The following is a 57355-nucleotide window of genomic DNA, read 5'->3' as shown; positions in this document are numbered from 1 at the left end:
AGGTAGTACAGCAGGTGCACGCGTTTTTCGGCCGCATCGATCGCCGCGATCAAGGCCTGCAACGACTGCGCGTAGTCGTCGAGCAGTTCCACCGCATTGCCCAGGGTCGGCATGAAGTCGCCCTGCCGCTCGATCAACGGCACTACCTCGGCACTGCTGGTGTCGGGCGGCGGCTGCCAACGCAATGCGTGCAACGGCAGCTGTTGTTCGCGGATCACCTGCGAGGCGGTGGCCTGGCGCTGCACGCGCAGGCGCGACAACCATGGATGGCCGAACAACAGGTACAGCGGCAGGCCCACCACCGGCACGAATCCGATCAGCAACAGCCAGCTGCGCGCCGCCCCGGGCGTGGTGCGGGCGGGAATCCACAGCAACGCGGCCAGGCGGATCACCCAGTCCAGCGCCAGCAGCCAGGTGCCTGTCACCCAATCGGGCAGCATCGGCGCTCCGTTCTCATGAGGAAGCCGATTCTGACCCGGCCGGGCGTGAAGGCAAAGACGCCTGCGCCGCCGGCACGATGCAGTGGCGAAACGGACCGCCGTGCGCGTCGGCCGGTTGCACGCGCTCGGCGCAGACCTGCCGCAGCGTCTGCACGAAGGCGGTCTGCGCGCGGGTGGGATGCCAGTCGCTGCGCACGGTGATGCCGATCTGCCGGCGCAACTGCGGCCCGGCGCGGCCGATCTCGCACAGCAGCCCGGCGCGGCGTTCGAACAGGAACTGGTCGCGCGACATCAGGGTCAGCCAGTCGCCTTCCAGCAACAGCCCGCGCACGGTGAGTTCGGCCCCGCATTCGATGCGCAGCGGCGGCGGCTGCAGCTGGCGGTCGCGGAACATGCGCTCCCAGCGCTCGCGCACCGGCGTGCCGGCCGCGGCGATCACCCACGGGTAGTCGAGCAACTGCGCAAATCCGTAGGGCTGCCCGGCCAGCGGGTGGGCGCTGCGCGCCACGATCACCGGCTCGTCGTCGAACAGCGGTTCCTGCAGCACATCGCGCACCGGCAGGCGCTCGCGCAGCGCGCCGATCAGCAGGTCCAGCCCACCGTCGCGCAGATGGGCAAGCAGTTCCGCATACGGCCCTTCGACCACGCTGATGCTGGCGGCCGGGTGCGCGCGCGCAAAGCGCGCCAGCACCTGCGGCAGCAGGATCGCGCGGGCCAGCGGCATCACCCCCACCACCACCCGGCCGGCATGCTGCGAGCGCAGGGCGGCCACTTCATCGAGCGCGGCGCGAATCTCGGCCAGCGCCAGCCGCACCTGCCGCAGCAGCCGTTCGGCCACCGGCGTGGGCTGCACCGCCTTGCCGCGACGCACCGTCAGCGGCACTTCGATCACATCGGCCAGCGACTGCACCGCGCGGTAGACCGCCGGCTGCGACACGCCCAGCTGCACTGCCGCCAGCGAATAGCTGCCCGCCGCCTCCACCGCCACCAGCGCCTGCAACTGCCCCAGCGACACCCGCCGCTCCAGCCCCGGGCGGGCGGGCAAGCGCAGCGCGCGCCGCGCCACCCGGAGGCCGCGGCCCAGATGCGCCAGCGCGCGCTCGATCCGCGGCACCACCAGGCCGGTGGCCTCGGTGGCCAGCATCCCGCCCGGCTGCCGGTCGAACAGGCGCACGCCCAGCTGCTGCTCCAGCCGCGCCACCGCCTGGGTAAGGGCGGGCTGGGACAGGTTCACCTGTGGCGCGGCCGCGCTGATGCTGCCCAGCCGCTGCACGACGGCCAGGGCATGCAGATGGCGGAGGTTCGGTTCCGGTAGCGGCGGCATGCTCTAACTATAAGCAAAACCAATACGCATACCTCAAATGAATCTTGAGCACGTTGACTCTCGCCGCGCAGACTCGGCGCACCACTAACGAGGATGGATGGATGAGCCAGGTCGTCACCCAGGTCGCGCGCGCGCCCATCGCCATCGTCGACGGGCTGGCACAGGCCGGGGTGGCCACGGTGCACGAGGCGCAGGGACGCAGCGGCCTGCTGCATCACCGGCTGCGCCCGATCTATGCCGGCTGCCGCGTGGCCGGCACCGCGGTCACGGTGTCGGTGCCGCCCGGCGACAACTGGATGATGCATGTGGCCATCGAACAGCTGCAGCCCGGCGACGTGCTGGTGGTGGCACCCACCAGCGACTGCTGCGACGGCTACTTCGGCGACCTGCTGGCCACCTCGGCGCAGGCGCGCGGCTGCCGCGGGCTGATCATCGATGCCGGCGTGCGCGACGTGCGCGACCTCACCGCCATGCAGTTCCCGGCCTGGAGCCGCGCCATCTGCGCGCAGGGCACCATCAAGGAGACGCTGGGCTCGGTCAACGTGCCACTGGTCTGCGCAGGGCAGCTGGTCCAGCCCGGCGATGTGGTGGTGGCCGACGACGACGGCGTGTGCGTGGTGCCGCGCGCCAGCGCCGCGGACGTGCTGGCCGAAGCGCAGGCGCGCGAGGCGCGCGAGGCGCTCAAGCGCGAACGGCTGGCACGCGGCGAACTGGGCCTGGACATCTACGCGATGCGCGAGCGGCTGGCGGCCAAGGGACTGCGCTATGTCTGAGCGCGTCCGCGCGATGTGGATGCGTGGCGGCACCTCCAAGGGCGGCTTCTTCCTGGCCGAGGATCTGCCCGGCGATACCGCCGCGCGCGATGCCTTCCTGCTGCGCGCCTATGGCTCGCCGGACCTGCGCCAGATCGACGGGATGGGCGGCGCCGACCCGCTGACCTCCAAGGTGGCGGTGGTGTCGCGTTCGACGCGCGCCGATGCCGACGTGGAGTACCTGTTCCTGCAGGTGGCCGTGGACCAGGCGCAGGTCAGCGATGCGCAGACCTGCGGCAACATGCTGGCCGGTGTTGGCCCCTTCGCGCTGGAGCGCGGCCTGCTGCCGGCATGCGATGGCGTCACCGACGTGCGCATCTTCATGCGCAACACCGGCACCCTGGCCACAGCCAGCGTGCGCACGCCGGGCGGACAGGTGCGCTACAGCGGCGACACCCGCATCGATGGCGTGCCGGGTACCGCCGCCCCGGTCGCACTGGCCTTTGCCGACATCGCCGGTTCTTCCTGCGGCGCGCTGCTGCCCACCGGGCGTGCGATGGACACGCTCGATGGCGTGCCGCTCACCCTGATCGACAACGGCATGCCCTGCGTGGTGCTGCGTGCCAGCGACATGGGAATCAGCGGCTACGAGGACCGTGCCACGCTGGATGCCGATGCCTCGCTCAAGGCGCGGCTGGAATCCATTCGCCTGCAGGCCGGCCCGTTGATGCGGCTGGGCGATGTCGGCGCTGCGACGGTGCCGAAGATGATGCTGGTGGCCGCACCGCGCAACGGTGGTGCGATCAGCGTGCGCTCGTTCATTCCGCACCGCTGCCACGCGTCCATCGGCGTGCTGGGCGCAGTCAGCGTCGCCACCGCCTGCCTGCTGCCGGACTCGCCCGCGCATGCGCTGGCGCGGTTGCCCGGCGGCAGCACCCAGCAGGTGGAGGTGGAGCACCCCAGCGGCATGAGCAGCTGCCTCATCGCGTGCGACGCACACGGCGCGGTGGTGCGCGCCGCGGTGATCAGGACCGCACGCAAACTGTTCGATGGCGAGTTGTTTGCGTGAGCCTCGCCACCCTGCCCTGCGCGCCGGCATTCGACTGCGCGCCATCACCTCTCTCCGCTTCACGACGGGCATTGCCATGATCATCGATTGCCACGGCCACTACACCACCGCGCCTGACGCGCACGATGCGTTTCGTAAGGCGCAGATTGCGCACTACAACGACCCAGGTCTGGCAGCACCGGTGTATCCGCGCATCTCCGACGACCAGCTGCGCGATAGCGTGGAGCAGCACCAGCTGCGCCTGCTGCGCGAGCGCGGCGCCGACATGACGATTTTTTCGCCACGCGCCAGCACCATGGCCCACCACATCGGCGATGAAGCGGTGAGCCAGGTCTGGACGCGCCATTGCAACGATCTGATCGCGCGCGTGGTGCAGCTGTATCCGCACACGTTCATCGGCGTCTGCCAACTGCCGCAATCGCCGGGCGTGTCGATCGCGCACTCGATCGCCGAGCTGGAACGCTGCGTCACCGAGCTCGGCTTCGTCGGCTGCAATCTCAATCCCGACCCGTCCGGCGGCCACTGGACCGGCCTGCCATTGACCGACCGTGCCTGGTATCGGTTCTTCGAAAAGATGGTGGAACTGGACGTGCCGGCGATGGTGCACGTCTCGGGCAGCTGCAACGCCAATTTCCACGCCACCGGCGCGCATTATCTCAACGCCGACACCACCGCCTTCATGCAGTTGCTGGAAGGCGACCTGTTCACCGACTTTCCCGAGTTGCGCTTCATTATCCCGCATGGCGGTGGCGCGGTGCCGTACCACTGGGGCCGCTTTCGCGGCCTGGCCGACATGCTGGGCAAGCCGCCATTGGCCACGCATGTGATGCGCAATGTGTTCTTCGATACCTGCGTCTATCACCAACCCGGCATCGACCTGTTGTTCGAAGTCATCGACATCGACAACATCCTGTTCGGCTCGGAAATGGTCGGCGCGGTACGCGGCATCGACCCGCAGACGGGGCACTACTTCGACGACACCAAACGCTATATCGACGCATTGGCGATCTCTGATGCCGACAAGCGCAAGGTATTCGAAGGCAATGCGCGGCGGGTGTACCCGCGCCTGGACGCACAACTGCGTGCGCGTGGGTTGTAGCGGTGTTCCCTTCTCCCATCGGGAGAAGGTGCCCCGCAGGGGCGGATGAGGGTACGTGCGAAGCCTCTGGTACTCCAACCACTGCGAGTGGCTTCGCCCCGTACCCTCACCCCTACCCCTCTCCCGTAGGAGAGGGGATACAGTCCGCCGAGGTGGAGTGGCCTAGGAAGTGTGCGGATTTAGACCATTGTTGCGATCCCCCCACCCCCGCAACACTCCCTAAACGCAAACACCCGCCTTGCGGCGGGTGTTTGACTGGATGCAGATCGGGTAATCGGTGGATTACTTGATCTTGCCTTCCTTATACATCACGTGCTTACGCACGACCGGGTCGTACTTCATCATTTCCATCTTCCCCGGAGTGTTCTTCTTGTTCTTGTCCGTGGTGTAGAAGTGGCCGGTAGCGGCCGAGGAAATCATACGGATCTTGTCACGCTTGCCTTTTGCCATGACTGCTTACTCCTCAGACCTTTTCGCCGCGCGCACGCAGCTCTTTCAGAACGGCATCGATCCCGTTCTTGTCGATGGTGCGCAATGCATGCGCGGAGACACGGAGCTTCACCCAGCGGTTTTCGCTGGCGACCCAGAAACGGCGCTCGTGCAGGTTGGGCAGGAAGCGACGACGGGTTCTGTTGTTTGCGTGGGAGACGTTGTTACCCGTCTGCACACGCTTGCCGGATACTTGGCATACGCGGGACATTACGCACCTCGATAAAGTTTGGTGTCTTCCTTAGCCAGGAAAACGGCGGCCCCGACAGCACTTGGCTGCCACGCAACGTTGGGAATCAATCACTTACCGCTGGGAACAAGCCGGCACCCCATCGCGTTGGGCACCGCCATCCGGAGCGATCCGGGCACAGCGAGCCGCGTATTATGCACGGCAAGCCCTTGTGCCGCAAGCACTTAGCCTCAGCCGCCACCCCCTGGCGCCCGGCAGCCGTCGCTCACCCAGCCGCTGGCTGAGAGTACCGCCATCCGGATCCCGGCAGAGGCGCCTGCCGGGATCGCGTCAGGCCTCAACCAACCGGCCTCGGTACAAGCCGGCCCGGCCGCTCGCGGTGCAGCCAGCGGTACAGCACCGGCAGCACCAGCAAGGTGAGCAAGGTGGACGAGACGATGCCGCCGATCACCACCGTGGCCAGCGGGCGCTGCACCTCGGCACCGGCGCCGACGTTGAAGGCCATCGGCACGAAGCCCAGCGCGGCGACCAGCGCGGTCATCAACACCGGCCGCAGGCGGGCGAGCGCGCCTTCGCGCAGGGCCTGCTCCAGCGGCATGCCCTCGGCCCGCAGGCCACGCACGAAGGCGATCATCACCAGGCCGTTGAGCACCGCCACGCCCGACAACGCGATGAAACCGACACCGGCCGAGATCGACAACGCCAACCCACGCGCGGCCAGCGCCACCACCCCGCCAGTCAGCGCCAGCGGCACGCCGCTGAACACCACGACCGCATCGCGCAGCGAGCCGAACGACCAGTACAGCAGCGCGAAGATCAGCAGTAAGGTGCCCGGCACCACCCACGCCAGCCGCTGGCCGGCGGAGATCAGTTGCTCGAAGGTGCCGGCGTAGCCGATCCAGTAACCGGTGGGCAATGCGACCTCCGTCTGCACACGCTGGCGCACCTCGGCCACGAAGCTGCCCAGATCGCGCTCGCGCACATTGGCGGTGATCACGATGCGGCGCTTGCCGTCTTCGCGGTTGATCTGGTTCGGGCCGAGCACGGCCTGGATCCTGGCAACCTCACGCAACGGCACGGTGGTCGGCGCGCCGCTACGCCAGCCGGCCGCGCGGCTGGATTCGTCGGCATCGCCCCGCTCGCCATCGCCGCGCAGCGGAATCGGCAGGTCCGCCAAGGCGGCCGGGTCCTGACGCAGGCCCTCGGGCAGCCGTACCACGATGTCGAAACGGCGGTCGCCTTCGAACAGTTGCCCGGCCTCCTGCCCGCCCACCGCCGCGGCCACGGTGTCCTGCACCACACCGGGATTGAGCCCATAGCCGGCCAGGGCCGCGCGGTCGGGCACCACCGCCAGCATCGGCAGGCCGCTGGCCTGTTCCAGGCTGACGTCGGCGGCGCCGGGCACCGCACTGGCGATGGCCTGCACGCGCTGACCCAGCGCGAGCAACGTATCCAGGTCGTCGCCGTACACCTTGATCGCCACATCCGCACGCACGCCGGAAATCAGCTCGTTCATGCGCATCTGGATCGGTTGGGTGAACTCGTAGTTGTTGCCGGGCAATTGCTTGACCGCTGTTTCGATCTCGGCGAGCAATTGCGCCTTGGGCTTGCGTGGATCCGGCCATCGTTCGCGCGGATGCATGATCAGGAACGTGTCGGCCACCGACGGAGGCATCGGGTCGGTGGCGACTTCGGCGGTGCCGAGCTTGCCGAACACATGCGCCACTTCCGGAAACTGCTTGATGCGCTTTTCCAGCGTGGATTGCATGGTGATGGCCTGTTCCAGGCTGGTGCCGGGAATGCGCAAGGCATGCAGCGCTACATCGCCTTCGTCCAGGTTGGGGATGAATTCGCTGCCCAGGCGCGTGGCCAGCACGGTGCATAACGCCACCGTCGCAAGGGCCGCAATACCGATCCAGCGTCCGTGGCGCAGCGCGCGATCGAGCAAGGACGCATACACGCCGCGCGCCCAGCGCATCGCGCGGTTTTCGTGCTCGGCCACCTTGCCGCCCAGCAGCAATGCAATGGCCGCCGGCACGAAGGTCAGCGACAGCAACATCGCGCCGGTCAGCGCCAGCACCACGGTGATCGCCATCGGGTGGAACATCTTGCCTTCGATGCCGGACAGCGCGAACACCGGCAGATACACCGCGGTGATGATGCCCAGGCCGAACAGGCTGGGGCGGATCACTTCGGCAGTGGCCTCGGCAGTCACTTCGAAACGCTCCTCGCGCTCGAGCACGCGCCCCAGTCGCAGCTGCGCTTGCCCGAAACGGCGCAGGCAGTTCTCCACGATGATCACCGCACCATCGACGATCAGGCCGAAATCCAGCGCGCCCAGGCTCATCAGGTTGCCGGACACGCCACCGCGCACCATGCCGGTGAGGGTGAACAACATCGCCAACGGAATCACCGCCGCAGTGATCAAGGCCGCACGCACATTGCCCAGCAACAGGAACAACACCACGATCACCAGCAAGGCGCCTTCGATCAGGTTCTTGGCAACGGTGACGATGGTGCGGTCGACCAATGCGGTGCGGTCGTACACCGGCACTGCCTGCACGCCGGCCGGCAGGCTGGCGTTGGCCACTTTCAGGCGCTGCGCAGCGGCCTGCGACACGGTGCGGCTATTGGCGCCGACCAGCATGAACACCGTGCCGAGGACCACCTCGGTGCCGTCCTGCGTGGCCGCACCGGTGCGCAACTCACGGCCCTCGCCCACCTGCGCCACATCGCGCACCCGGATCGGCACGCCTTCGCGGCGATCCAGCACGATCGCGCCGATCTGCGCGATGTCGTCCACCTGCCCTGGTACGCGCACCAGAAACTGCTGCCCGTTACGTTCGATATAACCGGCACCGATGTTGCGGTTGTTGGCCTCTACCGCACGCGCCACGTCGTCCAGGGTGAAACCCAGCGCGACCAGCCGCGCAGGATCGGGCGTGATATGGATCTGCCGCGCATAGCCGCCGATGGTGTTGACCTCGGTAACGCCCGGCACATTGCGTAGCTGCGGCCGCACCACCCAATCCTGCAGGGTGCGCAGATCGGTCGCTGTCCATGCGGTGCCATCGGGTTTGCGCGCATTGGGCTTGGCCTCCACGGTGTACATGAAGATCTCGCCCAGGCCGGTGGCAATCGGCCCCAGTTGCGGCTCCAGCTCGGCCGGCAACTGCGATTTGACCTGCTGCAAGCGCTCGGCCACCTGCTGCCGCGCAAAGTACAGATCGGTGCCATCGGCAAACACGGCAGTCACCTGCGACAACCCGTAGCGCGATAGCGAGCGCGTGGACTCCAGCCCCGGCAATCCCGCCAGCACCGTCTCCAGTGGAAACGTCACCCGCTGCTCCGACTCCAGCGGCGAATACCCCGGCGCTGCGGTATTGACCTGCACCTGCACATTGGTGATATCCGGCGTCGCATCGATCGGCAAGCGCGAAAAACTCCACGCCCCGATCGCCACCAACACCCCCGTCAACGCCAGCATCAACCACCGCTGCGCGATTGTAAAGCGAATGATATTGGTCAGCATGACACGCCCCCCCGTGCAGACATGGCACCGCAAAGCGCCGTGCGTCCCCTTAGGCGTGACACAGACAGACAGTGGCGCCTCCACATCGCGACACGCCGCAACACGCCAAACGAACACCCACCCACACACCAGCGCTGCTGTTGCTGTTGATGCCGTTGCTGTTGCTGTTGCCGTTGCTGTTGCTGTTGCTGTTGCTGTTGCCGTTGCTGTTGCTGTTGCCGTTGCTGTTGCCGTTGCTGTCTGCTTTCGGGGCCCCATACCGCAGCGGCAAGGCCGGCAGATACAACCCGCAGGGCGGCGCGCATGGATGCGCGACGTTTTTGTAAGGGACATGGATGTCCCTTACAAAAATTTCTGCCGGACTTGCGCACCCGTAGCGCCGCAGGCGCGGAGGGCGCGAGGACGGGGTGTGCTTTCTTTTGGTTACTTTTCTTTGCACAAGCAAAGAAAAGTAACTCGTGCCCGACAGGGCGCGAAAGCCTTTGCCCTAGCCCAAGAGGGCGCGAACACCTTGAACGTGGCGCATCCCCCGGCACCCAACAAACGCCCCCACTCGACAACGCAATGCCACCCAAACCAACGCGCTCAATGATCATGCGACGCCCCCGACTTCTCAATGTCGGCCTTCACCAGATAACTCTGCTCCACCACCACCGCATCGCCCGGCGCCACACCCGACACCACTTCCACCTGCTGCGCATCGCGCGCGCCCAAGGTCACCGGCCGCGCCTCGTACACCTCGCCCACCTGCACGAACACCACGTCCCACTCGCGAAAGCGCTGCAACGCCCCCACCGGCACCACCATCGCCGCCGGCTGCTGCGCCACCGTCACCCGCGCCTTGACCGCCGACCCTGGCCGCCACGACCCGTCGGTATTGCGCAGCACCGCGCGCGCCACCGTGCTCTGGCTGGCGGTGGCCGTGCCCGGCAACACGCGTTCCAGCGTTGTCTGCGCCACCACGCCATCGCTGATGCGGGTCACCGTGACCGGTACGCCGGCGGTGATATGCCCGGCATCGGCGCCAAAGATGTGCAGATCCACCCACAAGCTCGACAGATCGGCGATCTCGAACAAGGCCTGGCCTTCGCTGGCATTGCTGCCCAGGCTGGCATTACGCCCCAGCACAGTGCCGCTGATCGGCGCGGTGACCGCGTAGGTGGTCAGGCTCAGATTGCTTTCCACCGTGGCCAGCACCTGGCCGGCACGCACCTGATCGCCGACGTTGGCGCGCAGGCTGCGCACCGGCCCGGGAAAGCGCGCGGTCGCTTGCGCCTGCGCACCTTCTGCCGGCGTCAGCAAGCCTTGCACTTCGTGCTGATCGGCGATGCTGCCGGCACTGATCGGTGCCACGCGGATGCCGGCTTCCTGTGCAATGGTTGCGGCAATCGTGGTACGGCCTTCGTAGCTGGAATAGCTCCAGCGATGCGTCTTGCCCTGCACGCTGGCGCGCACTTCCACATCGAACGAATGCGGCTCGCCCACTTCACTGGTGGCCAGCAGGCTGCCGTCGGTGTGCGCGCGCAATGGGTAGGTGTCGACCTTGCCGCCCAGCCGCGTGGTCTTGATCTCCACGCTGCCGGCGCTGGCCGGCAAGGGCTTGCCATCGCGATACAGCCAGGCCTGGAACGTAGGCGGGCCGCCATCTTCGGCGATCGCAAGCTCCACGCTGTCGCCGTCCTGGCTGAGCAGGCGGCCGCCGTGCGTGCCCTTGGGCGCTTCGTCGGCATGATCGCTGCCGCCCTCTTCGCTGTGTCCTGCCTCACCACCCGCGTGGGCATGGCCGTCTTCTTCAGTGCGGCCGCAACCGCCGAGCAGCAGCGCCAGCAGCAGCGGCGCAAGAATGGAGTGCGTCATCGATGGAACTCCTTTGGAAGGCCGGCGCAGTGCGCCGACCAGTGCAGCGAATGGAGAAGGCGCACAGCGCGCGTTGGCGGACATGCACCCATAGCGGTCGCCCCCCGTGTGCAAGACGACTGCCGCGCGCGTGCCGACCACCCCGGTGGGCAGCAGGGAGTCACCCAGCGCATAGCCATGCGTGGACATCACCGTGCACGCGCTCATGGGGTTGCCTGCGCGGTGACGACAAACGGTTGGCCGGTGAGGCGCTGGATCTCGATCAAGGCGGTCTGCGCTTCCACTGCGGCAGCGAGCTGCTGCTGGCGTGCATCGCTGCGCTGCGCCTGCAGCTGCGCCCAGTCCAGATAACTGGTGGCGCCGGCGCGGTAGGCACGTTCGGCCGCCGCATCGGCACGCGCCAATGCCGGCAACACCTCATCGCGCATGCGCGCCACTTCCAGCTGGCCGGCACGGTAACGCCCGTGCGCATCGGCCAGGGTGGCGTACAGCTGCAACGCCTGCGATTGACGTTCGATGTCCAGCAGCGACAGCTCGGCCTGTGCGGCACGGATCTCCGGCTGCGCGCGACCGGCACTGCCGAGTGCGAGCGACACACTGCCTACCAGCGCGGTGGCGTTGTTGTTTTCGAGCCGGCGCACACCCACTTGCCAGTCCAGGTCCGGGCTGGCCTGGCTGCGGGCCAGCTGCAGCCGCGCTTCGCGCAGGCGCTGCTCGCTGGTCAGGCGGGCCAGTTCCGGCGTGCTGTCGAGCAACTGCGCCACCACCTCGAAGTCCGGAATGTCCGGCAGCTGCAGGGCATCGCCACTGGTGTCGCCGGCGTCCAGGTTACGCGCCCCCCACAGCAGCGCCAGTTGCCGACGTGCAGTGCTGACGTCCAGGTGTGCGCGGTCGCGCTCCAGTTCCGCACGCGCCTGCAATGCCTGTGCGGCGAGCAGCACCGACTCCGGCGAGGCGCCGGCCTGCAGCCGCTGGCGCGCGGCGGCGACCGTGCGCTGGCGCTGCGCCAGGGTTTCCAGCGCAATGGCGTGGCGCTGGCGTGCGGCAGTGATGGCCAGGTAGCGGCGCGCCACCTCGGCCAGCACGTCCAGGCGCGCCAGTGCGCGTTGTGGCGCCAGCGCATCGATGCGCGCCTGCGCCAGGGTGCGGCGTGCATCCAGCTTGCCGCCGCGTTCCAGCACGCTGGCCAGGGTGACCGTGAGCTCGGCCTGGTCCAGCGCGCGGGTCGGCCCAGTGCCGAACACGTTTTCGATCTCTGCGCCCACGCGCAGCGGCGGGCGCAGGGCATCGCGCTGCGCCTCGGCGGCGAGCACGGCCTGCTGGCCGTCGGCCAGACGCAGATCGGGGTGCTTGGCGGCGACGCGCGCAATGGCGTCGTCCAGGGTCAGCACGGTTTGGGGCGGTACGTCCTGCGCCATGGCGCACGGCACGACCGCGAGGGCGGCAACAGCCGCCAGTCGCAACCACATGTGGGTGTCTCCGCGAATCGGGATCGATGGACCGCCGGCAGCCGCCGGCAAGGCATCAGGCCGCGATCGGGGGCCGCAACAGGGTTTCGATCCGGTGCGATCGGTAATCGGTGACCAGCGCGGCCGGTTGCACCTGCGCGCGCAGCGGCAACTGCCCCCAGGCCAGCGCCGGCAGCATCGCCGGGCTATGCCCATGGCAGTAGCCGCTGTGCATCAGGGCATGCAGCAGGCCGGCTCCATCGCGCTCGCCGGCATCGTCTTCGTCGGCACCGTCGTGGCCGTGCGGTGCGCTGTTGTCCAGGTGTGCCTGGTCGTGCGCCAGCGCATGCACATCGCCCAGCGCGCAGGCCACCGGTGCCACCAGCACGCCCAGCACCAGTACCAGCAACGCCATCAGGCGCAGCAAGGAAGGCAATCGACGGGCGCGGCGGAGCAGCATGGGCGGCAGCGTATCGGGGCCAGCGCGGTTACACAATCGCAGATGGGCGATGGCGGGCGGGGGCCCGCATTAGCCGTGGCGGCTATCGGGACGGCTTCGCGGCCAGGGCCGCTCCTACGGGGGTGCGGTGTCGATGGGATGGCTGACGCACACATGCTTCGTAGGAGCGGACCCGGCCGCGACGCGGTGCCGGCACCGGATGCAGAAAACCGATCCAACCAGCGGTGCCGGCGATGCGATCAAGCGCCACGGCGTGGCGGCTCTCGGGACGGCGTCGCGGCCAGGGCCGCTCCTACGCGGAGCGCGGCGTCGATGGATGGCTGAGGCGCACACTGCTTCGTAGGAGCGGACCCGGCCGCGACGCGGTGCCGGCACCGGATGCAGAAAACCGATCCAACCAGCGGTGCCGGCGATGCGATCAAGCGCCACGGCGTGGCGGCTCTCGGGACGGCGTCGCGGCCAGGGCCGCTCCTACGCAGGTGCGGCCTCGGTGGGTCAGGGTGTGGCAGCAGTGGCCGGCTTGGTCTTCGCCGGGCGCGCCTTGCTCTCGGCGATGAAGGCGCGCACCTGCTGCTCGAGCACCGGCAGCGTGACCGAGCCCTGGCGCAACACCACGTCGTGGAAGGCCTTGATGTCGAAGCGATCGCCCAGTTCCTTCTCGGCTTCGGCGCGCAGCTTGACGATGCTGATCTCGCCCAGCTTGTAGCTCAGCGCCTGGCCGGGCCAGGAGATGTAGCGGTCCACTTCGGTGGTGACTTCGTGTTCGCTGAGCGCGGTGCGGTCGCGCAGATAGGCCAGCGCCTGTTCGCGGGTCCAGCCGTCGTGGTGCACGCCGGTGTCGATCACCAGCCGGCAGGCGCGCCACATCTCGTAGGTGAGCCGGCCGAACTCTTCGTACGGTGTCTCGTAGATGCCCATTTCCTGGCCGAGTTTTTCGGTGTACAGCGCCCAGCCTTCGCCATAGGCGGAGATGTAGTTCTCGCGGCGGAACGCCGGCTGCTCGCCCTGTTCCAGCGCCACCGAGCCCTGCAGCGAATGACCGGGCGAGGACTCGTGCAGGGTCAGCGCCGGCAGGTTGTACAGCGGCCGCGACGGCAGGTTGTAGGTGTTGACCCAATAGGTCGTCGCGCCGCCACGGCCGGCGGTCCAGAACGGCGCGATGTCCTCGGGCACCGGCTTGATGGTGAAGCGCCCGCGCGGCAGCGTGCCGATGAACTTGCCCACCTGCCCGTCCACGCGCTTGGAAATCCACGCGGCGCGATCGAGCAACTCCTGCGGGGTCTTGGCGTAGAACTGCGGATCGGTGCGCAGGAAGGTCAGAAATTGCGCGAAGCTGCCCTTGAAACCGACCTGCTGGATGATCGCGTTCATCTGGGTCTGGATGCGCGCCACTTCGTCCAGGCCGATCTGGTGGATCTGTTCGGGCGTCAGTTCTAGCGTGGTGTATTCGCGGATCTGCTGGCGATAGAACGCCTTGCCGTCGGGCATGGCTTCCGCGGCCAGCGTGGTGCGTGCCTTGGGCATGTAGTCGTTACGAAAGAAGCTCAGCAGCTTGCTGTACGCCGGAAGGACGGCAGTGCGCAGCGCCGCCTTGGCCTGTTCGCGCAGCTGCGCCTGCTCGGCGGCGGGAATCTGCGCCGGTAGCTGCTTGAACGGTGCGTAGAAGGTCGATTCGGTGGGGTCCTTGACCTCGGCCACGCTGGCGATGGAGACATCGCGCCCGTCCAGCACCGCACGCGGCACGCTGAAGCCACGCGCCAGGCCGCTGCGCATGTTGGCGATCTGCTGGTCGAAGTAACGCGGCACATCGTTCAGGCGCGCGATGTAGGCGCGGTACTCGGCCGCGCTCTTCATCGGCCGCTGTGCCATGAAGCCGAGATTGGACCAGAACGAACTATCCGAATTGAACGGCATCTCGTAGGCGCGCAGGCGCACTTCGGCGGCAAGGTTCTCCACCTGCGGGCGGTAGATGGCGAAGTTGATCCGGTTGGCCGGCGAGAGCTGCTTGGGATCGATGCCGTCGAGCTGCTTGAGCACGCCGTCCCACACCGCCAGGCGCGCCTGCTGCGCGGCCGGGCCGACGTCGGGCAGATGGGTGTTGTCGCCGGTGGTGTCGGTGTCTTCGTCGGCCTGGCCGGTCTCGGCCTGCCGCCATGCCCATTCCTTTTCGTAGATCGCGCGGAAGCGTGCATCGGCGGGTGCTTCCGCGGTCAGCGTGGCCGGTGCCGGCGGCGTGGCGGCCTGGGTCGTGGCAGCGAACGAGGTGCCCAGCAGGGCGAGCGCGAGAGCGGTGGCGAGCGGAGAGGTCACGTACGGAAGCCTGATCTGGAGCGAACGCCCGATCATGGCAGCCCGCGTGTGCGCTGCCATGGGCCGGAAGTCCCAGCGTGGGCTGGTGCAGTTGCATGGCTGGAGTGTCGGTGCTGCCCCCATCCGCCCTGCGGGCACCTTCCCCCGCAAGCGGGGGAAGGAGTTGGTGGGCTGGTCGGGAACGCTCGGGAGCAATGCTTGCCCCTCTCCGCCTGCGGGAGAGCCCCCATCCCTCTTTTCCCGCTCTCGCATCTACTCCCGCCCAGCCATTCCTTTTCCCGCTTGCGGAAGAAGGTGGCGCGCAGCGCCGGATGAGGGGCTTTGGCAGTCGACCCGCTTCAGAGATCGCCGGGCGCGCTGCCCCCATCCGCCCTATGGGCACCTTCCCCCGCAAGCGGGGGAAGGAGTCGGTGGGCTGGTCGGGAACGCTCGGGAGCAATGCTTGCCTCTCTCCGCCTGCGGGAGAGCCCCCATCCCTATTTTCCCGCTCTCGCATCTACTCCCGGCCAGCCATTCCTTCTCCCGCCTGCGGTAGAAGGTGGCGCGCAGCGCCGGATGAGGGAGCTTTGGCAGTTTCGACCCGCTTCAGAGATTGCCGGGCGCGCCGCCCCATCCGCCCACCCATTCCTTCTCCCGCCTGCGGGAGAAGGTGGCGCGCAGCGCCGGATGAGGGGGCTTTGGCAGTTTCGACCCACTTCAGAGATCGCCGGGCGCGCTGCCCCCCATCCGCCCTACGGGCACCTTCCCCCGCCAGCGGGGGATGGAGTCGGTGGGCTGGTCGGGAGCAGTGTTTGCCCCCCTCTCCCGCACGCGGGAGAGGGTTGGGGTGAGGGGCGCGGCGACCCCGTGACGTGATCCGGGCTCAGGCCTTGCGTACCACCACCAGGTGTCGCTCGCCATCCAGGCCGGGTACCTGCAGCGGATGCACCTCGCCCAACGTCCATCCGGCGGGCAGTGCGGCGATTTCCTCGTGCGGGTACACGCCCTTCATCGCCAGCAGGCTGCCGCCCGGACGCAACAGGTGGCCGCCGACGGCGATGATGCCGGCCAGGGTATCCAGCGCGCGTGCGGTGAGGTGGTCGTAGGCAGCTGGCTCGTCCACCGCCTCGGCGCGCGACTCGGCCACGCGAGCATTGCGCAACTCCAAATGCCGCAGGGCCTCGCGCATGAAGCGCGCCTTCTTGCCATTGCTCTCCACCAGCGTCACCTGCAGCTGCGGGCGGGTGATGGCCAGTGGGATGCCGGGCAGGCCGGGGCCGGTGCCCAGGTCGGCCAGGGTGCCGCTGGCGATGTACGGCTGCATGGCCAGCGAATCGAGCAGGTGGCGGGTGACCATCTCGCGCGGGTCGCGCACGGCGGTGAGGTTATAGGTCTTGTTCCAACGCACCAGCAGCGCGAGATAGCGCAGCAACGGCGCAGCGAAGGCCGCATCCAGGGATTGGGCCTGCAGGCCGCGTTCGAGCGCGGCGGAAACATCGGGGGCAAGTGCGGCATCGTTCATGGCGCGATTATCGCAGGTGGCACGAAGGCAGGGAGTCGGGACTACCACCCCGGACAGCGGTGCGCAGTTCCGTCAGCCGTTCCTGCCGTACGGCGCGATGCCTCACGCGGTAGCGTGAGGGTGGAACGCCAGCGCCGCGCGGCAGTCCGGCGTGGCCTGCCATTCGTGCAGCTGCCAACGCGCCGCCTGGCCGAGTGCGGGGTCGCACCAGTGCAGGCGCAAGGCGCCATCCGGCGCCAGCGCGTACGCCAGCCGATGCAGGCCGAACGACACGCCATGCCCGTGCGCCTTGAGCAAGGCTTCCTTGGCGCACCACAGGCGAAAAAACAGCGCCTGTTGTGCGTCCGGCGCCAGGCGGCCGAGCAACGCCAGTTCGCCGGCGTGGAAGAACCGCTGCGCGATCTCCAGCAGGCGCGGGCGCGGGCGGATGCGCTCCAGGTCCACGCCCAGCCGCACGCCCTGGCCCAGGCCGACCAGCAGATATTCGCCACTATGGCTCCAGCCGGTGTCCCAGCCGGGCAGGGCCGGCTGCAGGGTCGGGCGGCCGCGCGCATCGCGCAGCAACGGCACCTGCGCCGGGTCCAGCGCCAGCGCCTGGCCCAGCAATTGCCGCGCCTGCGGCTCACCGCGTTCGCCGTGCCGGTGCGGCCGCAGCCATAGCTGCACCGGACCCAGCTGCCACTGCGCCTGCGCCGTCACGCGGCGCACACCAAACCGACTGCACCACGATTGCGTCCAACGCACTCGACAGCTGCTTCACGGGTGGCTACGTCCAATGGCGCCCACGCATCGCTTCCGGTGCGAACGAACGAGGAGAGCGTCAGCATGGGCATCATCATCTGGTTGATCGTCGGTGGCATCGTGGGTTGGCTGGCCAGCCTCATCATGCGGCGCGATGCGCAGCAGGGCATCATTCTCAACGTGGTGGTCGGTATCGTCGGCGCGATGATTGCCGGCTGGCTGTTCGGCGGTGGCATCAACCAGGCTATCACGCTGTGGACCTTCGTGTGGTCGCTGGTGGGTGCGGTGATCCTGCTGGCCATCGTCAACCTGTTTACGCGGGGCCGCGTGCGCTGAGCCGGCACCGACACGTAGGACCAACGCAACGCCCGGCCTGCCCGGGCGTTGTCGTTTCCGCCCTGCGGTTCAATCGTGCACCGCTGCGCGATCTGCCGGATGGTTGACGCCGTCTTCCACCGGTACGGCGATGCTCAGCGCATACGGGTTGACGCCCTCCAGGCAGCCGACGTTGTAGCCGTACTCGCTGGGATCGGAGCGGCGCCGGTGATGGGTATAGATCCCGCACACCCCGCAGAAATAATGCGCGGCGGTCTGCGTGTTGAACTGATATAGACGCAGCACGTCCTCGCCCTGCACGACGTGCAGGCCGTCGAGCGTGACCGAGGCGACCACCGCGCCGCGGCGGCGGCACATCGAGCAATCGCACCGGCGCGGATCCAGCAGGCCATGCGGCAGGTCCAGGTCGATCTGCACTGCGCCGCAATGGCAGCTCAGCCGATGCACCGGGCCCAGCGTCACCTCGCCGATCTTGTGGGTACTGCGCCGCAGATGCCGTTCGCTCATTGGCCTGCCTCGGCCAGCCGCACCCATGCAGGCGCATGGTCGCTGGGGCGCTCCCAGGTGCGTGGTTCCCTGTCGATGCCCGACTCCACCGCGCGTGCGCGCAGCGCCTCCGACACCAGGGTCAGGTCGATCCGCAACCCAAGGTTGCGGCGAAAACCGGCCTGGCGGTAATCCCACCAGCTGAACTGCCCGGCGTCGTCGTGGTGCAGCCGGAATGCATCGTGCAAGCCCAGCGCCAGCAGCTGCTCCAGGGCAGCGCGCTCAGCGGCCGAGGTCAGGATGTGGTGTTCGTTCCACACCGCCGCATCGTGCACGTCGCGCGCATCCGGGGCGATGTTGAAGTCGCCCAGCACCACCAGCTGCGGATGCCGCTGCAGCTCCTGGGCGATCCACTCGCGCGCGGCCTGCAGCCAGCGCAGCTTGTAGGCGTATTTCTCGGTGCCCACGTCCTGGCCGTTGACCACGTACAGATTGACGATGCGCACCCCGTCGACGGTGGCGGCGATGACGCGCTGCTGGGCGTCCTCGAAGCCGGGGATGCCCATCTGCACGTCCAGTGCCGGCGAGCGCGACAGGATCGCCACGCCGTTGTAGGTCTTCTGCCCGCAGAACACGCTGCGATAGCCGAGCGCGGCCAGCGCCGCGTCCGGGAACTTATGGTCTTCCAGCTTGGTTTCCTGGATCCCCACCACGTCGGGCGCGAAGTCGGTGAGCCACTGTTGCAGGTGCGGCAGGCGCACGTTGAGCGAGTTGACGTTCCAGGAGGCGATTTTCATGGCGCGGGCCGTAACGCAAACCACCAATGGTACCGTGGCTGCGCCGATCGGTCCGGGGTCGCGTCCGGCAGGCGCTGGCTCAGGGCCGCGGCCGCACCGCCCGATACTGCTTGCGATCGCCGCTGCGCGCGCCGCGTGGGTCCACGTTGGCGCACAGCTGGTCGCCACACAGCACCACATCGCTGTGGGCCACCGCACGCAGCACCCGCGCCTCGACCCGGTAGCGGGCCAGCTCCTGGCGCGCCTGGCCGAGCAGGTAGGCAGTGCATGCGCAGGCCAGCAACGCGGCAACGATCAGGCCGGCGCTGGCGATCCAGGCGCGCCTCAGCCACTGCTGGCGCAGCGCCTGGTGCGCCACTTCCAGCGCATCCAGCGCCGCGCCCGAGCGCGAGACGGTCGCCTCCAGGCGCCGCGAGGCAGGCGCCAGGCTGCTGTCGAGCGCCTGTTGCCAGGCCTGCTGCAGCCGCGGTACCGCGCCACCGACCAGGCGCTCGATCTGCTCCCCGTTGCGCACGGCGATGCCGCGCAGCTCAGCCATCTGCCGCTCGATGGCGGCCTGCTGGCGCTGATCGCGGGTCTCCAGCGTGGTGGCCATCAGCGCCAGCGCCCTGGCCAGTTCCTTCAGCTCGTCCTTGTCCATCGCCCTCTCCTGCTCCCGGTCTCGCGTGCCCGTGGGTTCACCCGCCACCCCCACCACCGCCGCCTCCTCCACCGCCGTCGCCCCCGCCGCCATCGCCGCTGTCGGCGGCCGCCATCATCGGCCCGCGGTGCATCAGGCTCATCACCCGCACCGGGCCGTGCGCCATCTCCAGATCGGCCGGCTGCATGTCGGTCGGTGTCCAGGCCAACTGGTTGGTCATCGCTTCCTGCTCGCGCTGGTGCAGCAGGAGCTGGCCTTCCTGCAGCAGCGCCTGCCCTTCCGGCGAATGACGGATCTTCCCGGCAGCCTTGAACACGGCGGCCTCGTCGTGGTTGCGCAGCGCCTGCAGCATCGCGTCGATATCCGGATCGCCGGTCCGCAGCGCGGAAGGCCCCTGCGATGACTGTTGTGACGGCACGCGGTCCTGGCCGAGCGCCTGGCGCGCCTGCTGCTCCTGTGCATCGATGCGCGCCTGCAGGCTGGGCACCACCGTCTCGGTCATCAGATGGCGTTCGAACGCCTCGTGCAGGGACCGCTGGCCATACACCGACAACATGCCCGTCTGGCCGACATTGGCCAGGTTGAGCGGGTTGCTGGGCGTGAAGCGGATCTGTGCGGCAGCGCCCGCGAACACCGCCGCCCCTTGCAGCGCGCCCGTGCTGGGCGCATGCGCGGTGAGGCCGGCCAGCGCATCGCCGCTGGCGTCCAGGGTGGCGTGCAGGCGCCGAGCCACGCCATCCAGTGCCTGCTGCGGCAAGGCGGTGGCGGCCTGCAGCCGATGCGCGGCCGCGGTGGCGGCGCCGGCGCTCGCCTGCAGCAACTCGCCGGCCTGCTGCGCGCTTTGCTCGCGAATCCGATCGGCCTGGGCCTGCGCCTGCTGGCGGTCGGTTTCAGCTTGCCGTTCCAGCACCCGGGCCCGATCGAGCAAGGCCGCCTGCAGGCCGTCGGGCATCCAGTCGGCGGCCGTGCGCAGCGCATCGGCGCCGGCCTGCTGCGCCTGCGCCCGCGTCTGCAATGCCAGGCGCTGCGCGCTGGCATCGACTTCGCCGGCGACCGCGCGACCACCGGCCAGCACACGGCCGACCGCGCTCCCCGAGGTTTCCAGCGCCGAGCCAGCGGCCGCACCGCTGCCTGCCACGGTGGCGCCAGCCTGGCGAAGGCTGCGCGCGGCCCCTTCGCCCGCCGCGTCCAGCATCGCATCGCCGGCCCTTCCGACCGCTGCGCTGTATTCGCCGGCGCCGCGTCCCAGTTGCGCGCCAGCCGCACCCGCGCGCAGCACGCCCAGCGCCGGGCCGGCCAGCTGCAGGCTTTCCTGCAGCGACAGGGCCTGCGCGCGGTCCACCGGCGCCCCGTCCGCACCCGGCATCTTGGCTGCCAGCACCGGCTCCACGCGCCCGGCCGCCAGCGGCAGCTCGCGCAGCAAGCGGGCGGTGTCGCCCTGCGCCAGCCGGTCCACGAAGGCGTGCACCGCCGGCTGCGCATTGGCCGGCATGTCCTGGGTCAACGCCCGGTCCAGCAGCGCCTGCCCCTCCGGCAAGGTGCGCAGCAGGGTCGCGGTATCGCCCATCACCGCCGCCAGTTGCTGCCGCCGCGCCGCATCCAGCGTGTGCAGATTGTTCTGGACACCGTCGTTGAGCAGCTCGCCTTGCACCTGGTAGGCGACGACGGTGTGGTGGGTGTCGTAGAGCTGCACACCGGGCGTCGAGCTGGCAAAGCGCGTTGCAGTCGCGGGATGCAGACCAGCGGCATTGAATGTGGTCGCCGGCGCGCCGCTCACTGCTGAAGCGGCGGACGCCATACCACCACCGAGGGAATGCCCGGCGAGTTCGAAGTCGACACGCTCATCTTTCAGGCGCAACGCCAACCGCATGGCGCGGTCATAGTAATCGGTCTGCATGCCCACGGATTGAGGGAAATTGTTGGCGAGGAAATCTTCGGAAGTGGTATCACGCAGCCCGTTTGCCGTCACCACTTCCCCAGCAGAACCCTTGTAGACCACGGTGGGTTTGTAGCCGGGGCCGAGGACTGCAGGATCTGGGAGGTAGATTTCTGCGCGGAAGCCGGATTTTTCCGGGCGTAGAAGATTGCGGAGTTCTTCGTCGCTTTCGCCATACAGCTGCGGAATGCTGCGACGAAGCCGGCCAAGATCCTCACTCCCGCGCACCCATCCCAGCGGCGCTTGCCCGCCTCCCTTTGCCGAGTCGTATACATCGTCTGCCAGCGAGGCCATCTCATGAGCATGGTAGAGCTGTTGTAGCTCGGCTACTTGCGACACTGCGTCTGTAGTGCCTTCTGCGCGCAGTTCTTGCAGTAGCTGCTCGCGTTTTCTGCGCTGATCTGGCATTTGCATATAATTCTTCCTTGCAGACCGATTCAAAGCAGCGGGATGTCTTTTTCTTCCGAGGGAAAGCCAAACGCCTTACGCATCCGTTTGTAGTGATCCGGCATCGGGGGGCGCTCGTATCCATGCGCAAGCAACCATTGTTGGCATCGGCGTTGCCATTGTGGATCGCCTGGATTTCCCGGATGCCAAAAGGCAGCCTCAATAGTTCCGGAGTCCATTCGACGTACCAGCCCCCCCCCCTCGTAAACCAACGATGGATCAGCATTGCGCTCTAAAAGCCAGTGCACCGGCTCGAAGGCACCACCGATTGCGTAGTTGTCAATCAGCGTTCCACCCATACCCGCCAACGCATTGACGTCGGCACCGCGCTCGACCAACAACTGAATGTTGCGCCATTTGTTCTGCTTGATCAGTGCATGGAACAGCAGGCTCTCGTTGTTGGCGTTGCGCGTATTTGGATCACCACCATGATCCAGCAACAGCTGCAAATAGACCGGGTCGTCCTGCTCGGCTGCCCAGACCATGGCGTTGGGATTGTTGCGAATGCCTCGATCCAGTGTCTGGTAAGGCAATGCAACATTCGGATCTGCCCCATTCTCAAGCATCGCTTTCAAGCCTGCCGGGTTATGGGTGAAGATCGGCCAGAACAGCAGCGGGTGGCCTTCCTTGGAGAAGATGCGATCCGGATTCACGCCTTCATCCTTCATCAGACGGCGGACCGTGTCCGCATCGCCCTGCTCGGCCGCCAGCGCCAGTGCCTGCGCCTTGGGGTCAGTGAAGTGGCGCTCCAGTGCATAGCGCGATTGGGCAGCCGGCGAGCAGCCGGCGAGTGCCAGCAGCCACAGGCAGCAGATCCACAGGACAAGACGTGATGGCATCGAGCGCGCTCCGTTGCGTTCGCTATACGTGTGAGGGATGGTAAGACAGTTGTGCACGGTCGCGTGCAATGCAGTGCATAAGTGAGATGCAGTGCGTAGGTCACAAGTGGAGAAACGTGCTCGAAAAGATGTGTGGATGTGCAGTCACTGGAAGGCTCCTGTCCTTGCGCGACGAGTCAAAGCAGCGGGATGTCTTCTTCTTCCGAGGGAAAGCCGAACGCCTTGCGCATGCGCTTGTAGTGATCCGGCATCGGAAGGCGCTCGTATCCATGCGCAAGCAACCATTGTTGGCATCGGCGTTGCCATTGTGGATCGCTGGGATTACCAGGGTGCCAATAGATTGAGGTGATCGTGCGTGAATCTGGCTTTTTGGCGACCATTTGACCGTCATACTCAACTCGTGGATCGGCGCCGTGTTCGAGCAGCCAGAAAATGGGCTCGAACCCACCTGTCCCCGCATAGTTTTCCAAGAGAGTTCCACCCAATCCTGCCAACGCATTGACGTCGGCACCGCGCTCGACCAACAACTGAATGTTGCGCCATTTGTTCTGCTTGATCAGTGCATGAAACAGCAAGCTCTCGTTGTTGGCGTTGCGCGTATTTGGATCACCGCCATGATCCAGCAACAGCTCCAAATAGACCGGATCTTCCTGCTCGGCTGCCCAGACCATCGCGTTGCTCACATTGGTCTGGCTTCTTCCAGGTTCCGGAGGATAGGGTTGGGCCGCATTCGGATCTGCCCCATTCTCAAGCATCGCTTTCAAGCCTGCCGGGTTATGGGTGAAGATCGGCCAGAACAGCAGCGGGTGGCCTTCCTTGGAGAAGATGCGATCCGGATTCACGCCTTCATCCTTCATCAGACGGCGGACCGTGTCCGCATCGCCCTGCTCGGCCGCCAGCGCCAGTGCCTGCGCCTTGGGGTCAGTGAAGTGGCGCTCCAGTGCATAGCGCGATTGGGCAGCCGGCGAGCAGCCGGCGAGTGCCAGCAGCCACAGGCAGCAGATCCACAGGACAAGACGTGATGGCATCGAGCGCGCTCCGTTGCACCGTCATCCGGGAGTAGGCACTGCCAGCCGAACCCTGCGCGGCTCGGCTGGCTGTCCGGGTCACGCATCGCCAGCGTGATGCAAGCGATACTGACATGGCCAGCATAGCAGGCCCAACACGCAGGAAAGACAGCGCAGGTCTACCCGTACGGGCATGGCGACAGCCCGTGTCCAGCGCTGGTCTCCACACCAGGGGCTGGCCAGGCCGCCGGGCGATGCACGTTCGAGTTGCGCCTGCCGAAGCCAACCGGCATTGCCGGCGGCGGCCAGGGTGCGGTCGCGCGATGCATGTGCAGCCCGCCACAATGCAAAACGCCGGCACAGGGCCGGCGTTTTGCACACACGTTGAGCGCGTTTGCTCAGTGACCGGATGCGCCGCTGGCACCCAGCCCGGTTTCGGCGCGGATCTGCTGGGCCTTGAACGCGATACGTTCGTTGGCCGCCTGCGGGCTGCGATCCAGGATCGAGAACAGCCAGATGCCGACAAAGCCGATGGTTACCGAGAACAGCGCCGGCGAGGTGTACGGGAACGGTGCCGAGCCGGCGGCGTTGCCCAGCGTATCCACCCACACCGACGGCGACAGCACCGTCAGCACCAGCGACGAGATCAGGCCCAGGAAGCCGCCGATCACCGCGCCGCGGGTGGTGCAGTTCTTCCACAGCAACGACAGGATCAGCACCGGGAAGTTGGCCGAGGCAGCGATGGCGAACGCCAGCGACACCATGAAGGCCACGTTCTGCTTCTCGAACACGATGCCCAGCAGCACCGCGACCGCGCCCAGCACCAGGGTGGTGGCGCGCGAGACCTTCAGCTCCGCACCCGGCGCCGGATTACCCTTCTTGATCACCGTGGCGTACAGGTCATGCGACACCGCCGAGGCGCCGGACAGGGTCAGGCCCGCGACCACCGCCAGGATGGTGGCGAAGGCCACCGCCGAGATGAAGCCCATGAACACGTTGCCGCCGACGGCATTACCGACCAGCACCGCCGCCATGTTGGCCGCACCCTTGCCGCCGTGGATGGTGCCGGTGGTGACATCGGCGAACTGCGGGTTGGTCAGCACCAGCGCGATCGCGCCGAAGCCGATGATGAAGATCAGGATGTAGAAGTAGCCGATCCAGGTGGTCGCCCACAGCACCGACTTGCGCGCCTGCTTGGCATCGGGAACGGTGAAGAAGCGCATCAGGATGTGCGGCAGGCCGGCGGTACCGAACATCAGCGCCATGCCGAAGGAGATCGCCGAGATCGGGTCCTTGACGAAACCGCCCGGGCCCATGATCGACAGGCCGGCCTTGGCCGCGTCCTCCGGCGAGGCGCCACCGTTGGCCGCCACCGCGGTCTTCACCCGCACGCCCTCGGCGAACAGCGCCTCGAAGCTGAAGTTGAAGTGCCACATGATGGCCACCGCCATGAAGGTCACGCCGGTCAGCAGCAGCACGGCCTTGATGATCTGCACCCAGGTGGTGGCGGTCATGCCGCCGAACAGCACGTAGACCATCATCAGGATGCCGACCAGGGTCACCGCGACCCAGTAGTCCAGGCCGAACAGCAGCTTGATCAGCGCGCCGGCACCGACCATCTGCGCGATCAGATAGAACAGCACCACCACCAACGTTCCCGATGCGGCGAAGCTGCGGATGGCGGTCGGTGCGAAGCGGTAGCCGGCCACGTCGGCGAAGGTGTACTTGCCGAGGTTGCGCAGCCGCTCGGCCATCAGGAAGGTCAGGATGGGCCAGCCGACCAGGAAGCCGATCGCATAGATCAGGCCGTCGTAGCCATTGGCCATCACCGCCGCCGTGATGCCCAGGAACGAGGCCGCCGACATGTAGTCGCCGGCAATGGCCAGACCGTTCTGGAAGCCGGTGATGCCGCCGCCGGCGGTGTAGAAATCCGCCGCCGAGCGGGTTTTCTTGGCCGCCCACTTGGTGATCCACAAGGTGCCCAGCACGAAGAAGCCGAACATCGCGATCGCCACCCAGTTGGTGGGCTGCTTGTCGGCCTGGCCGATGTCGCCGGCGGCCAGCGCCAGGCCGGCGGGCAGCAGACCGGCCAGAATCAGCAGAAGACGCGGGTATTTGCTCATTTGCGGGCGTCCTCCAGGATCTGCGCGGTCAGCTGGTCGTAGGTGCTATTGGCGCGACGCACGTAGATGGCGGTGATGGCGATGGTGAACACCATCACCCCGATCGCGATCGGAATGCCGATCGAGGTCACGCCGTCGCCGATCGGCCTGGCCAGGAACGCCTTGTCGAAGGCGATCAGGCCGATGTAGCCGTAGTAGGCCAGCAACATCAGCACGGTCAGTGTCCAACCCAATCGATTGCGTTGGCGTTTGAGCGCGTGGTACTTCGGATTGGCATCGATCTTGGCGATCAGTGCGTCATTCGAGACGGTCATGGTCTGTCTCCTGGAGTGCGGGCGGCACGGCCCGCCCACATGCGTGGCGGGCGGCCGGCGGGGTGAACCTTAGAAGCTGTACTTGGTGGTGAACTGCAGGCGCGAGATGTCGCCGGAGTCGCCGTTCTCGGCTTCGCGGCGGCCATACATCAGCTCCGCGCCCACATCCACCTTGGGCAGCGGCGAATAGAAGACGTTGGCGCGGATGCTCTGCTGCGACTTGCTCGCCAGCCCGCCGGTGTTGGCCAGGCTATGGTCGTAATCCACCCGCGAATACATGATGGTGCTGCGCAGCTTGGCGCTGTAGTCGTGGCGCCAGGCCAGCCACCCGGCCCAGGTGCCGACGGTGTGGATGTTGCCGTCCACATCGATCTCCACGTCCGAGCCGTTGCCCAGGCCCAGATAGCGGCCCAGGCCTTCGCCGTAGGCAAGCTGGTAACGCAGATCGTTGTTGGAGTTGATGATCCAGCGTCCGCCACCGGCGATGGCGCCGCCGAATTCGGTGTCGTTGGTCAGCGCGCTGCGGGTACGGTACTGGCGCGCGATCGCCGACAGACCGAAGGTGCCCCAGGTGCCCTTCCAGTTGTAGCGCGCGGTCAGGTCCGGCATCGCGCCATGGTCCGAGGCCAGGATGGTGTTGCCGCCCTGGTACGGCGTGGTCAGGGTTTCGGTGTTTTCCGCCGACACGCTGAAGGCGCCGCGGGTGTAGCGGATCTGGGTCTGGCGGCTGAACAAGGCACCGTCGGTCGGCCCGACGATGTCGGCCGCTTCCGGCAGGATGGTGGCGTCCACGAAGTTGGACCAGGTCTGGCCGGCCAGCCAGTTGTTCCAGCTCATGTAGGCATGGCGCAAGGTGCCGCCGTACAGATTGTTGACCTGGTTGGCCAGCGCGTTGCCGAAGAAATCCAGTTCGATGAAACCGGTGAGCTTGTCGCCGTTCTCGGTGACCGTATCCACGCCCAGGTTGAAGCGCGAGAACTTGGCATGGAAGTCGGTATCGGTGCTCGACGCCTGCCCCCCGACAGGCGTCTGCGTCGGAATGTACAGGTAACGCCCCACCGCGCCCTCGGGCAATGCGCCATCGCTGGTGCGGGTGGTCATGAAGTCGGCCTTGATGAAACCACCGTAACGGAACGTTGTCCCCGCCGCTGCGTTCGGTGTGATGCTGGTGACCTGGATCGGCCGCTTGCCGGCCGGGACCGCAGGTGCGGGCGCCGCTGCCGGCGTCTGCGCCTGCAGGGTGCGCACTTCGGTGACCTGGCTCTGGGTCTGGGCAATCTGGCCCTGCTGTTGTTGTTGCGCGGTGACCAGCAATTGAACCTGGCGTTCGAGCTCGGCAATACGTGCTTCCAGCGCCTTTTCCTTCGACGTCTGCGCGAACGCGACGCCCGGCAGGATGCTGGCCACGAACAAGGCAGCCGCCAACGGATGGCGCACCAACGGTGCAGTACGGTGTTTCATACAACCCTCTCCCCAATGAAGGCCTCGCGCTTGATGGCGATGCTGTGCGGAGCGTGAGGCAGTCCGCGGTTTGCAGCCTATTCGCCTTTGGTCGTAGCTGCAACGCAGCATTCCGCCAGATGACCGATGGTCGCACCACGCCCCGTATTGGATGTGCGCTACCGCACTGACCAGGTTACGACCATGGTCTAAGGCGGCGTTGACCGCCGGGACAGAATGGATACGGCACACTGATTGCCTACCGAGGGCAGCTGCCGCGCCCTCTCCCGACACGTTCTTCGCAAGTGAGGCTGCCATGGCTGATGTTTATCCCGTCGATCCTGCATTCGCCGCCGATGCGCGCGTGATCCGCGAGCAATACGCAGCGCTGTACCGCGAATCGATCGAGCACCCCGAACAGTTCTGGGGCAAGGCCGCGCAGCGGCTGGAGTGGTTCAAGCAGCCCACCCAGGTCAAGGACGTCAGCTACGCGCTGGACGACTTCCACATCCGCTGGTTCGCCGATGGCGAGCTCAACGCCAGCGTCAATTGCCTGGACCGCCAGCTGGCCACCCGCGGCGACAAGACCGCGCTGCTGTTCGAACCCGACAGCCCGGATGCGGCCTCCTACCCGGTGACCTATCGCGAGCTCTATGAGCGCGTCTGCAAGCTGGGCAATGCGCTGCGCAACCTGGGCGTCAAGAAGGGCGACCGGGTCACCATCTATTTGCCGATGATCGTCGACGCCGCCGTGGCCATGCTGGCCTGCGCGCGTATCGGTGCGGTGCACTCGGTGGTGTTCGGCGGCTTCGCCGCCAACTCCATCGCCGACCGGGTGATCGACTGCCAGAGCAAGCTCATCATCACCGCCGACGAGGGCCTGCGCGGCGGCAAGAAGATCCCGCTCAAGGCCAACGTGGATGCCGCGCTGAAGATCCCCGGCACGAATACGGTAGAAACCGTGCTGGTGGTGCGCCATACCGGCGGTGCGGTGGAGATGCAGGCCCCGCGCGATCGCTGGTTCCACGATGTGGTCGATGGCCAGCCGGCCGAGTGCGAGCCCGAGCGCATGAACGCCGAAGACCCGCTCTTCATCCTCTACACCTCCGGCTCCACCGGCAAGCCCAAGGGCGTGCTGCACACCACCGCCGGCTACCTGCTGTTCGCCAGCTATACCCACGAGGTGGTGTTCGACCTGCGCGAGGACGACATCTACTGGTGCACCGCCGACGTGGGCTGGGTCACCGGCCACAGCTACATCGTCTACGGCCCGCTCGCCAACGGCGCCACCGCGCTGATGTTCGAAGGCGTGCCGAACTACCCCAGCGTGTCGCGTTTCTGGGAAGTGATCGACAAGCACCAGGTCACCCTGTTCTACACCGCGCCCACCGCCATCCGCGCGCTGATGCGCGACGGCGAGGCGCCGGTCAAGAAGACCTCGCGCAAGAGCCTGCGCCTGCTCGGCAGCGTGGGCGAGCCGATCAATCCGGAAGCCTGGCGCTGGTATTACGAGGTGGTCGGCGACAGCCGCTGCCCGATCGTGGATACCTGGTGGCAGACCGAAACCGGCGGCATCCTGATCTCGCCGCTGGCCGGCGCGGTGGACCTCAAGCCCGGCTCGGCCACGCTGCCGTTCTTCGGCGTGCAACCGGCGCTGGTCGATGCCGAAGGCAAGATCCTGGAAGGCGCCACCGAGGGCAACCTGGTGCTGCTGGATTCGTGGCCGGGCCAGATGCGCAGCGTCTACGGCGACCACCAGCGCTTCATCGACACCTATTTCCGCACCTACCCGGGCAGCTACTTCACCGGCGACGGCTGCCGCCGCGACGCCGATGGCTACTACTGGATCACCGGCCGCGTGGACGACGTGATCAACGTCTCCGGCCATCGCATCGGCACCGCCGAGGTGGAAAGCGCGCTGGTCTCGCACCCCAAGGTGGCCGAAGCGGCGGTGGTCGGCTTCCCGCACGACGTCAAGGGTCAGGGCATCTATGCCTACGTCACCCTGATCGCCGGCGAGACCCCCAGCGACGAACTGCACAAGGAACTGGTGAGCTGGGTGCGCAAGGAGATCGGCCCGATCGCCTCGCCCGACCATCTGCAGTGGGCCCCCGGCCTGCCCAAGACCCGCTCGGGCAAGATCATGCGCCGCATCCTGCGCAAGATCGCCGAAAACGCACCGGACCAGTTGGGCGATACCTCTACCCTGGCCGATCCCTCGGTGGTGGATTCGCTGGTCAATGAGAGGCTGGCGCGCTGAAGGGCCGGGATTCGGGATTGGGGATTGGCTGAGGAGCGGGGATTGGTGATTTGGAATTGGGAATTCGCAGAAGCGGGTTCCCATTGCCGAGTTACCCCTCTCCTCGACCATGCATTGTTTTACTGCAATGCAGAGAGAGACGGTTCTCTTACATCGGCTATTGCGAATCGAGATTCGCTTTTCTACATCCCTAGCTCCTACGAATCCGAGCGTCCGAATCCGAACCCCGCGCTTTTACGAATCCCGAATCTCCAATCCCCACTCCCGGCCCCACCATGACCACGCTGCTGATTGCCGATGACCATCCCCTGTTCCGCGAGGCCTTGCGCGGGGCGGTGCAGCGCGTGATGCCGGGGGTGCAACTGTTCGAAGCCGACAACGTGGATGCGCTGTACACATTGGCCGATGCGCAGCCGGATGCGGACCTGTTGCTGATGGATCTCAACATGCCCGGCGCGCAGGGTTTCAGCGCGCTGGTGCATATGCGTTCGCTGCATCCGCAGCTGCCGGTGGTGGTGGTGTCCGCGCGCGAGGAGCCCACGGTGATGCGGCGGGCGATCGACCATGGCGCGTTCGGCTTCATTCCCAAGTCCGCCGACTCGGACACCATCGGCCGCGCCCTGGCCACCGTGCTCGATGGCGAGCGCTGGATCCCGGCCGAAGCGCAGAAACTGCCGCCCACCGATAGCGAAGAACGCGAAGTGGGCCAGCGCCTGCGCGATCTCACCCCGCAACAGTTCCGCGTGCTGCAGATGCTGGGCGCAGGACGGCTCAACAAGCAGATCGCCTACGACCTGGGGGTCTCGGAAGCCACCATCAAGGCGCATGTCACCGCGATCCTGCGCAAGCTCGGCGTCACCAATCGCACCCAGGCGGTACTGATGGCCGGCAAGCTCGCCATCGACGCCGACGGCATCGTGCTGCCGCCGCCGGAAGAGGAGTGAGCTGGGCGGGACGTGCCTGCGTTGGCGTCTCGGGAACGCTCCATCGCGCCCAGCTGCGCTCCGACGCCTGACCCGGCATCTGCCGAGTCGGGCAACACGATGCACTACACCGCGCACTCCGACACCGCTGTAGGAACGCCCCCGGGCGCGAGGGCGTCATCGGTAGAACGTCATCGCGTCCAAGCGCCTTCCTGCACCTTGCAGGCAGCGGCGTGCGCCCCGTCGGCGGAGTGTCTGATTCGGTGAAGGCGGCCACATCGTCCACGGTCCAGCCGATGGCAGCGAAGGCCTTGGAAACATCACTGCCGTCGTCGAGCAGCACCACCAGCTTGCGCGTGGTGGCGATCGGCTTGCCGTCCACCCACAGTCTGAAGTCGGTGAGCGCGCCGTGGTCGGCCATGCCGAAATCCATCGGCGGCATCGGAAAGGCGACCGGCACGCTCAGGTCGCGCCCGCTGGTGTTGGTGAACACATCATCCACCTGCACGCGCTCCCGCTCAAGAACAGCGCTTCCTTGTCCATGCGGATGTGCGGCTGGTGCAGCAAGCGGATCCTGCCATTGTCGTCGTCGAAACTGCTGTCGTTGGCCTGCGTACCGGTGCTGGCAAGCAACGTCAGTGTCGCCAGGCAATACGCGAAAGAAGATCGATGCATGCGTCCCCACGCTTCGGCGCCGAGGGGGCACCACCGGCCGGCAGCATGCCGCGCCTGCCGACGCTGCCGCCTGGTTGCGCGCGTGCCGGCCGTTACGGCTCAGGCCGTTGCCATCACGTCGGCAGCGTTTGCGCAAATCCCGGACGCGTGGGGCCAGCGTACTGGCAGGCCCGAGCGCACCGGCGTGACCGCATCCACAGCCGTGCACCGCGCGGCATCGCAGTTGTCGATATCACCATTGACCATGAGCTGATGCCTGGGCAAGGCTCGGCCATCAAGGACGCTTTTGGAGCTCGGCATGGCGCGAGGTTTTCCCTGGCTCGGGATGGGCCTGCTGGTGGCGTGTGGACTGATTGCGGTGCTGGGGTGGCAGAACCGGCAGCTGCGCGTGCAGCAGCAGTGGCTGCAGACGCGCGTCAGCACCGCGTACGAAGGCATGTACGTGCCGCAGATCGAGGCCACCGATGCCGATGGTCGGCGTCATCTGCTGGGCGCGCCGCAAGGCCAGGCGCAGGTGCTGTTCTTCTTCACCACCACCTGCCCGTATTGCCAGCGTTCGGCACCCACGGTGCTGCGTGCGGCACAGCAACTGCAGGCCAACCTGCCGGGACGGCCGCAGCTGCTTGGCGTGTGTCACTGCGATGCGGCGCAGGCTGCGCGCTATGCGCATGTGCACGGCTTCGATTTCCCGGTGGTCACCTTGACCGATCGTCGCGCGCTGATGCTGTTCCGTGCGCGCAACGTGCCACTGCTGTTGGCCATCGATGGGCAAGGGCGCGTACGCCATTCCCATGTTGGCGTCTTCGATACCACGGAGCGGGTGCAGGACCTGGTCGCCGCCTTGCGCCGCACGGACGCGCCAGCGGCTTTTGCAACGTTGAGGGAGTAATGCATGAAAAAGCGTTGGGTAAGCTTGCGCAGTGCGTTGATGGCAGCGACGTTTCTGGCCAGCACCGGCTTCGGTGCGTTCCAGGTGATGGCGGTCGATAACGCACAGCCGAAGGTCGAATCGTGTAGTGCGTGGGCCTGCAAGGCCGAATGCCCCGAATTCGGCGGCGATCTGGGTCAGGGCAACGTCTGCTACTGCTGCGGCTGACGTCCGGCGGCGGGGCCGTCAGGGCCCCGCCCTCCCTCATGCTCGACCCCATATGCTCGACCCGGGCACCGACACCCCACAATGCCGGTGCGCCTGGTCCGCCGCCAGCCGCCTTCAGCCCAGCGCGCGATAGCGGAAGTCGCGCAGCACCACCTGCCCCTGCTGCGCCGCATACAGGCCCAGCTGCAGGCTCAGGAATCCGCCGAACACGTTGTGATGGAAGCCGGACACTTCCATGCGGGTGGGATGACGCGTCCATTTCCGGCCGTCGTCGAAGGAGTATTCGAAGCTCACGATATGGTGGTCGTTGGTCAGCCGTACGCGGATGCGCCGGTGCGTATTGGGCGCGCGCGCCCACACCAGTTCTTCGGAATACTCGTAGGTCTTCATGAGCTCGGCGGTGAAGCCGATGCCCACGAAGGCCTTGTGGTTGTAGAACAGCAGGATGCCGCCCTCGGCGTTGCCGACCAGCTCCAGGGTGACTTCGGCCGCATAGGCACGATCGGGCACGCCGCAGGTCAGCGGCGCACTGTCGATCGGCGAGGTGCCGGCGCAGGCCAGGGTGAGCGCGTTGTTGGCGCGCCGCATCCGCGTCTGCTCGCCCGGCTTGGGCGCGTGCAGGCTCCACTGCGTGCCGAAGCGATCGCTGGAGAAGTCGTCGGATAAGGCGAAGCCGGTGGCGGCCGGCGTTTTGCCGCCAGGGGTGCGTGCCGGCGTGCGCAGCGGTTTGGACAGGTCGCCGCCGGTGGCGCGGAACCAGCCATCGGCGGTCCATTCCACCGGCTCCAGCAAGGTCTGCCGCCCCAGCGTGCGGAAGCCGTTTTCGTAGCCGTGGTAGACCAGCCACCAGTCGCCGCGCGGGCCTTCCACCAGCGTGGCGTGCCCACGCGACCACCAGGGCTCGAGTTCGGACTGGGTGCGCACCAGCGGATTGCGCGGGCAGTGCTCCCACGGTCCGTGCACCGAGCGCGAGCGCGCGGCGATCACCATGTGCCCGGTCACCGGCCCGGCAGTGCCGCCCACGGCGGTGACCAGATACAGCCAGCCGTCGTGCCAGGTGAGCTTGGGGCCTTCGGGGGCGAAGTTCTCCACCACCCAGTCTTCGGGATAGCGCCACGGCGCGTAGGCCGGCTCCAGCTGCCCGTCGGTGGCCAGGCCGTCGTCGCGCAGGCGGATCTTGCGGATGCCGTTGACGAACAGGTAGCGCTTGCCGTCTTCGCCCACCACATGGCCGGGGTCGATGCAGCCGGCGATCTTCAGGTCGATCGGCGCGCTCCATGGCCCGCGGATGTCGTCGGCCCAGATCACGAAGATCGACCAGCCCTTGTCGTCGGGATTGGCCGGGATGTAGATGAAGTAGCGATCGTCGTGCTTGCACAGGTCCAGCGCCCAGATCGTACCCAGCTCCTGGTGCAGGGCCGGGCCGATCGGGGTCCAGTTGACCAGGTCGGTGGAGTGCCACAGCACGATGCCGGGGTAGGAAAAGAACGACGAGAACGTCATGTAGTAGTCGTCGCCATCCTTGAGGATGGTGGGGTCCGGATGATCGCCGGCGACGATGGGATTGAGGTAGGTGCCGTTGCCCAGATCCGCCTTGCGCTGGCCTTCGGTGCCGCGTGCCCACTGTGGCGTGCGCACGCAGGGCGCGGCAGGTGCCTGTGCCGCCGCAGTCAATGGCGCGACCAGCGCGCCGGCTGCCAGCACCTTGAACAAATCGCGCCGCGTCGTGTCTGGCATGCAACCGCTTCACTCGGGAGAGGGCTGGTATCTAGCCCCAGCCCTGGGCGCGAGGCAACCGCGGACACGGCGGTATAGGAACTGGCGATGCGACAGGTGAGTTTTGCTATAGCAGGATCTGCGCTCGCTGCCGCCAAGTGGGCGCGGAGGTCGCGCATGCTGCACTGCAGCGTGATCTGTTCACTCATGATTGCCATATTCATATGCGAACAGTCGGGCGCCTGCCGGCTGGTGGATGTTGCGATGCCCAGCTGCCGCTTCCCTGATCCTGTCCAGCCCCACGCCACGCCGGCGGCACCTCCGGAGCGCTGCGCATGAGCCTGCCGCGGCAGCAAGTGGGCAACACCCGGGTGCAGCTGTCGGCGCTGGGGTTTGGGGCCGCACCGATCGGCAATCTGTATGCCGAAGTAGCCGAGGACGCGGCGCTGGCAGCGGTGGCCGCGGCCATCGACGCCGGCATCCGCCATTTCGATACCGCGCCCTACTACGGCTATGGCCTGAGCGAGACGCGCCTGGGCCGCGGCCTGGCCGGCGTGCCGCGCGATACCTATACGCTGTCGACCAAGGTGGGCCGCTGCGTCTACGACGACGCGCAGGCGGTGGCCGGCCGCGATGGCTTTGCCGTGGCAGGCCGTCGCGCCGCGTTCGACTACAGCGCCGATGGCGTGCGCCGCGCGTTCGCTTCCAGCCTGGAGCGCCTGGGCACCGACTACATCGATGTGCTGCTGTTGCACGACATCGGTGCGCTGACCCACGGCGACAACCACGCCCGCGTGCTGCGCCAGGCCTTGGAGGAGGCCTTGCCGGCGATGGCCGAGCTCAAGGCATCCGGTGCGTGCGGGGCGATCGGGCTGGGCGTCAACGAGCAGGACGTGGCGCTGGAGGTGCTGCCACGCTTTCCGCTCGACTGCGTGATGCTGGCCGGCCGCTACACGCTGCTGGAGCAGCACGGCGCGCGTGCGCTGCTCGAGCAGGCGCAGCGCCATGGCGTGTCGATCCTGTCGGCCGGGCCGTACAGCTCCGGCCTGCTCGGCGACGCGCGCGGGCCCGGGGCCACCTACAACTACGCCCCGGTGGATACTCCCATCCTGCAGCACGCACAGCGCCTGTATGCGGCGTGCGCGGCATTCGAGGTGGACATCGGCGCGGCGGCCTTGCAGTTCCCGCTGGCGCATCCGGCGGTGACCACGGTGGTGGCCGGCATGCGCAGCGTGGCCGAGGTGCAATCGGCCGCCGCGCGCCTGCAGGCGTCCATCCCGGCCGCGCTGTGGCAGCGCCTGCGCGATGGCGGCCTGCTCGATGCGGACCTGCCCTCGCCATGAACCGCGTCGATGCGCATCTGCATTTCTGGCACCTGGCCCGTGGCGACTACCACTGGCTGACGCCTGCGCTGGCGCCGCTGTCCCGCGACTTCGCCCCGCACGATGTGAGCCAGGCGCTGGATGCCGCCGGCGTGGCCAGCGTGGTCGTCGTGCAGGCGGCCGCCACCGAGGCGGAAACCTGTTACCTGTTCGAACTGGCACGCGATGAGCCACGCATTGCCGGCGTGGTGGGCTGGGTCGATTTCGCCGCACCCGATGCCGCCGCGCGCATCGGCGCGCTGGTGCGCGCCGGCGGTGGCCTGCTCAAGGGCCTGCGCCCGATGGTGCAGGACATCGCCGATGTGCGGTGGCTGGCAAGCCCCGCGCTCGATGCCGCCTTCGACGCCATGCTGGTGCACGACCTGGCCTTCGATGCGCTGATCCGCGCCGTGCACGTGCCTGCGTTGCAGGCACGGCTGCAACGCCATCCATCGCTGCGGGTGGTCGTCGATCATGGCGGCAAACCGGCCATCGCCGCCGGCGAATTCATCGCCTGGGCGAGCGGCATCGACGCGCTGGCGCAGCACCCCAACGTGCATTGCAAACTCTCCGGCCTGCTCACCGAAGCGGCAGCTGGCGCCGGACGCGATGCGCTGGCGCCGTATGTGGCGCATCTGTTCGCACGCTTCGGCGCGCAGCGCCTGCTCTAGGGCAGCGACTGGCCGGTACTGACGCTGCGCGCGGACTACGCGCACTGGCTCGATCTCGCACAGCAACTGGTCACCCACCATGCGCCCGGGCACACCGATGCGGTATTCGGCGACAACGCGCGCACGTTCTATCGTCTGCCACGGCCGGCGGCCCCCACCTACGGAACCTCATCGGTATGACTGTCTCGATCCCTTCCACCCCTAGCGCGCGCCTGCGCGGCAAGCGCTGCCTGATCACCGCGGCCGGCGCCGGCATCGGCCGCGAAAGCGCGCTGGCCTGCGCACGCGCTGGCGCGCAGGTCCTCGCCACCGATATCGATGCGGCTGCGCTGCAGGCGCTGGCCGCCGAATCGGATGCGATCACCACCCAGCTGCTGGATGTCACCAATGCCGCGGCGATCGCCGCACTGGTCGATGCACACGGCCCGTTCGACGTATTGTTCAATTGCGCCGGCTTCGTGCACCAGGGCAGCATTCTCGATTGCGACGAACCGGCCTGGCGCCGTTCGTTCTCGATCAATGTCGATGCGATGTACTACACCTGCAAGGCGGTGCTGCCGGGCATGCTGGAACGCGGCGCCGGCAGCATCATCAACATGTCCTCGGTGGCCTCCAGCATCAAAGGTGTGCCGAACCGTTTCGTCTACGGCGTGACCAAGGCTGCGGTGATCGGCCTGAGCAAGGCGATTGCCGCCGATTACGTGGCCCAGGGCGTGCGCTGCAATGCGATCTGCCCCGGCACCATCAAGACGCCGTCGCTGGGCCAGCGCGTCAAGGCGCTGGGCGGCGACGAACAGGCGGTGTGGAAGAGCTTCACCGATCGCCAGCCGATGGGCCGCCTGGGCGATCCGCGCGAGATCGCGCAGCTGGTGGTGTACCTGGCCTCGGACGAATCCTCGTTCACCACCGGCCAGACCCACATCATCGATGGCGGCTGGTCGAACTGAGCACCGCTGGCGAACGACAGTGCGGCCACCAGGCGCACTCCCGCTCGCCAGGGATGTATCGCGCGTTGTGCGCTGACAAAAAGCCATATCGCACACTTGGCGTCACCGCTGTTCGCAGCATGCATCATCCACATTCCTGTTCCGAGCGCACCTTCCGCACCCGCCTGCGACGTGTGATTGGCCGCTCCACTCCTCCCCTGCAAAGGAAGACTGCATGAAACTCGTACGTGTTGGCGCCGAAGGCCACGAACGCCCTGGTCTGATCGACAGCGAAGGCCGCATCCGCGACCTGAGCGGTGTGATCGACGATGTCGCCGGTGAGCATCTCACCAATGCCGGATTGGACAAGCTGCGCGCGCTGGATGTCGCCGCGCTGCCGGTGATCGAAGGCGAACCGCGTTACGGCGCGGCCGTGGGCCGCATCGGCAAGTTCATCTGCGTGGGGCTGAACTACGCCGACCACGCCGCCGAATCGGGCATGGAGGTGCCGAAGATGCCGATTCTTTTCATGAAGGCCACCACCGCCGTGTGCGGCCCCAACGACACCGTCATCATCCCGCGCGGCTCGGTCAAGAGCGACTGGGAAGTGGAGCTGGGCGTGGTGATCGGCGATGTGGCGCGCGATGTGTCGGTGGACCAAGCGCTCAACCATGTCGCCGGCTATGCGGTGATCAACGACCTGTCCGAGCGCGAGTTCCAGCTCGAACACGGCGGCCAGTGGGTCAAGGGCAAGAGCGCCGACACCTTCGGCCCGATCGGCCCGTGGCTGGTCACACGCGATGAAATCGCCGACCCGCAGAACCTGTCGATGTGGCTGGAGGTCAACGGCCACCGTTACCAGAACGGCAGCACCCGCACGATGGTGTTCGGCGTGGCCGAACTGGTCAGCCACATCAGCCGCTACATGACACTGATGCCGGGTGATGTGATCAGCACCGGCACCCCACCGGGCGTGGGCCTGGGCCAGAAGCCGCCGGTGTATCTGAAGCCGGGCGATGTGATGGAACTGGAGATCGAAGGCCTGGGCCGCCAGCGTCAACCGGTGGTGGCGCATCCGCGCGATGCGGGTTGAGCCTCTCATCTTCCCGGGGGCCTAGCTCGCCACGAGAGCGAGGTGCGGTGAAGACACGCGGCAGTCGTTCGTTCGACGCGCCCTGAGCTCCTCTCCCGTCGGGAGAGGGGCTTAAGCAATTCTCAGTTTCCGTTCTTGTCAGTCCGTTCTTATTCCACCTTCCACCGCCCAGGATTTTCATGAGCACCATCATCGCCCTCGACACCCACGACGTCCGCTTCCCCACCTCGCGCGAGCTCGATGGGTCGGACGCGATGAATCCGGATCCGGATTATTCGGCCGCCTATGTGGTGCTGCGTACCGATGCACCCGATGACCTGGCCGGCTACGGCCTGGTGTTCACCATCGGCCGCGGCAACGATGTGCAGACCACCGCGGTGGCTGCCCTGGCCGAGCATGTGGTCGGCTTGCAGGTCGACGAAGTCATCGCCGATCTCGGCGGGTTTGCGCGTAGGCTCACCAACGACTCGCAGCTGCGCTGGCTGGGCCCGGAAAAGGGCGTGATGCACATGGCCATCGGCGCGGTGATCAACGCCGCCTGGGACCTGGCCGCACGTGCGGCGAACAAGCCGCTGTGGCGCTATATCGCCGAACTCACCCCCGAGCAGCTGGTCGATACCATCGACTTCCGCTACCTCACCGATGCGCTCACCCGCGACGAAGCGCTGGCCATCCTGCGCGCCGCGCAGCCGCAGCGTGCGCAACGCATCGCGCAGCTGATCGAACAGGGCTATCCCGCCTACACCACCTCGCCCGGCTGGCTCGGCTATTCGGACGAAAAACTGGTGCACCTGGCCAAGCAAGCCGTGGCCGACGGCTTCCGCACCATCAAGCTCAAGGTCGGCGCCGACGTGCAGGACGACATCCGTCGCTGCCGCCTGGCACGCGAAGCGATCGGGCCGGACATCGCACTGGCGGTGGATGCCAATCAACGTTGGGACGTGGGTCCGGCGATCGACTGGATGCGCCAGCTGGCGCAATTCGATATCGCCTGGATCGAAGAACCCACCAGCCCGGACGACGTGCTCGGCCATGCCGCGATCCGGCAGGGCATCGCCCCGGTGCCGGTGTCCACCGGCGAACACACCCAGAACCGGGTGGTGTTCAAGCAGCTGTTGCAGGCCGGTGCGGTGGACCTGATCCAGATCGACGCTGCGCGCGTGGGCGGGGTCAACGAAAACCTCGCCATCCTGCTGCTGGCCGCCAAGTTCAACGTGCGCGTGTTCCCGCATGCCGGCGGCGTGGGCCTGTGCGAACTGGTGCAGCACCTGGCCATGGCCGACTTCGTCGCCATCACCGGCAAGATGGAAGACCGCGCGATCGAATTCGTCGACCACCTGCACCAGCATTTCCTGGACCCTGTGCGCATCCGCCACGGTCGCTATCTCGCCCCGGAAGCGGCGGGATTCTCGGCAGAAATGCATGCCACCTCGATTGCGGAGTTCAGCTATCCGGGCGGACGCTTCTGGGTGGAGGATCTGGCGGGCGGCGCCAAGGGCTGAGCAACGCCCCTCATCCGCCCTGCGGGCACCTTCTCCCGCGTGCGGGAGAAGGGAGCAGTCGTTCGGCCGCAACGGTGGTGTCATGTGTCTGCGACATTGCGAAAGGCCAACAGCCGACCGCAACGCGCTGCAGATGCCCAGCAATGAATGTGGCGCAGACGCACTCACAATGCCTGCACCCACCCGGATCACGCCCTTCTCCCGCCCGCGGGAGAAGGTGCCCGAAGGGCGGATGAGGGCACGGGGTCAGCGTTGCGCGTCGACCGCCTCGGTCAACGCAAAGATCCGCCCGGCCTGCCGCCACTTCTCGCCCGGCGCACTGCCCGGCAACGGCTTCTGGAACCGCCACATCAGGTCTTCCCACGCCTGGATGCGCGGGTCGGCCGCATCGCGCGCCGCCTTGGCAGCCGGGTCGTAGCCCTCGCTCACCTGCATCAGCATCACCAGCCGATCGCCGCTGCGAAAGATCTCCAGTTCCTGGATACCGGCCTGCTGCAGCGAGGCCACCACCTCCGGCCACACCTCGGTGGGTTGGTGCCAACGTTCGTATTCGGCAATCAAGGCCGCATCGTCGTGCAGGTCCAGCACATAGCAGAGACGCGGCATGCTCAGGCTCCTGCAATCGCGGGCGCTGCGCGGCGCGCGCGCAGGGCAAATACTAGGATCACCGCAAAGCACGCGCCCGGTACCGCCATTGCCCAATGGATACCGGCCATGTCGGAGACCGCGCCCATCAGCGCGGTGAGCAGCGCGCCGCCGATGATGGACATCACCAGCAACGACGAGCCCAGCTTGCGCGCATCGTCGTGCATGCCGTCCAGGCCCAGCGCAAAAATGGTCGGGAACATCACCGACATGAACACGCTGGCGGCCACCAGGGCGTACAACCCGGTCCATCCCGGCATGGCGATGGCGATGGCGCACAGCAGCAGGTTGATCGTGGCAAAGCTCGCCAGCAGCTTCGCCGGTGCCAGATAGCGCAGCAGCGCGGTGCCGATGAAGCGCCCGGCCATGAACAGCACCAGCGAAATAGTGAGATAAGTGGCGGCGGCTTTTTCCGGCGTGCCCGGCACTGCATCCTGCAGGTACCGGATCAGATAGCTCCAGATGCCCACCTGTGCGCCCACGTAGAAGAACTGCGCCACCACCGAGAACATGAAGCGCCGATTGCGCAGCAGCTCGCCGAAACGCGCACGCTTGGGTGCCTCGCCCGGGTCGATATCCGGCGCGCCGGTGGGAAAGCGCACCAGCGCGATCAGGATCGCCCACAGCACCACCACCACGCCGATGATCAGGTACGGCGTCTGCACTGCCGCCGATTCGGTGGCGAAAAAAGCCTCGCGCGCCGCCGGCGCCATCGCCGCCAGCTCGGCCGGGCTGTGCTCCACGCCGGAGAAGATGAAGTGCTGGCCCACCAGCACGCCGGTGATCGAGCCCAGCGGGTTGAACGCCTGGGCCAGGTTCAAGCGCCGCGCCGCGCCGTCGGCCGGCCCGAGCACGGTCACCAGCGGGTTGGCGGTGGTCTCCAGGAACGCCAGCCCGCTGGCGATCACGAACAGCGCCAGCAGGAACAGCCAGTAGGTGTGCACCTGCGCGGCGGGATAGAACAGGAACGCCCCGCAGGCGTACAGCAGCAGCCCAAGCACCACCGCGGCCTTGTAGCTGTAGCGGCGCATGAACATCGCCGCCGGCATCGCAAACACAAAATAGCCCAGGTAGAACGCGCTCTGCACCAGCCCGGCCTGCAGGTCGGTCAGTTCGAACGCCTTCTTGAACTGCTTGATCAGGATGTCGTTGAGGTTGTTGGCCATGCCCCACAGAAAAAACAGGCTGACGATCAACACCAGGGGCAGCATGGCGGTACGCGCTAGGTTGCCGCGCGGCGACGCGGCAATGTCACTGTGATGCATGCGACCGTTCCCCTCCCAAGGCTGTGGCGCTTGCGTTGCAATCGAACGAGCGTACTGCGGGCGTCCACGCCATGCAAATATAAAATCTTTGTTTATATTTGCACGCGCAGCCTCCCGCTGACCCCTGCCCGCGTTGCCTGTACCCTGGCGCGCCGCACCCTGCCCTGGAACCGCAAACGGATGAGCACCGAACCCGCCAAGTACCGCGCGCCGGCCCTGGACAAGGGGCTGGACATCCTGGAGCTGCTGGCGCGCGACGCGCGGCCGATGAGCATGGGCGCGATCTCGCAGGGCGTGGGGCGCTCGCGGGGGGAGATCTTCCGCATGCTGCAGGTGCTGGAAGAGCGCGGCTACCTGATGCGCGATACCGATGGCGACTACGTCCTGACCAACCGGCTGTTCATGCTCGGCATGCAGCAACCGCAGGTGCAGAACGTCACCGAGGCCGCGTTGCCGGTGATGCGGCGGCTGGCCGATGCGATCTGCCAGCCCTGCCATCTGGTGGCGCCCTCGGGCGACCAGATCGTGGTGATCGCGCAGATGGACGTGCCCAGCGATCTGGGCCTGGTGGTCCGCCCCGGCCACCGCCGCCCGCTGGCCCATTCCACCTCCGGCCTGGTGCTGTTCGCCTTCCAGCAGGCGGATGTGCAGGCCCGCTGGCTGGACGCGCTGGATGCCAGCGAAGTGGCCTACGACCGCGCACAGTTCCTGAAGGACGCCCAGCAGACCCGCGACGATGGCTATGCGATGCATGCCAGCGAGGCGGTAGTGGGCGTGGTCGATCTGACCGCCCCGATCCTGCAGCACGGCAGTGCGACCTATACGCTGACGGTGCCCTTCATCGAACGCCGCCCCGAGCTGGTGGGTCCGCAAGCGGCGTTGCAGGCCTTGTGCGCCGCTACCGCCGAAATCTCCGACGCCTTGATGTATCACCCACCGCGCGCGCTGGGAAGCTGATCCGACTGTCGCCTGTTGGTGGTCCGTGGTTGGCACTGGCGGTCGACTTCCACGGCCTGCCACGACATGCAGCGATCGCACATCAGCACGTTCCTTCCCCCGTGCGCGGGGGAAGGTGCCCGCAGGGCGGATGCGGGCAAGGCGCTCCCAAGCACCGGTATGACTCTGCGCCGCAATCGCCACAGCATTCGATGCACGACGCCGAAAAGGCACCGCAATAGCCAAGGCTATAAAGATCAGACCGACCTTCGCGTGCAGGCAGAACGCAAAAAAACCGATCTCGCGTTGCTACACTGCGCGCCCCTTGGGGAGTAGCCTGCGCCCGCATCGTCGGACGCGCCTGCATCAACATACTCGGCCGTTGCGCCGTGGTGCAGGCAACCACTGATGGTTTGGCGAGACCAGCGGCATGCGTGCACGACGATGGTTGGCGCGGGCGCATGCCGTTGCGAGCGTGCCCAACCCGAGTGTGTCGATGTCTCCGTTTTCCATCGTGTTGATCGGTTTCGCCATGTCCACCGACGCGTTCGCCGCGGCGATCGGCAAGGGCGCGGCCATGCGCAGGCCACAATGGCGCGACGCGCTGCGTGCGGGGGTGATCTTCGGCTGCATCGAAGCGATCACGCCGGTGCTGGGCTGGTTGCTGGGCCGTGCGGCCTCCAGCCACCTGCGCTCCTTCGATCACTGGATCGCATTTGCGCTGCTGGGCGGCCTGGGCGTGCACATGATCGTCGCCGGCCTGCGCGCCGATCCCGATGCGCCCGACGAGCAGGACGCCATCCCAAAGAAGAACGGCCTGCTGGCCCTGGCCGCCACCGGATTTGCCACCAGCATCGACGCGATGGCGGTGGGCGTGAGCCTGGCGTTTCTGGACGTGCACATCGGCGTGGTCGCGGTGGTGGTGGGCCTGTGCACCTTCAGTATGGTCAGCGCCGGCATCATGCTCGGCCGCGCGCTCGGCGCGCTGATCGGCAAACGCGCCGAAATCCTCGGCGGCCTGATCCTGGTGACCGTCGGCAGCGTGATCCTCTACGAACACCTCAGCGGCGCGGCATAAGCGCAGGCAGTTGTCGTAGGAGCGCACCCGGGCGCGACGTGGCGTTACCGGGAATGCTCCATCGCGCCCGGATGCGCTCCTACGATGCATGGCATGCGCTCCGCGATCGGCATCGTGGGATGTTTATTCGATGTAGCCTGCATCGCCGCATGTCGCGGCGATGGCAACGATGCCTTCGTCAGCGTGTCTTTGCATCGTGATACGCGCTCAGGAATGCGCGCAGCGACGCCGGCTTGACCGGTTTGGTCAGCAAGCGATACCCGCGTTCGCGGGCAAGTTGCTTGAGTTCGTCGCGGCCGTCGGCGGTGAGCAGCGCGCCGGCGATCGGCGACGGTGCAGCGGCCTGCAGTGCATCGAGCGTGTCCAGGCCATCCAGGCGGTCGTGCAGGTGGTAGTCCACCAGCATCAGGTCCGGCTGCTGACGTGCGCAGTCCAGTGCCTGGTCGACGGTGCTGGCGGTGATCACCTCCACCTGCCAGCGGCCCAGCAGCGCGCGCATGCCATCGAGAATCTCGCGGTCGTTGTCCACGCACAACACGCGCAGGCCGGCCAGCGAGTCGTCACTGGACAGGGCGCGCGCGGCCGGTGCCGGCGATACCGGCGCCACCGGTACCGGCGCAACGCGCGGCAACAGGATCGAGAACATGCTGCCGCGGCCCACCTGGCTGCGCGCGCTCAGGTCGTGGTCGAGCAGGCGCGAGATGCGCTGGCAGATCGACAGGCCCAACCCCAGGCCCTGCTCGCCCCAGTCGAACGGCTGCTGGTAGCGGCGGAACTCTTCGAAGATCTGCCGCATATGGTGCTCGGGGATGCCGGCGCCGGTGTCCCAGACCTGCAATTCCACCTGCGTGCCACGCCCGCGCATGCCCAGTACGATGCGACCCTGCCGCGTGTAGCGCAGCGCATTGGCCAGGAAGTTCTGCATCACCCGCCGCAGCAGGCGACGATCGCTGCGCACCCAGATCGGGCGGGTGTGCACCTGCAGGCGCAGGCCGCGGCTGGCCGCCACCGGCGCGTACTGCGCGGCCAGCTCATGCATCAGCGCGCTGGCGTCGAAATCCTCCACCGTGGGGCGCAGCCCGCCGGCATCCAGCCGCGAGACGTCGAGCAGGCCGTCGAGCAATTCCTCGGCCGCACGCAGCGAGGCGTCCACGCGCTCGGCAAGATGCCGCTGCTCTTCGTTGTTCTGGTGGCTCTCGCGCAAGGCAGAGGCGAACAGGCGCGCGGCGTTGAGCGGCTGCAACACGTCGTGACTGATCGCGGCGAGAAAGCGCGTCTTGGATTGCTGCGCCAGCTCGGCCTCGCGCGAGCGGTCGGCCACGCGCTGTTCCAGATTCTCGTTGGCATCAAGCAGCGCGCGCTCGGCACGCTTGTAGTCGGTGATGTCGTTGTAGCTGGTGACATAGCCGCCTCCGGGCAGCGCCTGGCCGCGCATCTCGATCACCTTGCCATCGCTGCGGGTGCGCTCGAACACATGCGGCGAGCCGGCGCGCATGTGGCGGATACGGCGATCGATCTGGTCTTCGATATCGCCCTCGCCCAGTTCGCCGCGCTCGGCGTTGTAGCGGATCAAATCGGCCACTGGGCGGCCGACGTACAGCATGCCGTCGGGGTAGCCGAACAGCTGCTGGTAGCGCCGGTTCCACGCGGTCAGGCGCATCTCCGGGTCGACCACGCTGACCGCGGCGCTGATGTTTTCCAGCGTGGTCGAGAGAATCTCGCGATTGAAGCGCAGTTCCTGGCCGGCTTCGTCCAGCACCGCCACCACTTCGCCCAGCTCCATGCCCGAACCGCGCAACAGGCTGGTCAGCACCAGCCGTGCCGAGGCTGCACCGATGGACGCTGCCAGCAGGCGCTCGGTGAACTGCACCCAGGCGCGGTCGGCCACCACCGTCGGCTGCAGCTCGCGCTCCAGCAATTGCGCCTGCTCCACGAACGCGCGCCGCGCATGCCGCTCGCCCACCACGCGTTCGGCCAGGGCCTGCAGATCGCCCACGCGCACATGCCCGGGCCACTCGCCGGCCACCGCCGGGCGCTGCGCATACGGGTCCAGGAACGGTGCGGCACGCAGCCGCTCGTCCACACCCGGGCGCCAACGCGCCGACACCAGCATCATCGCGCCGACGTTGATCAACAACGACCAGAACGTACCGTGCGCGAGCGGATCCCAGCCACGCATGCCGAACAGCTGCTGCGGCTGCAGCCACGCAATGCCGAACGGGCCATCCACCAGCCACTCCGGTTGTAGCCAGCCGGCGCGCGTGGCCGCCGGCAGCAGCAGCGTGTAGATCCAGGTCATGAAGCCCAGCACCATGCCGGTCTCCACGCCCTTGCGGCTGGCACCGCGCCAGTACAGCCCGCCGATCACGCCCGGCGCGAACTGTGCCACCGCCGCGAATGCCATCAGGCCATAGGCAGCCAGGGTGGTGTCGTTGGCCACGCTGCGGTGGTAGCCATAGGCGATCAGGGCCAGCAGCAGGATCGCCACGCGGCGGATCCACAGCACTCGCGATGCCACGGCCGCGCGCGCGTTCGCGCTGACGCGGCGACGCAACAGCACCGGCATCACCAGATCGTTGCTGACCATGGTGGCCAGGGCGATGCTGGCTACGATCACCATGCCCGTGGCTGCGGAAAAGCCGCCCACGTAGGCCACCAGCGCCAGCACCGTGTTGCCCTGGCTCAGCGGCAGCGCCAGCACCATCGCATCGTCGACCACCGCACTGCCCTTGCCGAACAGCGCGATGCCGGCCGAGGCGATCGGCACCACCATCGCCGAAATGATCACCAGGTAGGCACCGAACAACCAGCGCGCACGACGGATGTCGCCCACGTCGCTGCACTCCACCACTGCCACATGGAACTGGCGTGGCAAGCAGATCACGGCCAGAAAGCTCAGCAGCGTCTGCGAGATGAAGCCGACCGACGGGGTGTGCTCGAACAGGGTGCGCGCCGAATCGGCGATATGCAGCTGGTGGTCGCTCAGCCACAGCCACGCGAACAGGCCCACCGCCACGATGGCCACCAGCTTGATCACCGACTCCAGCGCGATCGCCAGCATCATGCCGTGATGGTGTTCGGTGGCATCCACCTGGCGGGTGCCGAACAAGGTGGCGAACAAGGCCATCAGCAGCGCCACGTACAGCGCCGGATCCGCAAGAATGCCGCGCCCGGCGCTGCTATGCCCCGTCAACACCTCCAGGCTCATCGCCACGGCTTTGTACTGCAATGCCAGGTACGGCACGATGCCGACCAGCGCGATCACCGCCACCAGCGCGGCCAACCGGCGCGAGCGGCCGTAGCGCGAAGAGATGAAATCGGCGATGGACACGGTATTTTCGGCACGTGCGATCAGCGCCAGGCGTTCGATGATGCGCCAGCCGAACAGCAGCAGCAGCAAGGGGCCCAGGTAGATCGGCAGATAGCCGATGCCGTTGCGCACTGCCGAACCCACCGCCCCGTAGAAGGTCCACGACGAGCAGTACACCGCCAGCGCCAGGCTGTAGACCGCCGGCCGCAGCCACGGCCGCTCCGGATACATCGGCCGGCGATCGCCCCACCACGCCACCCCGAACAGCAGCGCGGCATAGCCCACGGAGACCAGCAGCAGGATCCAGCTTGATACCAAGGGGCGTTCCCAGGGAAAGGCGAGCTGGGAGTTTACGGAATGGGGAATGGGATTCGGGATTCGGGATTCGGGATTCGGAGAGGGTGCGGGCTGTCGAGGCGAGGGCGAAGGGCTTAAGCCGTTTCTGGCAGTTCCTGCCGTCCTTGCGGGAAGGAGTGCGTTGTCATGCTGGCAACGCACGCGTTTCGCGCTGCCGGGAAGACGGTTCTTTACGTCAGCCTCTGACACGAGGCATGGGGGCGAGGGTCAAACGCCCCCATCCGCCCTTCGGGCACCTTCCCCCGCAAGCGGGAGAAGGGAGTGCGGTTGCGCTGTGTGGCATGCGCTTGCCTGCCGCATGGTCGGCCCATCAACTCAGGCATCCGGCAGGAGACCTCCGCCCGAACGGCGACGCGAGCCCGTGCACGGCCGGGCGACGGTGCGCCGCTGTAGCGATGGCACGACGATGCAGCGGCTCGCCTGGTGTTTGCCGACTCCCCTTTCCCGCTTGAGGGAGTTGGCCAGCTCCCCTCTCCCGCCTGCGGGAGAGGGTGCCCGAAGGGCGGGTGAGGGGCCGAGCGCCACTCAGCCCGGCAGGCTCACCTGCACCCAATACACCCGGCCAGCAGTCACCCCGCGCACGCGCTGGTCCGCGCTAACCACGCCGTCCACCAGCACTTCCATCGCGGTGTTAACCAACTCCCCTCTCCCGCCTGCGGGAGAGGGTGCCCGAAGGGCGGGTGAGGGGCCGAGCGCCGCTCAACCCGGCAGGCGCACCTGCACCCGATACACCCGCCCGGCGGCACCCCGCGCACGCGCACTCCGCGCTAACCAAGCCGTCCACCAGCACTTCCATCGCGGTGTTAACCAGCTCCCCTCTCCCGCCTGCGGGAGAGGGTGCCCGAAGGGCGGGTGAGGGGCCGAGCGCCGCTCAGCCCGGCAGGCGCACCTGCACCCGATACACCCGCCCGGCGGCACCCCGCGCACGCGCACTCCACGCTGACCACGCGTCCACGAGCACTTCCATCGCGGTGTTAACCAGCTCCCCTCTCCCGCCTGCGGGAGAGGGTGCCCGAAGGGCGGGTGAGGGCCAAGGCCGCTCAACCCGGCAGGCGCACCTGCACCCGATACACCCGGCCAGCAGTCACCGGGTGCACGCGCTGGTCCGCGCTGACCACGCCGTCCACCAGCACTTCCGTCGCGGTGTTAACCAGCTCCCCTCTCCCGCCTGCGGGAGAGGGTGCCCGAAGGGCGGGTGAGGGCCAAGGCCGCTCAGCCCGGCAGGCGCACCTGCACCCGATACACCCGGCCAGCAGTCACCGCGTGCACGCGCTGGTCCGCGCTGACCACGCCGTCCACCAGCACCTCCATCGCCACGCGCCCGGCTTCGCGCTGCAGTTGCACCTCGAACTGCGCGCCGCGGAACTGGCGCGTCACCTGCGCCTGTGGCCAGTGCGAAGGCAGCTGCGGGCGGATCGCCAGTGCATCGCCCTCGCCGACCAGGCCAAACAAACCCTCCAGCACGCAGCGATATACCCAGGCCACGGTGCCGGTGTTGAACAGCTGGCTCGAACGCCCAGCCGTGCGCGGGTACTGATGCCAGGCACCGCGGTAATAGTTGGGCAGCGACACCGGCAGGTGGCCGCGCTGCAGAACGTCCTCCCGCGTCGGACCAGGCAGCAACGCGCGCAGGATCTCCCAGGCGCGATCGGACTCGCCGATCTGGTACAGGCTGTACAGATAGAACGCGGCCGCGTGGTTGTACACCGCGCCGTTCTCCGCCGCGCCCGGCCACTTCTGGGTCAACCGGCCCACGTCGTCGCGCATATGCGTATACGCCGGCGCCAGCATCACCGGGCCGTACGGCGTGTGCAGCTGCTCGCGCACCGCCTTCAGCAGCGCTGCACGTTGCTGCGCATCGGCAGTGCCGGCTAGCAACGCGAAGCTCTGCGGATTGAGGTAGATGCGTCCCTCCACATCATCGGCGATACCGAACCGCACGCCGTCGTCGGTGATGCCGCGCGCATACCAGTTGCCGTCCCACAGCTCGCGGTTGGCATCGGCGTTGACGGTGCCGACCGCTTCGCCGAAGGTCTGTGCCTGCGCGCTGCGGCCGTGCGCAGCACAGATGTCGGACCACAGCCGCAATGCGTACGCGGTGGCCACGGTGAGCCAGCCGGACACGCCCTTGCCGCGCCAGCCGACCATGTTCATCGGGTCGTTCCAGTCGCCTTGCGCGATGAAGCTCAGGCCGCGCGCGTCGCGTGCATCCAGCAGCCACTGCATCGCCGCATCCAGCCGCTCGGCCACGCTCAGCCGCTGCCCGTCATGGGTCTGCACGATCGCGTCCAGGATGCTGGCATCGCCGGTTTCGGCCAGGTACGCGCTCAGGAACATCGGCAACCACACGCAATGGTCGGTATGCGGCACCTGGTTGATGTATTTCAGCTCGGCGCCTTCCACCAGCAGGATGCCGTCCGGCATCGCGCCGCTGGGCTCCTGCTGCGACAGCGCATGCAGCAGCGCCGCGCGCGCGGTGGCCGGCTGCAGATACGCCATGCCCATGTGGTCCTGCAGATAGTTGCGGGTCTGCGGATCGGTGGTCAGGCGATTGACGTCGCCGTGGTAGAACACCTGTCGCGGCAACCAGTGGTTGACCAGGTTGTCCAGCGCCGGATCCGGCGTGGCGATCTGGATGCAGCCGCGCCCGCCCTGCAGGTATTGCGCATAGTCGCGCGCGGCCGCAGCGAAGCCGTCCTGCGAGAGATAGCGCGCGCGCAGCGCGGCGATCTCCGCATCATCCTTGGCCGGCCCGAACGCGAAGCGGTACACGCTGGCGGCATCCGCTTCCAGGGCGAGGCGATACTGCAGCGCGGCGGCCGGGGTTTCGTAATACGCTTCGTGATTGCCCAACTGCTCGGCCTGGATCGCCGATGGCGCATGCAGCCCGCCCTCGCCTTCGAAGGCCAGCTGCTGCGCCTCCCAGGCCACCGGTGGCTGCTCGTGCAGCAGGAAGGTGCAGTCCTTGAAATCGCGCTGGCGGAAGTAGTCGTCGATTTTCTGGTACGGCGCCACGCTGCGGCAGACGATGCCGCCCAGCGCCGGCTCGTAGCCGCCGGCCTGATGCATCCACGACATGTAGCCGATCGGGAAGTACGCATACAGGCTGAGCCGGCGCGCCCGCCCGGACTGGTTGTGCACGCGGCATTCCCACAGCTCCACCGCATCGTCGGTGGGCAGGGCCACGCACAGCTCCACCACGATATCGTCGTGACGTACCCGCCACCGCACATCGTGCTTGCCGGCGGAGAATTCGAAGGCCTGCGGCGGCGCACGCACCGGCTCGTGCGGCACCGAATACAAGGCCCCGCTGTCTTCGTCCTTCAGATAGAAAAAACGCCCGGGATGATGCGCGTAGTACGGCTGCTCCGGCATCATGAAATTGCGCGCTTCCAGCATCGGCGCGTGCGCGTACTTGGATGGCTCCGGCTGCATGAACTGGCCGGTGGCGTAGCCGCGGCAAGTGAGCTGCAGCATCATGCGACGGTTCCACAGGAACCCGCCGGCGTTGGGCATGGCGGTGGGGCTGTAGAGCGCGTAGCGCGCACCATCGGCGCTGGGCGCCAGCAAGGTGGACAGATCGTCGGAAGCAGCAAGAGGCGTTGCAGACACGGTCAGAGGTGCTCCTGTTCGTCGCGCTTGCGCGCGGCCAGTTCGTGCTGGATACGGCGTAGCAAGCCGTCGTCCAGCGGATAGAAACGCATCGTCCATGCCGCCAGCAGCGCAACCGCGCCCGGGATCACCGTCAATAGCAGCACGATGCCGGTCAACGAAGCAGTGGACTGCGCACTGTTGGCGACATAGCCCATGCCGGCCAGCACCCAGGCGATGCCGGCCGAGGCGAGCGCGCCGCCAAGCTTCTGCGAGAACGTGGCCGCCGCGAACGTCATCGCGGTGGCGCGCCGGCCGGTGCGCCATTCGGTGTAATCGGCGCTGTCGGCATACATCGAAAACGCCAGCGGCGATTTCGGCCCCAGCGCGAGGCCGATCAGGATGTTCAACCCAAAGATGGCCCACACCGCATCGGCAGGTACGAAGAACATCGCACAACTCAACAGGCCAACGATCGCCATCAGCCCGCACATCAGCTGGCGCTTGTCCCAGTGCCGCGTCAGCAGCGGGGTGATCGCCGCACCTACGCCCAGTGCCACCGAATAGCAGCCCAGGAACGCGCCGACCAGATCCGGCCGTTGCACGTAATACTTGAGGTAATACACGCCCGCACCGCCGCGCATGGTAATGGTGATCATGATGCTCAACGACAGCACGAACAGCACGCACCAGGGCTTGTTCTGCAGCAGGTCGGCGATGTCGCGCCCGATCGGCGTGCGTTGTTGCGGCGGCGGCTGCACGCGCTCGCGCGTGGTCAAGGCCACGCCGACGAACAACATCACCGCCACCGCGCCATACAGCATCATCGTGCGCTGCCAGCCCTGCGCATCGTTGCCGCCGCCGAACCAGCGCACCAGATCCATCGTGAAATAGTTGACCAGCGTGGTGCCTGCAAACGCACCGATGAAACGCAGACTGATCAGGCCGGTGCGCTGCTTGCTGTCGGCGGTGATCACGCCCGAGAGCGCCGAGTACGGAATGCTCACCACGGTGTAGGCCAGCATCATCACCAGGAAGCTGATCGTGGCCCACCACATGCGCCCGTTCTGATCCAGGTCCGGGGTGGTGTAGGCCAGCACGCCGGTCACCGCCATCGGCACCGCGCCCCACAGCAGATACGGGCGGAACTTACCCCAGCGGCTGCGCGTACGGTCGGCGATCGCCCCCATCGCCGGGTCGGCGATCGCATCGGCGATCTTGGTGAGCAGGATCATCGTGCCCACGGCCGCGGCCGGCAGGTGCATGGTGTCGGTGTAGAAGATCAGCAGGAACGCGGAGATGTTGGCCCAGTACAGATTCAGGCCCAGATCGCCGGCGCCGTAGCCCAGCTTTTCGCGCCAGCGCAGGCGCGCCGAGGCAGGGGACGATGCGGGTGTTGACGTCATCGGGTGACCTTCGGATGCGTTGTACCCGGCCGGTCACGCCGTTACGCTGGGCGCCCGCTCACCTGGCAAGGAGCGCCGACGCTACACCACGCATCGGCTGGCGCCAACGTGAAATCCGCTCAAATGCCGAATCGATCCGGAGATATAACCTGACGTGATGGACATCGCCGCACCTGCCGCGCCCGCGTCCGCTTCGCCCCTGGCCATCGTCGTGATGGGCGTGTCGGGCAGTGGCAAGACCACCATCGCGCAGGCACTGGCCGCGCATTACGGCTTCCGTTTCCTGGATGCCGACGACTATCACAGCGTGGCTGCGCGCGCGCAGATGGCCGCCGGCCAACCGCTCACCGACGCCATGCGCCTGCCGTGGGTGGAACTGCTGTCGGCCACCCTGCGCGAGTGCGTGCAGGCCGGCCAATCGGTGGTGCTGGCGTTCTCCGGATTGCGCCGCACCCATCGCCAATTGCTGCGCGGCAGCGGCGTGCCGATGCGCTTCGTGTTCCTGCATGCCGCGCCGCACGTGATCGCCGCGCGCCTGGGTGCGCGTGCCGGCCACTTCATGCCCCCGAGCCTGCTCGACAGCCAGCTGCAGACGCTGGAATTGCCGTTGGACGAAGCAGACGTGGTGTCGGTGGACGTGGACGCCAGCGTGCCGGAGGTGGTGCGCGATGCGATCGCGCAACTGGCGCTGATCGACACGGCAGCAGCCAACGCCAGCACCAACGCATAGGGTAGCGCGCCCTAGCGACGCCGCCATGGCAGCGGAATCGCCAGGACGCTCAACACCAGTAATGCAAGACGCGCCGATAACGTGTCGTGTCGCGAGTGCGGCAACGGCGCCTCGTCGGCGCCCTCGGGCAAAGCATGTGCGCCGGCTTCCAGGTCGGCCAGCACGGCGCGAGCCTGCGCCCATTGCGTTGCCTCCACGCGAAGCTTGATCCCGCCCAGCGCCTGGCATAGATACCACTGCGCAAGACATTGCTGTTCGTCGGCCAGATACACCGCGATGCCTTCGGCCTGCAGACGCCCGGCCACCAGTCTTGCCTGCAGGGCATTGTCGTAGGACACCAGCGTCAGCCATGTCGACATGCGGGCTCCGTGCGCGATCAGACGCCGACATGGTAGCGGCAGGCGCACGTTGCTTGGCGTCAAGCCGCCGGCTCGCGAGACCGCAATGCCGGCGCGAGCCCGCCATGCACGCATCCGGCACCGGACGCGTGCGCGCCAGGGTCAAGGGCTTCCGACCGTCGTGCCTTACGCTGCATGCTCCACGTCACGTACAGGCGCGGCCATCGGCAGCCCGCCAACCGCGCTACGAGGTGGCGCAAGATGTCCTGGTTACTTTTTGCAAACCTATGATTTGCGTGCGAATTCAACCTTGTCGTCCTGAATGATTTTTTCTATCGCAGACACGGAAAATAGTGATGCATCATCACTAATTGCGCGATTAACGCACACGCTGAACGCAAATTTTTCGACTTGGTCATACCAGATCCAGGCAGACCCGACCGTTGAGTGAATGCAGGGTCGCGCCGGTGTTGCAGGGACGCCGTGATCGGCGATCTTCGCTACGCAGATCCGGGGGGATCCAGCGCTTCCTCACCACCAATGGATACGCCGTGATGACCAACTCCAATCGCCGTTTGCGGTTCCGCAGTTTGACGCTCATTCCCTGCCTGCTGGCCAGCGCAGTGGCCTTTGCCCAGTCTGGCGCCACGACCGCCGCACCCTCCCAGCAACCAGTGTCGTCCCTGGACGCACAGGCGTTTGCGCGCTCCGGCCAGGTCTGGCACAGCTTCGGCAAAGAGCTTCCGTTCGCCAGCCCGAGCAACTGGCCCACGGCCGGTGGCGGCTACTTCAATTCGCGCTTCGCCCCGGGCGAGTGGAAGATCAACCGCAGCACCGTCAGGACGCTCAAGCCGGCCTGGACCCTGACCACCACCGGCGACATCTCGGCCACCCCCAGTATCGAGGGCGGCACGCTGTACGTGCCCGACTGGGGCGGTACGCTGTACAGCGTGGACAGCCAGACCGGCAAGCCGAACTGGCAGGCCAAACTGTCCGATTACACCGGCAATGCCAATTCGGTCACGCGCAACACGCCGGCGATCAGCGCCAGGAGCATCATTGTTGGCGATCAGGCATCCGGTACCCTGCTGGCCATCGACAAGAAGACCGGCAAGCTGCTGTGGAAGAGCACGGTGGAAGCCAATACGCAGGCGCGCATCACCTCCTCGCCGGTCATCTACGGCAATCGCATCTATGTCGGCATCTCCTCCGGCGACTGGGGCAACCTGGACGCCAACCACACCTTCAGCTTCCGCGGCAGCGTGGTGGCAGTGGACCTGAACACCGGCGAGAAGCTGTGGCAGTTCTACAACGTGCCCGAGGGCTATACCGGTGCATCGGTGTGGGGCCAGGTGGCGATCGACCCGATCAGCCGCCGCCTGTATTTCGGCACCGGCAACAACTACAACATTCCGCAGAGCGTGGGTAACTGCGTCTCCAATGCGCGCTCCTACCGGGGCAGCGAACTGACCGTGCAGGATGAGCTGAACTGCATGGCGCCGGACAACTACGTCGATTCGGTGATTTCGCTGAACCTGGACACCGGCAAGCTGGTCTGGGCCAACCGCGCGCAGGGCTATGACGCCTGGAACCTTTCCTGCATCGTGGCGCCCACCAATGGCCTGTGCCCGAATACGCAGGCGAGCAACCTGACCGGTCCGGATTACGACTTTGGCGGCGCCGGCGTGCAGCTGTTCGCGGTGCCGCGCAACGGCAAGCTACAGCAACTGGTCGGAGCCGGCCAGAAGAGCGGCATCTACTGGGCCTTCGACGCCAAGACCGGCGCCAAGGTGTGGTCGACCCAGGTCGGCCCGGGCGGCACCACCGGTGGCGTGGAATGGGGCACCGCGTTCGACCCGTACAAGTCGCAGGTCTATGTGGCCATCAACAACAGCTCCAATGCCACCTACACGTTGGGGCCTGCCAATACCCAGAGCCACAATGGCGGCTCGTGGGCGGCGCTGGACGCGGCCACCGGCAGGATCAAGTGGCAGGTCAAGGTGCCCGGCATCAACCGCGTGAATCCGACCGTGCCGGCCGGTGGCCAGGGCTCGCTGACGACCTCGCCCAACCTGCTGTTCGCCGGCTCGATGGCCGGCAATATGGTGGCGCTGGATACCGACACCGGCGCGACGCTGTGGAACTACGACGCCTCCGGCTCGGTGATCAGCTCGCCGGCCATTTCCAACGGTGCGCTGTACTGGGGTGCCGGCTACGGCCGCTTCAATTTCGGCACCGCCGCCACCGGCAACCAGTTGATCAAGTTCGTGCCGGATGGCGGCGCGGCCAAGTAAGCGTCAACACAGGTGATCTGCATGCAACGACGTGCAGTCATTCCGGTACAACGGCGCCACCTTCGGGTGGCGTCGTTGTGTCTGCCGCGGCCAGACCCCTTGGGCATCCACGCTGCATCGCGCGTCGTCGCCTGTGCCCCTGACGCTGTTCGATGGAAGACGCTACAGACGCGTGACCTGGCACAAGCGGATCTGCCCGGCTTCCAGTCCATGCGCCTCGGCCGCGCGGCGGCGCAAGGCGCAGACCAGGCCCGCCGCATCCAGCTCGCCATCGGCGGGCACCTCCACGCTGTGGGCCAGCTGCCCCCACAGCACCGGCCGACCATCGCAGTACCCCTCGTAGTCGGCGAAGTAATGCAGCTGGCGTGGCTCAGGTACCGACGTGGACATCGCCCTGGATCTCCGTGCAGCCCAGATGTTCCAACGCAATCTCCAACCCGAGCAGATAGCTCTGCGCGCAATAGCCGCGCACCGTGGCCACCCGCTGCGTAAAGCCATCCGGCAGGCAGCGCTCCGGCCGGTCCACGCTGTCGTCGTGGGCTTCCACGAACGGGTACGTCAGCGCGCCCAGGATCCGGTGCAGGCGCGGGCTGTCCACGCAGCTGCCGGGATCGATCAACGCGATCTCCATCCGCGCCTGACCGGCCACGCGCAAGGCATCCAGCAATTCCTGCTCCGAGCCACAGGCCCGCAGCGCCACCGTCTTGCCTGCGTCGCCGGCGCATTGCACCAGCTGGCGGATCACCGCCCGCGGCAACGGCTGCGGCCCACGTACCAACGGCAGCGATGCCTCCGGCCCACGCACGATCATGATCGACATTACGGTCTCCTCAGGCGGCAACGCGCAACGGCGCGTGCAGCGACGGCAGACAGCGCGCCGCGATCCCCAGCGACATCGCATACGCACGCGGCGCATCATGCGGGGCAATCACCACCGCCAACGGCGCATGCTGCGGATGCAGCCACGGCTCCAACTCCTGCGCCGCATCGGCATGCAGCTCGATATACGGCGTGGGCAACGCATCCACCGCCGCACGCAAGGCCCGGGCGCAGCTGCGCTCGGACAACGGCAGATCGCCCGAATCCAGCAGCACCAGCTCCACCTCGGCATCGCCACCGGCTGCGTGCAATTCGGCGATCAGGCTATCCACATCGGCACACGCCAGCGTGCGCAACGCGCGCCCGGCACACTCGGACAACTGCATCGGCACCAACGGCGCCGGATCGGCCTGAGGACCTCGCAAAATCAGGATACACATCGTGTTTGGCTCAACGCACTGCTGTGCGGGAGTGCCAAGGTAGGCCTGGCGGGCATAAAGAGGCTATTCGCGCCTCAGGGTGCAGCATAAAGAATGCGTAATGGCTGCACTTAGGGAAGGTCTGATCAACTCACCGCAGATGCGCGACACTATCGCCTTATGTAGAGGATTCATCCATGCAGCTGACGTTCGGTGACGCTGAGGGCTTGGGCAAGCGTAAGGGAAGGTCTGATCAACTCACCGCAGATGCGCGACACTATCGCCTCATGTAGAGGATTCATCCATGCAGCTGACGTTCGGTGACGCTGAGGGCTTGGGCAAGCGTAAGCAGACCCGGCACGAGATC

The 57355-nt window shown here is 67.0% G+C and carries 47 protein-coding genes, 2 pseudogenes and 1 riboswitch (1 of these 50 cut by a window edge); of the genes and pseudogenes, 18 read left to right on the top strand and 31 right to left on the bottom strand.

Features of this window, described 5'->3' with window-relative positions; all coding sequences use genetic code 11:
- Together cls and XcodCFBP4690_RS16215 are read right to left on the bottom strand one after the other, a co-directional pair.
- Positions 1–440 carry the 5' portion of a cardiolipin synthase gene (cls, locus tag XcodCFBP4690_RS16220; protein ID WP_104542456.1) on the bottom strand. 979 nt of this gene lie to the left of the window's left edge, so only the first 440 of its 1419 coding nucleotides appear in the window; it begins with the start codon at positions 438–440; its stop codon lies beyond the left edge, outside the window.
- 13 nt (positions 441–453) lie between these two features.
- Positions 454–1764, bottom strand: coding sequence for a LysR family transcriptional regulator (locus XcodCFBP4690_RS16215; protein WP_104542454.1), 1311 nt, complete (start codon positions 1762–1764; stop codon positions 454–456).
- Positions 1765–1865: 101 nt separating this feature from the next.
- Here XcodCFBP4690_RS16215 and XcodCFBP4690_RS16210 point away from each other — a divergent pair, with 101 nt between their 5' ends.
- The 3 genes from XcodCFBP4690_RS16210 to XcodCFBP4690_RS16200 all read left to right on the top strand — a co-directional run bounded on the left by XcodCFBP4690_RS16210 (position 1866) and on the right by XcodCFBP4690_RS16200 (position 4684).
- Complete coding sequence (locus XcodCFBP4690_RS16210) at positions 1866–2537, top strand: 4-carboxy-4-hydroxy-2-oxoadipate aldolase/oxaloacetate decarboxylase (protein WP_104542452.1); 672 nt, start codon at positions 1866–1868, stop codon at positions 2535–2537.
- Positions 2530–3585, top strand: a complete 1056-nt coding sequence (locus XcodCFBP4690_RS16205) for a 4-oxalomesaconate tautomerase (protein ID WP_104542450.1) — start codon at positions 2530–2532, stop codon at positions 3583–3585. The genes XcodCFBP4690_RS16210 and XcodCFBP4690_RS16205 overlap by 8 nt, the downstream gene beginning before the upstream one ends.
- Positions 3586–3661: 76 nt before the next feature.
- On the top strand, positions 3662–4684 hold the full coding sequence (locus XcodCFBP4690_RS16200) for an amidohydrolase family protein (protein WP_104542448.1): 1023 nt from the start codon (positions 3662–3664) through the stop codon (positions 4682–4684).
- A gap of 282 nt (positions 4685–4966) precedes the next feature.
- Here the strand turns inward: XcodCFBP4690_RS16200 and rpmG are convergent, their stop codons facing one another.
- The 3 genes from rpmG to XcodCFBP4690_RS16185 form a co-directional block, all read right to left on the bottom strand.
- Positions 4967–5134, bottom strand: a complete 168-nt coding sequence (gene rpmG / locus XcodCFBP4690_RS16195) for a 50S ribosomal protein L33 (protein WP_002809462.1) — start codon at positions 5132–5134, stop codon at positions 4967–4969.
- 13 nt (positions 5135–5147) lie between these two features.
- The gene (gene rpmB, locus XcodCFBP4690_RS16190; protein ID WP_002809459.1) at positions 5148–5384 is read right to left on the bottom strand and encodes a 50S ribosomal protein L28; all 237 of its coding nucleotides are present in this window, start codon (positions 5382–5384) and stop codon (positions 5148–5150) included.
- A gap of 316 nt (positions 5385–5700) precedes the next feature.
- The gene (locus tag XcodCFBP4690_RS16185; protein ID WP_104542446.1) at positions 5701–8895 is read right to left on the bottom strand and encodes an efflux RND transporter permease subunit; all 3195 of its coding nucleotides are present in this window, start codon (positions 8893–8895) and stop codon (positions 5701–5703) included.
- Positions 8896–8966: 71 nt separating this feature from the next.
- Here XcodCFBP4690_RS16185 and XcodCFBP4690_RS16180 point away from each other — a divergent pair, with 71 nt between their 5' ends.
- Entirely contained in the window at positions 8967–9221 is a 255-nt protein-coding gene (locus XcodCFBP4690_RS16180; protein ID WP_146091924.1) for a hypothetical protein, read from the top strand.
- Between the two features lie 259 nt (positions 9222–9480).
- Here the strand turns inward: XcodCFBP4690_RS16180 and XcodCFBP4690_RS16175 are convergent, their stop codons facing one another.
- The 6 genes from XcodCFBP4690_RS16175 to XcodCFBP4690_RS16150 form a co-directional block, all read right to left on the bottom strand.
- Positions 9481–10752 carry an efflux RND transporter periplasmic adaptor subunit gene (locus XcodCFBP4690_RS16175; RefSeq protein WP_104542442.1) on the bottom strand — a complete coding sequence of 424 codons (1272 nt, stop codon included), beginning with the start codon at positions 10750–10752 and terminating at the stop codon, positions 9481–9483.
- Between the two features lie 203 nt (positions 10753–10955).
- Entirely contained in the window at positions 10956–12221 is a 1266-nt protein-coding gene (locus tag XcodCFBP4690_RS16170) for a TolC family protein (protein WP_104542440.1), read from the bottom strand.
- A 55-nt stretch (positions 12222–12276) separates the two neighbouring features.
- Positions 12277–12660: a DUF2946 family protein gene (locus XcodCFBP4690_RS16165; protein ID WP_167394670.1), complete on the bottom strand. Its 384-nt coding sequence runs from the start codon at positions 12658–12660 to the stop codon at positions 12277–12279.
- A gap of 495 nt (positions 12661–13155) precedes the next feature.
- Positions 13156–14970: a DUF885 domain-containing protein gene (locus XcodCFBP4690_RS16160; protein WP_104542482.1), complete on the bottom strand. Its 1815-nt coding sequence runs from the start codon at positions 14968–14970 to the stop codon at positions 13156–13158.
- Positions 14971–15832: 862 nt separating this feature from the next.
- The gene (gene rsmG, locus XcodCFBP4690_RS16155) at positions 15833–16471 is read right to left on the bottom strand and encodes a 16S rRNA (guanine(527)-N(7))-methyltransferase RsmG (protein ID WP_104542438.1); all 639 of its coding nucleotides are present in this window, start codon (positions 16469–16471) and stop codon (positions 15833–15835) included.
- 102 nt (positions 16472–16573) lie between these two features.
- Positions 16574–17170 (bottom strand): 4'-phosphopantetheinyl transferase family protein, encoded by a 597-nt coding sequence (locus XcodCFBP4690_RS16150; protein ID WP_104542480.1) that lies wholly within the window; start codon positions 17168–17170, stop codon positions 16574–16576.
- 126 nt (positions 17171–17296) lie between these two features.
- On the opposite strand from XcodCFBP4690_RS16150, the gene XcodCFBP4690_RS16145 reads away from it, so the two are divergent.
- Positions 17297–17548 (top strand): GlsB/YeaQ/YmgE family stress response membrane protein, encoded by a 252-nt coding sequence (locus tag XcodCFBP4690_RS16145; protein ID WP_104542436.1) that lies wholly within the window; start codon positions 17297–17299, stop codon positions 17546–17548.
- A 69-nt stretch (positions 17549–17617) separates the two neighbouring features.
- On the opposite strand, the gene XcodCFBP4690_RS16140 is transcribed toward XcodCFBP4690_RS16145, so the two are convergent.
- From XcodCFBP4690_RS16140 to XcodCFBP4690_RS16100, 9 genes are all read right to left on the bottom strand, one after another.
- On the bottom strand, positions 17618–18055 hold the full coding sequence (locus XcodCFBP4690_RS16140) for a GFA family protein (protein WP_167394669.1): 438 nt from the start codon (positions 18053–18055) through the stop codon (positions 17618–17620).
- Entirely contained in the window at positions 18052–18831 is a 780-nt protein-coding gene (gene xth, locus XcodCFBP4690_RS16135) for an exodeoxyribonuclease III (protein ID WP_104542432.1), read from the bottom strand. The genes XcodCFBP4690_RS16140 and xth overlap by 4 nt, the downstream gene beginning before the upstream one ends.
- Before the next feature lie 79 nt (positions 18832–18910).
- The gene (locus XcodCFBP4690_RS16130; protein WP_104542430.1) at positions 18911–19471 is read right to left on the bottom strand and encodes a hypothetical protein; all 561 of its coding nucleotides are present in this window, start codon (positions 19469–19471) and stop codon (positions 18911–18913) included.
- Positions 19472–19508: 37 nt separating this feature from the next.
- Positions 19509–21701, bottom strand: coding sequence for a Tle-like phospholipase domain-containing protein (locus XcodCFBP4690_RS16125; RefSeq protein ID WP_104542428.1), 2193 nt, complete (start codon positions 21699–21701; stop codon positions 19509–19511).
- A 143-nt stretch (positions 21702–21844) separates the two neighbouring features.
- Positions 21845–22693: an ankyrin repeat domain-containing protein gene (locus tag XcodCFBP4690_RS16120; RefSeq protein WP_104542426.1), complete on the bottom strand. Its 849-nt coding sequence runs from the start codon at positions 22691–22693 to the stop codon at positions 21845–21847.
- A gap of 176 nt (positions 22694–22869) precedes the next feature.
- Complete coding sequence (locus tag XcodCFBP4690_RS16115; RefSeq protein WP_104542425.1) at positions 22870–23721, bottom strand: ankyrin repeat domain-containing protein; 852 nt, start codon at positions 23719–23721, stop codon at positions 22870–22872.
- A 377-nt stretch (positions 23722–24098) separates the two neighbouring features.
- Positions 24099–25823 carry a cation acetate symporter gene (locus XcodCFBP4690_RS16110; RefSeq protein ID WP_104542423.1) on the bottom strand — a complete coding sequence of 575 codons (1725 nt, stop codon included), beginning with the start codon at positions 25821–25823 and terminating at the stop codon, positions 24099–24101.
- A complete protein-coding gene (locus XcodCFBP4690_RS16105; RefSeq protein ID WP_104542421.1) occupies positions 25820–26137 on the bottom strand; it encodes a DUF485 domain-containing protein in 318 nt (105 codons plus the stop codon). Before XcodCFBP4690_RS16105 ends, XcodCFBP4690_RS16110 begins: the two co-directional genes overlap by 4 nt.
- Before the next feature lie 69 nt (positions 26138–26206).
- Complete coding sequence (locus XcodCFBP4690_RS16100; protein WP_167394668.1) at positions 26207–27598, bottom strand: DcaP family trimeric outer membrane transporter; 1392 nt, start codon at positions 27596–27598, stop codon at positions 26207–26209.
- A 295-nt stretch (positions 27599–27893) separates the two neighbouring features.
- Here XcodCFBP4690_RS16100 and acs point away from each other — a divergent pair, with 295 nt between their 5' ends.
- Entirely contained in the window at positions 27894–29837 is a 1944-nt protein-coding gene (gene acs / locus XcodCFBP4690_RS16095) for an acetate--CoA ligase (protein ID WP_104542419.1), read from the top strand.
- 275 nt (positions 29838–30112) lie between these two features.
- A complete protein-coding gene (locus XcodCFBP4690_RS16090) occupies positions 30113–30781 on the top strand; it encodes a response regulator transcription factor (protein ID WP_104542417.1) in 669 nt (222 codons plus the stop codon).
- 196 nt (positions 30782–30977) lie between these two features.
- Here XcodCFBP4690_RS16090 and XcodCFBP4690_RS16085 read toward each other — a convergent pair.
- Positions 30978–31435: pseudogene (locus tag XcodCFBP4690_RS16085) on the bottom strand (DUF4424 family protein); the annotation flags it as partial.
- A 325-nt stretch (positions 31436–31760) separates the two neighbouring features.
- Between XcodCFBP4690_RS16085 and XcodCFBP4690_RS16080 the strand changes: the two are divergent.
- Both XcodCFBP4690_RS16080 and XcodCFBP4690_RS16075 read left to right on the top strand, forming a co-directional pair.
- On the top strand, positions 31761–32324 hold the full coding sequence (locus XcodCFBP4690_RS16080) for a peroxiredoxin family protein (RefSeq protein ID WP_208622757.1): 564 nt from the start codon (positions 31761–31763) through the stop codon (positions 32322–32324).
- A gap of 3 nt (positions 32325–32327) precedes the next feature.
- Positions 32328–32531 carry a hypothetical protein gene (locus XcodCFBP4690_RS16075; protein ID WP_005922076.1) on the top strand — a complete coding sequence of 68 codons (204 nt, stop codon included), beginning with the start codon at positions 32328–32330 and terminating at the stop codon, positions 32529–32531.
- Between the two features lie 114 nt (positions 32532–32645).
- Here XcodCFBP4690_RS16075 and XcodCFBP4690_RS16070 read toward each other — a convergent pair whose 3' ends face one another.
- Entirely contained in the window at positions 32646–34268 is a 1623-nt protein-coding gene (locus tag XcodCFBP4690_RS16070; protein WP_104542415.1) for a family 43 glycosylhydrolase, read from the bottom strand.
- Positions 34269–34582: 314 nt separating this feature from the next.
- On the opposite strand from XcodCFBP4690_RS16070, the gene XcodCFBP4690_RS16060 reads away from it, so the two are divergent.
- The 5 genes and pseudogenes from XcodCFBP4690_RS16060 (at position 34583) to XcodCFBP4690_RS16040 (ending at position 39800) form a co-directional block, all read left to right on the top strand.
- Entirely contained in the window at positions 34583–35590 is a 1008-nt protein-coding gene (locus XcodCFBP4690_RS16060) for an aldo/keto reductase (RefSeq protein ID WP_104542411.1), read from the top strand.
- Positions 35587–36459 (top strand): annotated as a pseudogene (locus XcodCFBP4690_RS16055) (amidohydrolase family protein). The gene XcodCFBP4690_RS16060 and the pseudogene XcodCFBP4690_RS16055 overlap by 4 nt, the downstream one beginning before the upstream one ends.
- Positions 36456–37226: an SDR family oxidoreductase gene (locus XcodCFBP4690_RS16050; protein WP_104542409.1), complete on the top strand. Its 771-nt coding sequence runs from the start codon at positions 36456–36458 to the stop codon at positions 37224–37226. Before XcodCFBP4690_RS16055 ends, XcodCFBP4690_RS16050 begins: the two are co-directional and overlap by 4 nt.
- Before the next feature lie 214 nt (positions 37227–37440).
- Positions 37441–38298 carry a fumarylacetoacetate hydrolase family protein gene (locus XcodCFBP4690_RS16045; protein WP_104542407.1) on the top strand — a complete coding sequence of 286 codons (858 nt, stop codon included), beginning with the start codon at positions 37441–37443 and terminating at the stop codon, positions 38296–38298.
- A 179-nt stretch (positions 38299–38477) separates the two neighbouring features.
- Positions 38478–39800, top strand: coding sequence for an L-fuconate dehydratase (locus XcodCFBP4690_RS16040; protein ID WP_104542405.1), 1323 nt, complete (start codon positions 38478–38480; stop codon positions 39798–39800).
- 246 nt (positions 39801–40046) lie between these two features.
- Here the strand turns inward: XcodCFBP4690_RS16040 and XcodCFBP4690_RS16035 are convergent, their stop codons facing one another.
- Entirely contained in the window at positions 40047–40406 is a 360-nt protein-coding gene (locus XcodCFBP4690_RS16035; protein ID WP_167394667.1) for an L-fucose mutarotase, read from the bottom strand.
- Positions 40407–40408: 2 nt separating this feature from the next.
- A complete protein-coding gene (gene fucP, locus XcodCFBP4690_RS16030; protein ID WP_104542403.1) occupies positions 40409–41710 on the bottom strand; it encodes an L-fucose:H+ symporter permease in 1302 nt (433 codons plus the stop codon).
- 180 nt (positions 41711–41890) lie between these two features.
- On the opposite strand from fucP, the gene XcodCFBP4690_RS16025 reads away from it, so the two are divergent.
- Complete coding sequence (locus XcodCFBP4690_RS16025; RefSeq protein WP_104542401.1) at positions 41891–42667, top strand: IclR family transcriptional regulator; 777 nt, start codon at positions 41891–41893, stop codon at positions 42665–42667.
- Between the two features lie 300 nt (positions 42668–42967).
- A riboswitch (yybP-ykoY riboswitch) is annotated at positions 42968–43138 on the top strand.
- A gap of 4 nt (positions 43139–43142) precedes the next feature.
- Positions 43143–43724: a manganese efflux pump MntP gene (locus tag XcodCFBP4690_RS16015; RefSeq protein ID WP_104542397.1), complete on the top strand. Its 582-nt coding sequence runs from the start codon at positions 43143–43145 to the stop codon at positions 43722–43724.
- Positions 43725–43902: 178 nt separating this feature from the next.
- Here the strand turns inward: XcodCFBP4690_RS16015 and XcodCFBP4690_RS16010 are convergent, their stop codons facing one another.
- The 3 genes from XcodCFBP4690_RS16010 to XcodCFBP4690_RS16000 all read right to left on the bottom strand — a co-directional run bounded on the left by XcodCFBP4690_RS16010 (position 43903) and on the right by XcodCFBP4690_RS16000 (position 52388).
- Positions 43903–47352: a hybrid sensor histidine kinase/response regulator gene (locus tag XcodCFBP4690_RS16010; RefSeq protein ID WP_104542395.1), complete on the bottom strand. Its 3450-nt coding sequence runs from the start codon at positions 47350–47352 to the stop codon at positions 43903–43905.
- Positions 47353–48603: 1251 nt separating this feature from the next.
- The gene (locus XcodCFBP4690_RS16005; protein WP_104542393.1) at positions 48604–51003 is read right to left on the bottom strand and encodes a GH36-type glycosyl hydrolase domain-containing protein; all 2400 of its coding nucleotides are present in this window, start codon (positions 51001–51003) and stop codon (positions 48604–48606) included.
- Between the two features lie 2 nt (positions 51004–51005).
- Positions 51006–52388: an MFS transporter gene (locus XcodCFBP4690_RS16000; protein WP_104542391.1), complete on the bottom strand. Its 1383-nt coding sequence runs from the start codon at positions 52386–52388 to the stop codon at positions 51006–51008.
- 157 nt (positions 52389–52545) lie between these two features.
- Here XcodCFBP4690_RS16000 and XcodCFBP4690_RS15995 point away from each other — a divergent pair, with 157 nt between their 5' ends.
- Positions 52546–53118 (top strand): gluconokinase, encoded by a 573-nt coding sequence (locus XcodCFBP4690_RS15995; RefSeq protein WP_104542389.1) that lies wholly within the window; start codon positions 52546–52548, stop codon positions 53116–53118.
- A gap of 11 nt (positions 53119–53129) precedes the next feature.
- Here XcodCFBP4690_RS15995 and XcodCFBP4690_RS15990 read toward each other — a convergent pair whose 3' ends face one another.
- On the bottom strand, positions 53130–53477 hold the full coding sequence (locus XcodCFBP4690_RS15990; protein WP_167394666.1) for a putative signal transducing protein: 348 nt from the start codon (positions 53475–53477) through the stop codon (positions 53130–53132).
- Positions 53478–54010: 533 nt separating this feature from the next.
- Between XcodCFBP4690_RS15990 and XcodCFBP4690_RS15985 the strand changes: the two genes are divergently transcribed.
- Positions 54011–55750 carry an outer membrane protein assembly factor BamB family protein gene (locus XcodCFBP4690_RS15985; protein WP_146091923.1) on the top strand — a complete coding sequence of 580 codons (1740 nt, stop codon included), beginning with the start codon at positions 54011–54013 and terminating at the stop codon, positions 55748–55750.
- Between the two features lie 162 nt (positions 55751–55912).
- On the opposite strand, the gene XcodCFBP4690_RS15980 is transcribed toward XcodCFBP4690_RS15985, so the two are convergent.
- Genes XcodCFBP4690_RS15980 through XcodCFBP4690_RS15975 form a run of 3 tightly spaced genes read right to left on the bottom strand, consistent with a single transcriptional unit; the run spans position 55913 to position 57009 of the window.
- Positions 55913–56140 (bottom strand): hypothetical protein, encoded by a 228-nt coding sequence (locus XcodCFBP4690_RS15980; RefSeq protein WP_005996486.1) that lies wholly within the window; start codon positions 56138–56140, stop codon positions 55913–55915.
- Entirely contained in the window at positions 56121–56570 is a 450-nt protein-coding gene (locus tag XcodCFBP4690_RS22790; protein ID WP_167394665.1) for a 3-dehydroquinate dehydratase, read from the bottom strand. The genes XcodCFBP4690_RS15980 and XcodCFBP4690_RS22790 overlap by 20 nt, the downstream gene beginning before the upstream one ends.
- Positions 56571–56580: 10 nt before the next feature.
- Positions 56581–57009 carry a hypothetical protein gene (locus tag XcodCFBP4690_RS15975; RefSeq protein WP_104542381.1) on the bottom strand — a complete coding sequence of 143 codons (429 nt, stop codon included), beginning with the start codon at positions 57007–57009 and terminating at the stop codon, positions 56581–56583.
- Positions 57010–57355 lie beyond the last annotated feature (346 nt).

This window comes from Xanthomonas codiaei (genome assembly GCF_002939785.1).
Taxonomy (GTDB): domain Bacteria; phylum Pseudomonadota; class Gammaproteobacteria; order Xanthomonadales; family Xanthomonadaceae; genus Xanthomonas; species Xanthomonas codiaei.
This window is presented reverse-complemented; position numbering and strand designations above follow the sequence as displayed.

Coding starts and splice junctions, on each gene's coding strand:
- XcodCFBP4690_RS16200 (WP_104542448.1), top strand. CDS start 3,662: ATGATCATCGATTGCCACGGCCACTACACCACCGCGCCTGACGCGCAC.
- XcodCFBP4690_RS16110 (WP_104542423.1), bottom strand. CDS start 25,823: ATGAGCAAATACCCGCGTCTTCTGCTGATTCTGGCCGGTCTGCTGCCC.
- XcodCFBP4690_RS16175 (WP_104542442.1), bottom strand. CDS start 10,752: ATGACGCACTCCATTCTTGCGCCGCTGCTGCTGGCGCTGCTGCTCGGC.
- XcodCFBP4690_RS16105 (WP_104542421.1), bottom strand. CDS start 26,137: ATGACCGTCTCGAATGACGCACTGATCGCCAAGATCGATGCCAATCCG.
- XcodCFBP4690_RS16000 (WP_104542391.1), bottom strand. CDS start 52,388: ATGACGTCAACACCCGCATCGTCCCCTGCCTCGGCGCGCCTGCGCTGG.
- XcodCFBP4690_RS16205 (WP_104542450.1), top strand. CDS start 2,530: ATGTCTGAGCGCGTCCGCGCGATGTGGATGCGTGGCGGCACCTCCAAG.
- fucP (WP_104542403.1), bottom strand. CDS start 41,710: ATGCATCACAGTGACATTGCCGCGTCGCCGCGCGGCAACCTAGCGCGT.
- XcodCFBP4690_RS15985 (WP_146091923.1), top strand. CDS start 54,011: ATGACCAACTCCAATCGCCGTTTGCGGTTCCGCAGTTTGACGCTCATT.
- xth (WP_104542432.1), bottom strand. CDS start 18,831: ATGAAAATCGCCTCCTGGAACGTCAACTCGCTCAACGTGCGCCTGCCG.
- XcodCFBP4690_RS16140 (WP_167394669.1), bottom strand. CDS start 18,055: ATGAGCGAACGGCATCTGCGGCGCAGTACCCACAAGATCGGCGAGGTG.
- XcodCFBP4690_RS16185 (WP_104542446.1), bottom strand. CDS start 8,895: ATGCTGACCAATATCATTCGCTTTACAATCGCGCAGCGGTGGTTGATG.
- XcodCFBP4690_RS16120 (WP_104542426.1), bottom strand. CDS start 22,693: ATGCCATCACGTCTTGTCCTGTGGATCTGCTGCCTGTGGCTGCTGGCA.
- XcodCFBP4690_RS16070 (WP_104542415.1), bottom strand. CDS start 34,268: ATGCCAGACACGACGCGGCGCGATTTGTTCAAGGTGCTGGCAGCCGGC.
- XcodCFBP4690_RS16015 (WP_104542397.1), top strand. CDS start 43,143: ATGTCTCCGTTTTCCATCGTGTTGATCGGTTTCGCCATGTCCACCGAC.
- XcodCFBP4690_RS16035 (WP_167394667.1), bottom strand. CDS start 40,406: ATGCCGCGTCTCTGCTATGTGCTGGACCTGCACGACGATGCGGCCTTG.
- XcodCFBP4690_RS16165 (WP_167394670.1), bottom strand. CDS start 12,660: ATGCTGCTCCGCCGCGCCCGTCGATTGCCTTCCTTGCTGCGCCTGATG.
- acs (WP_104542419.1), top strand. CDS start 27,894: ATGGCTGATGTTTATCCCGTCGATCCTGCATTCGCCGCCGATGCGCGC.
- XcodCFBP4690_RS16040 (WP_104542405.1), top strand. CDS start 38,478: ATGAGCACCATCATCGCCCTCGACACCCACGACGTCCGCTTCCCCACC.
- XcodCFBP4690_RS16170 (WP_104542440.1), bottom strand. CDS start 12,221: ATGTGGTTGCGACTGGCGGCTGTTGCCGCCCTCGCGGTCGTGCCGTGC.
- XcodCFBP4690_RS15995 (WP_104542389.1), top strand. CDS start 52,546: ATGGACATCGCCGCACCTGCCGCGCCCGCGTCCGCTTCGCCCCTGGCC.
- XcodCFBP4690_RS16145 (WP_104542436.1), top strand. CDS start 17,297: ATGGGCATCATCATCTGGTTGATCGTCGGTGGCATCGTGGGTTGGCTG.
- XcodCFBP4690_RS16215 (WP_104542454.1), bottom strand. CDS start 1,764: ATGCCGCCGCTACCGGAACCGAACCTCCGCCATCTGCATGCCCTGGCC.
- XcodCFBP4690_RS16045 (WP_104542407.1), top strand. CDS start 37,441: ATGAAACTCGTACGTGTTGGCGCCGAAGGCCACGAACGCCCTGGTCTG.
- rpmG (WP_002809462.1), bottom strand. CDS start 5,134: ATGGCAAAAGGCAAGCGTGACAAGATCCGTATGATTTCCTCGGCCGCT.
- rsmG (WP_104542438.1), bottom strand. CDS start 16,471: ATGAACGATGCCGCACTTGCCCCCGATGTTTCCGCCGCGCTCGAACGC.
- XcodCFBP4690_RS16210 (WP_104542452.1), top strand. CDS start 1,866: ATGAGCCAGGTCGTCACCCAGGTCGCGCGCGCGCCCATCGCCATCGTC.
- XcodCFBP4690_RS15990 (WP_167394666.1), bottom strand. CDS start 53,477: ATGTCGACATGGCTGACGCTGGTGTCCTACGACAATGCCCTGCAGGCA.
- XcodCFBP4690_RS16075 (WP_005922076.1), top strand. CDS start 32,328: ATGAAAAAGCGTTGGGTAAGCTTGCGCAGTGCGTTGATGGCAGCGACG.
- XcodCFBP4690_RS15980 (WP_005996486.1), bottom strand. CDS start 56,140: ATGTCCACGTCGGTACCTGAGCCACGCCAGCTGCATTACTTCGCCGAC.
- XcodCFBP4690_RS16130 (WP_104542430.1), bottom strand. CDS start 19,471: ATGGACAAGGACGAGCTGAAGGAACTGGCCAGGGCGCTGGCGCTGATG.
- XcodCFBP4690_RS16025 (WP_104542401.1), top strand. CDS start 41,891: ATGAGCACCGAACCCGCCAAGTACCGCGCGCCGGCCCTGGACAAGGGG.
- XcodCFBP4690_RS16090 (WP_104542417.1), top strand. CDS start 30,113: ATGACCACGCTGCTGATTGCCGATGACCATCCCCTGTTCCGCGAGGCC.
- XcodCFBP4690_RS16100 (WP_167394668.1), bottom strand. CDS start 27,598: ATGAAACACCGTACTGCACCGTTGGTGCGCCATCCGTTGGCGGCTGCC.
- XcodCFBP4690_RS16080 (WP_208622757.1), top strand. CDS start 31,761: ATGGGCCTGCTGGTGGCGTGTGGACTGATTGCGGTGCTGGGGTGGCAG.
- rpmB (WP_002809459.1), bottom strand. CDS start 5,384: ATGTCCCGCGTATGCCAAGTATCCGGCAAGCGTGTGCAGACGGGTAAC.
- XcodCFBP4690_RS22790 (WP_167394665.1), bottom strand. CDS start 56,570: ATGTCGATCATGATCGTGCGTGGGCCGGAGGCATCGCTGCCGTTGGTA.
- XcodCFBP4690_RS16060 (WP_104542411.1), top strand. CDS start 34,583: ATGAGCCTGCCGCGGCAGCAAGTGGGCAACACCCGGGTGCAGCTGTCG.
- XcodCFBP4690_RS16125 (WP_104542428.1), bottom strand. CDS start 21,701: ATGGCCTCGCTGGCAGACGATGTATACGACTCGGCAAAGGGAGGCGGG.
- XcodCFBP4690_RS16115 (WP_104542425.1), bottom strand. CDS start 23,721: ATGCCATCACGTCTTGTCCTGTGGATCTGCTGCCTGTGGCTGCTGGCA.
- XcodCFBP4690_RS16050 (WP_104542409.1), top strand. CDS start 36,456: ATGACTGTCTCGATCCCTTCCACCCCTAGCGCGCGCCTGCGCGGCAAG.
- XcodCFBP4690_RS15975 (WP_104542381.1), bottom strand. CDS start 57,009: ATGTGTATCCTGATTTTGCGAGGTCCTCAGGCCGATCCGGCGCCGTTG.